The following is a 57,671-nucleotide window of genomic DNA, read 5'->3' as shown; positions in this document are numbered from 1 at the left end:
AGTGGTTTGTTTTGGTTTACGGCAATATTAACCATTTTAGCTATGGTAATGATTCAGTTCATGGTACCAAACTCAGTAAATAAAGCGCCAAAGGGCGATAGTGTCGCTTTACCGGAGCAACTCAGTAAGCTTATTCGTAATCCCGAATTATCGCGTTTAAATTGGGGAGTATTTATTCTTCATATGGCGTTAACGGCTTGTTTTATTACTTTACCTAAACAGTTTGTTGCCAGTGGTTTAGCGCTAGAGCAACATTGGCAATTATATTTACCCGCTTTGTTAGGTTCTTTCTTTTTGATGGTACCTTTTATGATTATTGCGATTAAAAAGCAAAAAGAAAAACAGATGTTTTCAGCGGCTATCTTATTACTGGCAGCCTCGTTATTACTGTTGTGGTATTTACCGCTTGGCTTTTGGACGTTAGTGTTATTGGTGGTGATGTTTTTTACTGCCTTTAATTATCTAGAAGCAACTATGCCATCTATTTTGTCACGCATTGCTCCGGCTGGCGTAAAAGGCAGTGTGATGGGTATTTATTCGAGTAGTCAATTTTTAGGTGCTTTTACCGGTGGTATTATTGGCGGCATTATTGCCAGCCAATTTGGGGAACAAGCGATATTTTTAGTAATGTCATTGATCACTTTATTATGGTTTTTTGGTGCTATAAGCATGAAACCACTGCAAAAATCAAAAAGTTATACTTTCACGACTAGCATTGATTGCCAAGAAAAAGCCAATGAAGTCGCCGAAAAATTAATTGAATTACCTGGGGTTATCGAAGCGATATTGGTGCAAGAAGAATCGGTTGTTTACCTCAAGGTTGATGATAAAGTGGTGAATTTGGCTGATATCAAAGCTGCCTTGAACCCATAGTGATAAACCATCTGCTGAATTTTCTTATCTCCTTATAGGCAAGTTCAGCAGAGACAAAGCTGTTAAATACCACAATTAATAAACGCCACTAACCAGGTAATATTGCTTACTAGTGCCTATTGTTAACGCAACATCATCATCAATATACTTACCTATTAATGCTTTTGCCATCGGTGAGTTTTGTGTAATAACGGTATAGGGCTTTCTATTTAATACGCCTTGAAAGCCTCCTGCGGCCGGCGCAATAAAAAACCATTTATCACCACCTTTTTCTGGTGTTATCTGTACTAAGGCGCCTATTGAAACAGGCATTCTTTCCTCAAAATTGTAAATAATGAACCGTTCAATGGCTTGTTTAGCTTGTTGAATATCATTGACACGTCTAGATTGCCCTTCCGCTAAATAGCTAGCTTCAATAGCAAGCGTATCGTATTGAGTTTCTGCGACCGACTGATCATCAGTGGCGGCTAAGTGAGCATTATTTGCTGCTGTTTTTATCGCAGACAATTCTGCTGATAAATGGGCAAGGATATCGTTAATTATTATCTGTTTTTTCATCATACTCAGCATACTTGCTTGAAATTTTTAGTAAATATATTTTTGATCTGACAGCTGTCAAAATAGTACTTGAATTTATCGTTATAAACGTCTACTTTATAATGATAATAACTGGTTTGACCATAAAAATAATCCCGAAAAAGTGAACTACTATGACAATTAGCACAGCCAATAGCGCCTTTCCTAACTTATTAGCCCCATTAGATTTGGGTTTTACCACCTTAGCAAATCGTACACTCATGGGCTCAATGCACACTGGACTTGAAGAAGAAAAGGGCGGCTTTGATAAATTGGCCGCTTTTTATCAAGCTCGAGCTAAAGGTGGTGTCGGCTTAATTGTTACCGGTGGTATTAGCCCCAACGCACGCGGGCGCCTAACACCTATGGGCTGTGAACTCAGTAAGTTTTGGCACGTCGCTAAACATAAAAAAATTACTGAAGCGGTTCATCAGTATCCAACAAAAATTTGTTTGCAGTTGTTGCACGCCGGTCGTTATTCTTATCATCCATTTAGCTTTGCGCCAAGTAAAGTTAAGTCACCGATAAACCCATTTACACCCGCTGCGATGTCAGTTCGTCAAATTAAAGGCACCATTAAAGACTTTGCCCATTCAGCATTATTAGCACAACGTGCAGGCTACGATGGTGTTGAAATTATGGGTTCTGAAGGTTATTTAATTAACCAGTTCTCATGTGTACGCGTTAATAAACGAACCGATGAATGGGGAGGCTGCGTTGAAAACCGTATGCGCTTAGCCATTGACATCATTAAAGCTGTTAGAGAAAAAGTGGGTGAAAAATTCATCCTTATCTTTAGATTGTCGATGCTAGATCTTGTTGATGGAGGTAATAGCTGGGCCGATGTAGTTACCATGGCAAAGGCGGTTGAAGCGGCTGGGGCGACATTAATCAATACCGGTATTGGCTGGCACGAAGCGCGCATTCCTACCATTTCTACTTCGGTACCACGTGCTGCATTTACTTGGATCACAGAGAAAATGAAGCAAGAAGTTTCTATTCCATTGGTGACAACTAACCGCATAAATACCCCAGAGGTCGCTGAAGAAGTTTTATCATCAGGACAGGCCGATATGGTTTCAATGGCGCGACCCTTTTTAGCTGATGCGGAATTTGTCCAAAAAGCGATGGAAAATAAAAGTGATGAAATCAACACTTGTATTGGTTGTAATCAAGCCTGTTTAGACCATGTTTTTCAGCAAAAACGTGCTTCTTGTTTAGTTAATCCAACGGCATGTTATGAAACAGAACTGACCTTCGCTAAAGCGTCAAAAAATAAACGTATCGCTGTTGTAGGCGCTGGCCCTGCTGGTTTAGCTTTTAGTGTCTATGCGGCACAACGAGGTCATAAAATAGAAATTTTTGACCGTGCTAGTGAAATTGGCGGTCAATTTAACTTTGCTAAGCAAGTACCAGGTAAAGAAGAATTTTATGAAACGATTAGGTATTTTAATAAGCAAATTAACTTACTCGATATTAAGCTACATTTATCCACCGAAGCGACTGCCGAAACGCTAGCAAATGCTGGCTTTGATGAAATAGTGGTTGCAACGGGTATTTTACCTAGAAAACTCGATATAGAAGGTATTGAGCATGAAAAAGTAAAAAATTATTTAGATGTACTACGTGATAAACAACCCATAGGAAAAAATGTTGCCATTATTGGCGCTGGAGGTATTGGGTTTGATGTTGCGGTTTACTTAGCGGAAGAACACGAAAAAAGTCCTCTCGTGAACAACAAAGAAAAATGGTTAAAGAGCTGGGGCGTAGATCAAAGTTATCAGGGTAATGGTGCTTTGTTGGACAAGTCGGCAGTAGAGCCTATTGAAAAAACATCACGTAATATTCACTTATTACAAAGGAAGTCGACTAAGGTCGGTGCAGGGTTAGGGAAAACAACGGGTTGGATCCACAGAGCGACCTTAAAAAATAATGGTGTAAAAATGTTAGCTGGTGTCAGTTACAAAAAAATAGATGATGCAGGTTTAACCATTGAAATTGATGGCATAGAGCAAGTACTAGATGTTGACCATGTTATAATTTGTGCAGGGCAAGAATCACAACGTGGTTTATATAATAAATTAGAAAGCATCAAGGGTGCGGAGCAAGGACTACACTTAATTGGTGGTGCTAAAGTTGCTGCTGAATTAGATGCGAAAAGAGCGATACGCCAAGCTGCAGAGCTTGCCGCTATCATCTAACAGTAAGTGCTCGCCGACTTGTTGAAGATATAAATAATAATTGAAAGAAAGCAACTCTGTTTATGGTCAACTGTTATGTAGTTATATTCGCATAACAGTTAACCCATAAAAATAAGAGTAATTATGTCTGCATTTCTAAAACCTGCAATCTCACTTTCTAATGCTTTACGTTTTAAAGCGAAATTTATTCTTTTAGCGGGTATGTTTTTTCTACCTGTTTTTCTTGGTTCATGGTGGATAGTTCAAGAGCAAAGTGCTTTGATAACACAACATGAAGAGCAATTAATTGGGCTAACACAAATACAGCAAGCAGTAACACTAGAGCAAGCAATAGCCGATAGTCGCTTTCAACAAGTTAAATCGAGTGTAGTTACCAATAAAATTTCACAATTGAACTTACCTAGAGATATTTCAACTTCTGCATTGTTACAGGCTTGGCAAGGTTTACGAGAAAAAGAAACCTCCCTTCAAACTGAGGGTTACCAAGCAATTTACGAGCAAAGCTTATCGATTCGAGAACGCCTTGCCGCCTTAAGTGGCTTATCCAGAGAAAATGACGCGATAGCCTTTTACTTAGCTGAGGCAAGTAGCCAACGAATTCCCGCCTTATTAGAATATTTAAAACGGACTGAATCAATCAGTGCTCAAATTATTACCAATGGCTTCAATGCAGAAAATTACACTCTTGTTATCGCGCTTGATAAACGTCTTGATGAACTACAAGTACAACTTGACAAAACAACCGTACAGCTAGAGCGTGTTGCTAATGATGAACTGTCTTTATACTTGCCTAAACACGCCGACTTTAATCTACAACTTGATGAATACCAGCAAAAATTACATCAACAGATGATCGACCCAGATAGAATATCGTTAACTCAACAGCAAGCTACACAATTAGCCGAAACAGTTTATCAATTGACTGAAAGTTTGTTAAAAACTAGTGACAATTTGTTATTAACAAGAATTGATACCTTAACGCAGAAGAGTGAGCAAACTCTTTGGATTTTAGCGATAGTATTAATAGTTGTTATTGTGGTGATTGGCTACTTACTCATGGGGATTTATTATTCCTTAATTAATAATGTTAATGCCATCAACCAAGCGGCTGAGTATTTAGGTAGCGGTAACTTTTCTCAGGCGTTAAAGGTTAACGCGTCTGATGAACTTGGTGATATTGCTAAAAATTTTAGTCAAATGCAAAGAAAAATACGCCAATTACTGACCATCTTTAGTGATGACATTAGCAAATTACGCGCTTCGGCAAACAACATTCATCAACTCACCGATCATATGAAGCACAGTATTGCCCAGCAACAGCTAAACACACACTCCGTCGTGCGGTCTATCAATGAAGTTAGTGGCTCGGTTCAGGTGATTTGCGACAGTACTGAAGCGACACTGCAATTAACGGAACAAACCAGCGAGCACGTTAATCAAGGTGGTCATATTATTAGTGACACGGCACAAGCCATTAATAATATTTCAGAAGAGGTTAATACGTCTGCAGGCCTTATTGATGAATTGGCAAAATATAGCCATGACATTGGTCAGTTTGTTAACGTCATAAAAGAAATAGCCGATCAAACCAATTTGTTGGCACTTAATGCGGCTATCGAGGCAGCACGTGCTGGAGAGCAGGGACGTGGTTTTGCTGTTGTTGCTGATGAGGTGAGAACGTTAGCTAGTCGAACTCAAGACTCTACAGCCGAAATTCAACGTATAATTGCCTTGTTACAATCAGGCACCAGTCGGTCTGTTGAAGCAATGCACCAAGGTGTTGCAATGGCTAAACAAGGTGTTGATAAAACAACACTCGTCAAAACCACTTTTACAGAAGTTACGCATAATGTTGAAGACATTGTTGGTGCGACCTTACAAATATCAACCGCCGTTAATCAGCAAGGTGTTATGGTAAAAGAAATGGCAGAAAATACCCAAAGTATTGCCCAAGACGCAGACTTAGTTATGCAATCAGCAAAAGATGCAGCCGGCGCAGGGGAAAATTTATTAACACTGGCTGACCACCTTACACAGCAACTGTCGCAATTTAAACTCGATGACTTATCGAAATAAAGTGACTGTTTGAACAAATAAGGTATTATTGCCCGTTAAACCAATGTGTTCATAAATTAAGTGGATTTCCTGAATGAATAAAGTATTAGCGGGTATTCCTCTTTTAGCTGAAAATATTACGGTGCTATCAAGCGCAAAACAATATGCTACCGCCTTAGTTCGATTAATTGAAAGTGCGCAATCACGTATTTATATAACGGCTTTATATTTACAAGATGATGCGGCTGGTCAGCAAGTGTTACATGCCCTATATCAAGCAAAGCAAACTAACCCTCATTTAGATATTAAAGTGTTTGTTGATTTTCATCGCGCGCAAAGGGGTCTAATTGGTGATAAATCAGGGCAAGGTAATCGCGATTTTTATCTTGAAGTAGCCTCACAATACAGTGAAAGTATTGCCGTGTACGGTGTGCCGGTTAAACGTAAAGAATTAATGGGCGTTTGGCACTTTAAAGGCATGATTTTTGATAATACTTTACTTTATACGGGGGCGAGTATTAATGATATCTATTTGCACCAAGCTGAAAAATATCGTTTAGACCGTTATTACCAAATTCAATCACCGGCGTTGTGTGAAAGTTTTTGTCAATTCCTTCAACAAACCTTTGTTAAGAGTGAATTCTCGCCGCAATTAAATGTGGCAACTTTACCTAATAAATTACAAATAAAAAATACAATATCTAAGCTAAAAGCGCTATTAAAAACGGTACGTTTTAACTTCTATGCACAAAAACCTGAATCTTTAGCAGGTGAATTATCTGTTGTGCCGCTGATTGGTTTTGGCCGGAGAAAAAATCAACTTAATCAACAGATCCGCGAAACGATTCGTTTATCAAAGAAAAATTTACTGATTTTTACCCCCTATTTTAATTTACCGAAGCCGGTTATGCGAGATTTACGTTCAGCGCTAAAGCGTGGCGTTGAAGTGACTATTATTATTGGCGATAAAAAAGCCAATGATTTTTTTATTGCGGATGAAGATAAATTTTCAACAATAGGTATTATTCCTTATATTTATGAAACCTTATTAAAGGCATTTTTAAAAAGACAACAAAAATACATTGATAACAAGCTGCTGAAAGTGCGTTTATGGAAGCACGAAAGTAATAGTTTTCATTTAAAAGGCATAGTTGCTGACGAACGCTGGCATATTTTGACTGGTAATAATCTTAATCCACGGGCTTGGGGCTTAGATCTAGAAAATGGTTTATTAATTGACGATGCCAAGCAAAACTTATTACCTACGCTCACTGATGAACTGGCAGTTATTAATCAACATACGACATTAATTAGCAGTTACTTGCAACTCGAGTCACAAGATCAGTACCCAGAAAAACCTAAAAAACTGTTAAAAAAATTAAGAATGGCTCAAATAGACCGATTACTGAAACTATTTTTATAAGCAAATAGATAATAGCCGTTCACTTCAGCATGTCATAGGCATGATGAAGTGAAACGGGTATGTTTTTGCTAAGGTTGTGGGGTGTAAATTTTATCTGCGGGGTTAAATAGCATCCATGACGTTAACACATACTTATCTGATGACACCGGTACATTGCCTCTGTGGGTATGAGTAAAGCCACAAGGAGCAATAACCATAGTGCCAGCTTTTGGCTTAACACTTCTTTCTTGATAGAAAAAATCAGTTTCACCACCTTCTTCGACATCATTTAAATATATAAGAAAAAGCAAATTTCTGTGCAAGGCATTATTATCACCAAGCTGTGGAAATATTTCAGAATGCCAATAATTATAATTGCCTTTACCCTGTAAATATTTTTGGGCATTAATCGGGGCGAGCCTAAATAAATACTGTATTAAATTGACTAAATTAGGTCTACCTACCTCTTCAAAGTTATCAGCGGTTAGTTGTACGGGCTGCTTTGTCACAGGGTGCTGTACGGTTAAAGAAATACTGCTGATCAAGCTAAAGTAGTATTTGCTGACATACTCAGTGATATGAGTAATACAGGCTTGTAAAATGGTTTCCAGTGCCGGCTGAAATTCAGCATGCTGATTTAAATAAATATCCTGGCTAATTTTTTTACTAGTATCTACGCCGCCACCGGTACGTCCTTGGTTTTTATGCGGACTCCTTTCAAAATCATGAATGAATCTTTTACAAAACTCTGGAGAAAGGGCGTTAGGGTATAGTTCTATAAAGTCAGTCATAGTTTGATAAGCTTCAATAAATATTGATAATGAAAATACCATAGCAATAGCTTATATTCTATTAACTTCGCTTGTACACTTCAACACAATGAAAAAGTATGTAAAATAAGCTCACTTAAAATCTGTGGAAAATATTTATGTTCAGTGAAAAATTAATGCCAAGATTTAGCGATACCGATGCGCTAGGCCATATAAATAATACCTTGTTACCTGTGTGGTTTGAAGGAGCGAGAGATCCGGTCTTTCGGTTTTTTATGCCTACATTAGATACAAAAAATTGGCAGTTAATTCTGGCTAAAATTGATGTGGAATTCCATGCTCAACTTTACTATGGTGAAGAAATTGAAATCCGCACCTATATAGGTCGTATAGGTGGGTCATCGTTTACTGTTTACCAAGAAGCGTGGCAAAAAAATAAAAAGTGCGCCTCAGGAACTGCCGTTATGGTTCACTTTTGTTTTGAAAATCAATCGTCTTTAAAAATACCTGAGCAGATAAAAATAGAAATGAAGGCTCACCTTTTTCCAGAAGAATAATGTCGGTTTAAAATAATCAAAAAATAAACTTAAAAATGCACTGAAACTCAAAGAAATTTTTTACTCACAGTGATAGAATAATTGCCACTTTTTAAAATTGCATCGATAAATTATTTTATGTTTGTCGATAACGTAAATCAGTAAATAAAATATTTACGCACAAAGATAGGATTTTTTCATGGCCGGTGTTAATAAAGTAATCATTTTAGGTAATTTAGGTAAAGACCCAGAAGTACGTTTTATGCCTAACGGTGGCGGCGTTGCTAATCTTACTATTGCAACTTCTGAAACCTGGAAAGATAAGCAAACTGGCGAGCAGAAAGAAAAAACAGAATGGCATCGTGTTGTTATGTTTGGAAAATTAGCTGAGATTGCTGGCGAATACCTTAAAAAAGGTTCGAAAGTATATATCGAAGGTTCATTACAAACGCGTAAGTGGGCAAACCAACAAGGCCAAGATCAGTACACCACTGAAATCGTTGTACAAGGCTTTAATGGCTCTATGCAAATGCTCGACTCACGTGGTCAAGGTTCTGGCGGTCAGTCAGCTGGCGGTTTCTCTGGTCAAGCTTCACAGCAGCAAGGTGGCTTTTCTGGGCAATCATCACAGCAGGCTCCGCAACAAGCACCACAGCAACAAGGTGGTTACTCTCAGCAAGCGCCACAACAAAGTCAACAACCTGCTTATGCACCAGCACAGCAACAAGGTGGCTTCAATGCACCACAGCAGCAAGGCGGTTATTCACAACAAGCACCACAGCAGCAAGGTGGTTTTGCAAATCAAGGACAACAAAAGCAATCAGCTCCTAAAGTTAACCCTCAAGAGCCAACGATTGATTTTGATGATGATATCCCGTTCTAGCGAACAATCAGTCTTAAAGTGCCAATTTAGTCACTAGAACTCAATCAAACCCAACGTAACTGTTGGGTTTTTTGTCTTTAGTCTAAAATTTTTATTATTGTTGTAGAAGCTAAATAAAGATCGAAACAAAAATCCCATGCAAGCTACTTATGCCGTTGAGTACAAATGTGCTTTTGTGAATGAAGATAGAAACAAATGTTGCAGTAAGCTTTATCTATTAAAAAAACACTCTAAATAAAGTTGGAACCTGTCTTCAACTGCCATAATTGAACCTTAATAATTATTCGAAAAACATCATGAAATAACTGTGTTAACGTCTCCTGTGTGCGCTAAGCGGAATAAAAATTTTGATATTGAGAGTGTTTGTCGAGGTCAACTAAGCACCCGTTAGTTGACCTAAGCAAGTTCGACAGCTAACTTAATAACCCTCAGCTTAGCGGACGTCCCCCAAATCGACTTTGATGCTAATTTCAGGATAAAAAAAGTAAAAATGATGCTATAGAGCGAGGACAATCTCTATGACTGCTGAAAGCTCAAAGCCGACTGTGGAGTTCAACCTTTAGATGTTAACTATGATACAAAAGTAATTGTTGATCGAATAAGAAATCAAAGTTCGCGTTATCAACATTCGAATTCACTAGCAACGGATAAAACTCTGTTAGTATGCATATATTGAATTCCACCATCTTGTTTTATGCTAATCTCATGAATATAGAAATAGATAAATTACTATAAAATCAATATCTTGATTTTATAGTAAGACCAATGAATGACATGTCAAACCAACTGATTACAAGTCAGTTGCTAGGTGGTAAATATGTGTTGAATATACTGGTATGTAGTGATGTTACGGTGTTGGAATACAACAATTAGCATCACTGAGTTTTAATCAATTACACTACTGAAACACTTGTTTTAAGTGGTTTCAGCATGAATGTTGTAGTGGTTTATATCAGGTTAAAGATGAAATTTAATCATCTAATAATATTTTTATACTAAAACTAGTTTTATTTACAGTTTGTTAATATTGTTCAATCGAAACAACTGGTTGACAAGTTGTTTTTTGTCAGATTATTTTACAGTGTTACTTAATTAAACACTGCATAAATTATCATAATATTGAAATTGTTTGATATTTTAATTTTGGTATGTTTTTTGCATAAAAGCAAGTATATTAATAAATTACTATTTAAACAATTACCTACCAAATCTAATGGAAAGGGATTAAAAAGGAAGCTCAAATGAAGTTTAAATTTTATAAGAATCTAATTATTAGTTTTATGTTGGTCTGTGGAATGCAAGCTAACGCGGGGTTGATAACTGGTGGTAACGAATGGTTAGAATTAGATATAACTAGTGGTAAGTCAAAGTTATATGTAGAAACCAATATCTTAACTCAGAGTCAGTATAAAGATTACGAATACGCGACTGCAACTCAAGTTAATGAGCTTTATTTAAGCATGACCGTCGGAGTATTTAACGCTTTAGACAATCAGGGTGGTTGGATGCAACTGAACGGTCTTACCGCACAGCAGAAGCAAGTTTATGATTGGTTCGCCGGAGGATACTCACAAAATCGGTCATTTGGCTTCACCGGAGTCACAACGTCAAAGTATAACCGTGGGTACATTAACGTGCGCAGCCCAAATACGACTGGCGCGTTTTGGGTCGGGCATATCGACTTAATGTATAATACTGTAAACGGCGTTAATACTGATAGGGGACATAACGATCGTCCAATTGGTGATAATATCAGTTTAGCGAATACCGCGGGGATCACACGAAACACAAAGACTGAGGACCAGGTGTGGATGCAGCACGCATTAGTTAAGAAAACTGATGTGCCGGAGCCAACCACACTCGCTATTTTTGCATTAGGAATGATTGGTTTAGCATCACGTCGATTTAAGAAACAATCCTAATAGAGTTTTTAATATTGATTCTAGAAAACATCAATTGTAATGATTGGTGTTTTTTTGTTTCTGATGATGGTAAATCAGATTGTTTCACCACTAAACCATCACCATAGGATTAAGTATTCTTTGCTAACCCTGATGAATAAAGACTTCAGGGTAACATTGTTAGCACTACTTTAAGCCAATTGGTAGATTTAGCTACAAAATACTCTCCTATCGAATGACCGCAATGGTGGCGGAGTTGCCAGTCATGGAATAAATTATTGGTTAGGGGAATCTATGCCCTCTGAAATGCTCATAGTTGACCTAACCACTTGAAAAGCTTAATGTCTGCTATACAACTATCAGAAATTGAATACTAAAAACGACTAAAGCAAATAACTAACAATATTAAATAAGAATAAAAATATGGATAATCAATTACCAAAACCTTTAATCATCACTATATCCCTCATTCAAGGGATCTTATTAACTCTGTTGTACCAAAGTGTCGAACATAAAATATGGCCTTCTACAGAGCCTATTTGGTTAATATCGTTAGTTACTGTTTCAATTAGCTTCCCTTTACTCACACTATTATCAATTACAAAAACTAATAGCAAAGCGACAGTAAAATATTTATTACCTTTTACTTTATTATTATCTGTTTTAGGTGCTTATGTTGGCTATCAACAAGAACCAATAGAATTTGTTAACAATGGCAGTGTTATCGGTATATTTTGTTTTACTGCTCTTATAGCTGCTTTTAAAGCGTTAATGTATATCCAACAATATCTAAGTCATGAAGAAATTAGTTACAGCTCACTTTTTAAATTATCATGGCGAAATTTTATTATATTCGGTGAATGTTGGTTATTCGTTTTAATTTTTTGGGGAATCTTACATTTAGGGGCTGGATTATTTTCTGTTTTAGAAATTGAGTTCTTTAAAGAGTTATTAAGAAAAGATTGGTTTGTTATACCCGTATTAAATCTTGCTTTCGGTTTTGCCATTATAGTTTTTAGAAATATTATTTTCACGGTTGATAATATTTCTACAATTCTGCAAACATTAATTAAATTTCTTTTACCTGCATTAACCATCGTTTCATTAGGTTTTCTAGCAACATTACCTTTTACTGGTCTAGATACACTCTGGAAGACGGGTACAGGAAGCTTGTTGGTAATGTGGTTACAAGCATTAACATTGTTTTTCGTGAATGCCGTTTATCAAGATGCTTCCCATGAACGTCCATATCATAATATTTTACACAGACTAATTTTTATTGGAGTAGGTGTATTACCCATTTATAGCCTTATTTCATTTTATGGCCTCTGGCTTCGTATTGACCAATATGGATTAACAGTTGATCGTTGTTGGGCTGTTTTAATTTGTGTTTTACTTGCATGTTTTTCTTTCGGTTATTTAATTGGCATTATTAAAAAGCGGGATGCATGGTTAGAAACACTCAGTAAAGTTAATATATCTATGGGAATTGTTGTCCTTGTTTCTATGTTATTGGTTAATTCTCCACTATTAAACTTTCAAAGTATTTCAGCTTCAAGTCAATTATCACGATTGCATGATAGTGAGATAACATATGATGAATTTGATTATCAATATTTTGATAGATCTTTAGGACGACAAGGTTATATAGAGTTGCAAAAACTTAAGACCGAATTAAAAGATTCAGCTCCTGAAAAGATAGCTATTATTGATAGAATGTATGTAAACCATCAGAATATTGCTAAAGATGAATTAAGTCTTGAAGATTTTCTGCAATTTGTTAATTATTGGCCTAGTAAAAATGAGTTTCCAGAAAATTTAATTGAAGCTGTTTATAGCGAAGAAACTAAGAATGAATGGACTACATATCGCGGAAACAATTATTATTTCATTGCTAAAGATTTAAACGAAGATGGTGAGTTAGATTATATAGTTATTGAAGAAAATAATCATTCTACATCCGCTGACCTGTGGTTTTTGAAAGATGAGCAGTGGAAATCTAAATATATGCAAACGAGTAACCCTAATGATAATAGACTTATAAAAGATTATCTTTTAAATAATGAAGTTGAAGCCGTTAAGCCTAAATGGAAAAATTTAAAAGTAGGTGATCTAACGTTTAGAACCTCACTAGATTGAAAATAAATAGCCGTCATATGACGGTTTTCCCTTTATGCTGCATTTAAATTTATACATGTTTTAATGTCTTAAATTCACAAGTATGGAGGTGCATTGCACGGACTAACTTAAATTTCGGCTTAAATACTTCCGTTACTTATGTTTCGAAAGTGGCATTAATTAAAGTTAGTGACTGCTTGCTCTACTTTAGCTTTTGGTACTTTGAAGTCATGACGTGAACGACCGCTGTGGTGGCTCAGGAGTCAGTCATGGTGATGTTCAATCGAGTTGGATGATGCTATGACAGCTATGACTCCTGCAAGCTCATTCCTGCCAATGGTGTTTCATTTCTGGAGTTTAACTATTGCCTGATAGCAGACAATCGCTTTAGTTGATTTTTAGCTTCGTTTTAAGTTCACAAGTGTTAATAAGCGATGTTCAGCGAAAACGCTCAGACACCTTTGTAGTAATATTTCACTACAAAGGTGCTTGGCTTGCTTTAATTTTCGACACTAATTTGGATGACTAGTGTTGCTTTGATAATATTTCTTCATACAATACCTGCATGAGTTTCTGACCGTTTTCGGTGCTCCAGTCTTGAGCAAGTTCGGCAACTAACTGGTTGGTCGTTGTCAATGTTACGCCATTGTTTTCCATGCGTCGTAAAGCGGTATCGTCAGCCGTTTGGGTGGGAGATCCTGAGCCGTCAACAACAACCTGAACATTATAACCTGCTTGCACTGATGTTATAGCTGGGTAAATCACACAAACGTCAGTCGTAATACCCGCAATGATAAGATTTTTTCGTCCAGTATTTTTTACAGCATTGGCAAAGCCCTCATCTTTCATAGAATCAACCATGCCTCCTCGTATAACTCGATTAGCGTAAGCCTCTGGTACCGCCTGTTGTAACTCTTCAAACAAAGGTCCCTGTGCCTGATCTTCCATGCTAGAGGTAAGAATTAACGGCATACCAACAGCATCAGCCGCTCGTGCCAATGCAATGGTATTCATTTTAATTTCTTCCAGGCTCGCAGAGCCGACCCAGCCCATAGTGCCGACTTGATGATCAATAAGTAGCATAGCGGTATTTTCTGGTGTAAATAGTGGTGATTTCATCATAAACCTCGTTGGTTGGTTGAAGGCTAAACCTGAATTGGCTTAGCCTACGTGTAGATTAGTTTCTGTTTTATTGATTAATAAGCGCTTGTGTCAATCGCTTGATATTGCGTGTACCTTCGTTCAAACGGTCAATACTCGAATGTACCGACGGTCCTGAACTGATAATGGTTTGCTGCAATGGTTGCCCTAATGCCACCATAATGGTTGCACCGAATTCGCCGGCCGTTAATTTAATATTTGCATCTGATTTGTTCAACACACCTTGACGCTTCGCTTTTAGTAATGAGCCATTAAGGTCAATTTCACCTGAACGAACATAAACAAAACCTGTAGTTTGACCTTTTTCGACAGCATGCTGCCATTTTCCGTTTGGTTTTATGGTTACTTCCATATAAGTTATGGCGACACTGTGTTTAGCAGGGCTGACAACACCTTCATGTTGGCCGATTAATACCTTGGTTTGACTGTAGGAAGTAACGACTATCGGAGCGTCATTTTTCTGGGCTAATGAGTAGGTCACAGCGCCCATTTCAACATCATCTTCGGGTAAAAGCGTCCAAAGTTGAAAGGCGTCGGTTGTGCCGCGTTCTGGATACACGGTCTCTTTGTGTAAAACACCCGCACCTGATGCCATTAGTTGGACACCTCCGGCTTTAAGTTTGCCTTTATTACCATCAGTATCTTGGTGAACGATGTCGCCGATTGTTGGGTAAGTAATAGTGGCAATTCCGGAATGACCGTGAAATCCAAAGCCCGCCGTACCTTTTAGCCCTTTGGTCTCAAAGTGATCCCACAATACAAATGGGTTCAGTTGCTTAATATTGCTTTGGTTGATAAAACTGGTCACTGGACCATGCTGATGGCCTGTTCTAGTTTCTATAATGGAGCGACTCATGTTTTGCCCTTGTGCAGTTAAACGATGAAATTATATTATTTCATTTTTTACCTCTTGATTAGATGGTATAATTGAGTTTAACTATCCCATTAGTGATAAATGGTTATTAATGATTGATTTAAATGAAATTTATGTGTTTGTGAAAGTGGTAGAGGCAGGCAGTTTTGTTGGCGCAAGTAAGCAATTAGCGATGCCCTCGACCACGGTAAGCCGAAAAATCCAAAAACTTGAAGATACGCTTGGGGTTCGGCTACTGCAAAGATCGACGCGCAAGCTTCATCTTACAGATATTGGGCGACACTATTTTGAAAATTGCCAGCAAAGTTTAGTTGCCATTGAGGAAGCTAACGCCTTAGTCAGCCAATCTAGAGCAATGCCGACGGGCGTGTTGCGTATTACTTCCCCCACAGATTTCGCCATCAATTACTTACAATCTTGGATGAATGACTTTTTGGCGTTATACCCTGATGTGCAAATAGAGCTGGAAGTAACCGATCGCTATGTCGATATTATCGAAGAGCGCATTGATATCGCGTTTCGCTCTGGTGAGTTGAAAGACTCCAGCCTTATTGCACGACGCATTGGTCCAAAACAGAGTGTATTTTGCGCTAGCCCTGATTATATTGCACGGGCGGGCAGACCGAAGACCCCCCCGGACTTGACCCAACACGACTGTATTATCATGGGGACGAGTTTGAAAAATCAGACTTGGCGATTTATTACTGAAAAAGATGAAATATCGGTTCCCGTAACGGGACGATATGCGGTTGATAGTATGCAATTAGTCGTTAAAGCTGCCCACAACGGCATGGGCATTGCCCAAGTCCCTTACCCTTTAGTTATCCAGTCTTTAGAAAAAGGTGAACTCATTCGTTTATTGACCGACTACTCGCCACCGATACAAAGCATATATATCATTTACCCTTCCCATAAGCATCTTGCCCGAAACGTGCGAGTTTTTATTGATCATGTGGTTGCGTTAACTCAGCCACATGCTCCGTGGGATGCTAAACTTTAACTGGAATTTATCGCGTTTTCTATCCATAGTTATCAATGAGGGGGAACTCAAAAAACTGCTACTACACTTAAGTTTTCTCATCTAATACTAAAGAGGAAACAATGGAGTTTGCAGCTCATGGCGATATAAAAATTAAGTGGTTAGGCAATATTTTGGTTGTCAAACCTTCAGGCCCCGTAAATCTTGAAGGGGCTGAGTACTTTGCCCAATGGGTCAATAAACAGATCACAGATAAAAACTTTACTTATTGGGTTCTTATTATTGAATTCAAAGATGTTGACAGTCTGGCCACATCAGATGCCTATCAACATTTACAGTCCCATCTCAAGGAAGATATTGCATTAGGCTGTGTGTTTTTGGGGTTGGTCGGTGGTAATTCGCTTGGGATATTATCTTGCGAACGTGCAGCCAGAGAATCAGGCTTGCCCGTTAAGCAATTCACTGATTTTGCGAGTGCGGTTGATTACATGATAAATAACATCCACGGTATTTATGTTAAGGACTAAGTTTATTTCCGAAACCGACTACCCAGTTAGTCTGGTTTAACAAGCAATAAAGCGAACTTAGTTACCAAGGGGGCTATTATCAACACCGTTGGAAACGCAACAGTAAATGCGAGCGCAAATGCCGACATCCAGCGTATCAAAAAAGTTGCGTCTAAGCCTGAATTCCAAGCAACCAGCACCCCTGACATGATCAGTGCCATAAACGCTGACATGAAAAATGAAATTAAAATCGGTAGATGTGCTTTTTTGAAGATCATTGTATTCATTCCTATTGATATCATCTTAGGTAAAGTTTATCAAAAACGTAAAAAGGCTCCCTCTGCTCAGTGAACTTTTCATCTGAGCTAAGGTTAACTTTTTCTAACTAGGAGCCTTTAAGTTCTGTTAGTGCCTGTTTTAGACTCTTTAGTTGAGGTAATTGATCTCTCAATGCCGGAATATCAGCCTGAAATTCATCATTCTTGAACCAAGTAAACATAGTGGACATCTCTTTGCTCATAGGGGAAAACAACCAACCGGGCATAGTCAGGTAACTTGGTTTTTTACCCATCACTTGCATGTAAATTTCTTTAATTTCTGCAAACGTTTTTTCATCTCCCGCTAATTCTATCGCCTGATCCATGAAGCTGTCCGGTTGAGAGAATACCAAGGCTACATAAGCACCAATATCATCAACGGCAGCAAACTGGATCTTGCGATTCTTTTTCAGCGCCCAAGACAACAAGCTCCAATTAATAAAGGCAAAACTACCTTCTGCGAGAAAATTTTCAACAAAATAGGCTGGCCTGACAAAAGTGTAGGGTAATCCTATTTTAGCAATGTGGCGTTCGATCTCTCCTTTACTGTCGAAGTGCGGAATGCCTGTATGACGTTCTGCACCGCCTACTGAAGAATAAACAAAATGTTCAACCCCCGCAGCTTTCGCGGCATCAGCTAAAAATTTACCTTGGGCTATTTCAACAGCTATGCTGCTAGTCCAATTATTCTGAACAGAATACACCCCGTAGGCTCCTTTAAGTATCGGAGTTAAGGTTTCCGGTTTATCCAGATCACCAAAGACCACCTCCACGCCCATTTCACGTAACTTGTCTGCGCCTTTACCATACAGGTTACGAGACACAGCCTTAATGGTAAAATCTTTACTCAGTAAATGTTTGACGACTGCGCCACCTTGATTTCCGGTGGCACCTGTAACTACTATAATTTTGTTCTCAGCCATTATCTTCTCCAATTTCATGTTTGCTTAGCGACAGGAAAATAGTAGCAAGGAGTTAATTGATTAACTAGATGGTGAAATTGAGCTTTACTATCCCGCTACTGGGATAATTGAATTCTTCAGATAATCGATTACATGCAGTTGTATTTAATTGACGGTCATAAGTTAGGTATTAGTTTTATTATTGCTGGCTTTACTCCACTACACTGATTTGTTGTCACATGCAGATACTTTACAAAGATTAATCGCACTTTATTTAATAACTTCACTGTGGCTGATGTTAACTTCCATATACGAACATCAGTTGCAGCAAAACGCCTCAAAGTGATCAAAAAATTGGAATGGAAAACCGGAAATCGAAGGTCCGCTTTTATCGTAAATACTTATATCGATGCTTATGACTCGAATGACCGCTGTGGTGGCACAGTTGCCAGTCAGTCTTAATAGATTATTGGCAAAAATTTATCATCGAATAACTCGTTTTCATATACGAGGAACGTCCGCTATCAGGAAGCTGTTAACGTAATGTGGTTGTTCAGTCATGTCCGCTCTAGATCAAAATATACAAAAAAATCCAATCTGAATTTTAAAATGCTTATGTCTCGAATGTGGCAATAGCGACGATGATCAAAATTAATTTACTTAGATTTTTTAATCAGTTTTAACTAATGCTAATATTCTTACTTTGTTAAGACATAGCTGATTAGATGGAAAATTTTCATTACTTTGTTAGAAAGTTGCCCAAAACTTTAGCTTATATGTCGCGCTGTTCAATGAGCTATCTAGAAAAACAGAGGGATATGCTCCGTTATCAGTAATGTCTAATGGGCATGTTTATGAGCTAAACGCTTTAAGTTATTGATGGCTTTTGACGATGTTGTGTATGCCAATACAATTTCTCGTGTGAGTTGTAAGCCGACTATTGGCCTAAAGACCACGTCACTGCGTTTAATAATTTCACTGTGTGCGGGTAAGAATGCGCAGCCTAAACCAGCATGTACCAAGCCAAGTGCATAATCTATGGTAGTGATTTTTGCTCGTACGTCGAGACTAATACCGGCGATCGCTAAAGTGTCTTGTAGATGATCCCAAGCACTGCAAGGCATTCGCTGAATAAAAGGTAAGCCATCTAACTGTTGAATTGTGACGGTATCTTCAAGGGCAAATATATGGTCATAAGGAACGGCAAGTAAATAATCTTCATGCCACATGTCTATATACTGCTCATTTTCCTGTAATTCATCTTTTAGAATAATACGTGCATCAACATTTTCAGTATGTGGCACTAAAGTCAGTTCGACAGAAGGGTTTGCTGAGGTGAATTCTTTTAATAATAAGCTCATACGTTCAACACCTAAGCCGCGGGTAACGCCTAAGTTAAAAGGTTGCTTATGGGTTTTTTCTGAAAAAACGTTTTTTATTGCACCTGCTTGCCCTAACAGCTGTTTGGCCAATGGAAATAGTTTTTTACCTTGCTCTGAAGGCGTTACACCACGTGCATGGCGAATAAAAAGTTTTACTTTCAGTTGTTGTTCAAGTTGTGCTATTGCTGCAGATATTGAAGGCTGGGCAATAAAACACGCTTTTGCAGCAGCACTAAAACTTTTTAACTCATAGACTGTAATAAAATAATTGAGTGATTTTAAATCCATAATAAACTTAGTCAACCTAGGTATAGCTTTAAACTATATCAGTTAAAGGAAAATAATGTTTTAACTTTGGCTAGTATTTGCTTATTATTTTTGCACTTAATTATTTCTCAGCTTAACAGGTAATTTCATGTCTCATTCAAGCAGTGCAAACCGTCCCTCATTTAAATGGCAAGATCCACTTTTATTGGAATCTTTATTGTCTGAAGAGGAGCGAATGATCCGTGACAGTGCGCATCAATATTGCCAAGAAAAACTAATGCCAAGAATATTAATGGCTAACCGAAATGAAGTGTTTGATGTTGAAATTATGCGCGAACTAGGTGCACTGGGCTTATTAGGCGCTACATTACCTGAAAAATATGGCTGTGCAGGCGTGAATTATGTTACTTACGGCTTAGTTGCACGAGAAGTTGAGCGTGTAGATAGTGGTTATCGAAGTGCGATGAGCGTGCAATCATCTTTAGTTATGCATCCAATCTATGCTTATGGTAGTGAAGAGCAACGGATGAAATATTTACCTAAACTAGCGTCTGGTGAATACATTGGTTGTTTTGGTTTAACTGAGCCTAATTCAGGCTCAGATCCAGGTAGCTTAACTACACATGCTACTGCGGTTGATGGCGGTTATCGCATTACGGGTAATAAAATGTGGATCACAAACTCTCCCGTGGCAGATATTTTTGTGGTTTGGGCCAAACTTGATGGTGTGATTCGTGGTTTTGTTTTAGAAAAAGGCATGGAAGGTTTAAGTGCACCAAAAATTGAAGGTAAATTTTCATTACGAGCATCCATTACCGGTGAAATCGTTATGGATAACGTTTTTGTACCTAGCGATAATATTTTACCAAATGTTAAAGGTTTATCAGGCCCATTTGGTTGTTTGAACAAAGCACGCTATGGCATTGCTTGGGGCGCTTTAGGCGCTGCAGAATTTTGTTGGCATGGTGCTCGTCAATACACACTAGACCGTGAACAATTTGGTCGTCCTTTGGCGGCAACACAGTTAATTCAGAAAAAATTAGCCGATATGCAAACCGATATCACCACGGGATTATTAGCTTGCTTACAAGTGGGTCGTTTAATGGATTCGGATCAATTAGCACCAGAAGCTATATCGCTGATCAAACGTAATTCATGTGGTAAAGCATTAGAAATTGCTCGCATGGCTCGTGATATGCACGGTGGTAACGGTATTGCTGATGAGTTTCATATTATTCGTCATATGATGAACCTTGAAGCGGTTAATACTTATGAGGGTACACATGATGTGCATGCCCTGATACTAGGTAGAGCACAAACTGGTTTACAAGCATTTTACTAAAACACTGAATAAGGCGTATTTGATACGCCTTTTATTTATGCTTTTTTTGATGCTTTATGTAGCCCTATAGCATTAGTTTTAAACCACAATAATAATAATAATTCCCCGTGGAGATATCATGTCTGATCGTAATCAGCTGGTGAAAGAAAACTTTATTAACTTTGTTCGCGCCCAAACTTTGCCTGAATCAACTTGTGCTTTAACTCCTAGTGATGTTGGATTAAGTTCAGCTGAAGTTATTGATCTATTTGAAACCCAAGTAATGAGTCGCCACCTTGATTTGCAATCACGTGTGATGCAGAAAAAAGGTCAAAGTTTTTATACTATTGGTAGCTCAGGTCATGAGGGTAATGCTGCTTATGCTAAGGCATTTCGTCCGACAGATATGGCATTTTTGCATTATCGCAGCGGTGCGTTTGTTATTCAGCGAAGTAAGCAAGTACCAGGACAAACGATTTTATATGACATGCTATTGTCATTTGCTGCATCAAAAGATGACCCTATCTCTGGCGGTCGTCATAAAGTGCTTGGTAGTAAAGCGCTCTCTATTCCACCACAAACAAGTACCATAGCGTCGCATTTGCCTAAAGCGATGGGCGCTGCATATAGCATTCCGTTAGCAAAACGTTTAGCGCATAAAGGTGAGATCCCAGACGATGGCGTCATTATTTGTAACTTTGGTGATGCTTCATCGAATCACTCCACTACACAAGGGGCAATTAACAGCACAGCTTGGGCAGCTTATCAGTCTATACCTATGCCAATTGTTTTTGTCTGTGAAGATAATGGTATTGGTATTTCAACGGCTACACCGGCAGGCTGGATCGCCGCTAATTATGAAAATAGAGCCGGCTTAACTTACCTCTATTGTGATGGCTTAAATATTTTAGATACCTATAAAACCGCAAAAGAAGCAGAGCGAATTGCTCGAGAATTGCGTAAACCCGTGTTTTTACATATCCGCACTGTGCGTATTTTGGGGCATGCGGGCTCTGATGCTGAGTTTGTTTACCGTGATATGGCTGACATTACGGCAACAGAGTTTCAAGATCCTTTATTACACACCGCGCGCATTATCTTAGAAAACAATATTTTAACGACTGAAGAGCTAATCGATATTTATCAAGACGTTGAAAAGCGCATTGAGGTTATTGCTGAAAATGCCGCTAGCAAGGAAAAACTGACCAGTGCTGATGCCGTAATGGCAAGCATTATACCTAACGTTACTAAAGCACGAAGCTCGGTGTTAGTTAGCGATAAAACTCGCGCAGAAATTTTTAAACATGAGAAACATAACCTACCTAAAAAACAGCATTTAGCAAAATTGATTAACTGGGCATTGATGGACTTGATGGCTGAATATCCTAGTATTGTTATGTGCGGTGAAGATATTGGCAAAAAAGGCGGCGTTTATAACGTTACTGCAAAGTTATGTGAACGTTTTGGCAAAAGCCGGGTGATTAATACCTTGTTAGATGAGCAAACGATTTTAGGTACCGCTATTGGTTTGGCGCACAACGGTTTTTTACCTATCCCTGAAATTCAATTTTTAGCTTATGTGCACAACGCTGAAGATCAAATTCGTGGCGAAGCGGCGACATTACCGTTTTTCTCAAATGGGCAATTTACTAATCCCATGGTGATCCGCATTGCGGGTTTGGCCTACCAAAAAGGTTTTGGTGGTCATTTTCATAATGATAACTCTTTTGCCGTTTTTCGCGATATTCCAGGATTAATCATCGCTTGTCCGTCAAATGGTGCCGATGCAGTTGAAATGATGCGCGCCAGTGTGCGTTTAGCGCAAGAGCAACAACGTATGGTGATATTTTTAGAGCCAATAGCGTTGTACATGGCGAAAGACCTACACCAAGAAGGTGATGGTTTATGGACCTTTGAATATCAGCCTCCTGAATTGGCAGACAGCAGTATCGATTTAGGCGTTAAGGTTGCTGGCTCAGGTAAAAAACTGTGTATTTTAACGTATGGCAATGGCAATTACTTATCGCGCCAAGCACAAGCAAAATTAGCAGCGCAGGGAATTGATGCACGTGTTGTTGATTTACGTTGGTTAGCACCATTAGATGAAAAAGGTATTTTGGCGCAAGTGAATGATTGTGAGCATGTGCTTATTGTTGATGAATGTCGTCAAACGGGCTCAATTAGTGAAGCGCTAGTGACTTTAATTCATGAGAAAACAAGTGAGTGTCCTAAAATAAAACGCGTTACCGCCAGTGATAGCTTTATTCCTCTAGGCGCTGCAGCCTATGAGGTATTACCATCGGTTAATAATATTGTCGATGCTGCGAAGGAGATTTGCCAATGAGTTCGTCAATAAAAAATACCGATAAAGCACTAGTAAAAGCCATGAATAAGAAAAAGCAAAGAGCGGTAGTTATTTGCCCTGGCCGAGGTACCTACAATAAAGAAGAACTAGGATATTTACAGCGTTTGCATAGCGATAAAACCGAAATAGTTTCTCTAATTGATGATTTTCGCGACAGCCAAGGGCAAATGAAAGTTTCTGAACTTGATGGTATGGAAAATTACAGCATGCGTACCCATACAGCCGGTGAAAATGCTTCGGCACTTATTTATGCTTGTGCGTTATCAGATTATCAAGCCATTAATAAAGACGAGTTCGACATTGTCGCGGTTACTGGCAACTCCATGGGTTGGTATATAGCATTAGCGGTTGCTGGCGCATTAAAGCCCAAACAAGCTATTAAGCTAATTAATACCATGGGCTCAATGATGACAAAAGGTGTGATTGGCGGACAAATGATATATCCAATTATTAACGATGAGTGGAATATTGAGCGAGAGCAAGAACACAAGGTTATGCAATGGTTAGCACAAGCAAATCAACAAAGTGAATGTGAAGTTTATGTCTCGATTAATTTAGGTGGTTATATAGTATTTGGTGGTAACAAGGCCGGTTTGAAAGCGTTAGAAGCGTTACTACCGGTGGTACAAGACCGTTATCCAATGAATTTATTTAACCATGCTGCTTTTCATACGCCGCTGCTAAGTGATGTTTCAAAGCGGGCGGTGGAACTATTGCCAGCACAACTGTTTAATGCCCCTGAAATACCGTTAATTGATGGCTTAGGGCAAGTGTGGCAACCTTATAGTTGCGATGTTGAGCAATTACATAACTACACGCTTAATACACAAGTGGTAGAACCTTATAACTTTTCAAAAGCGATAGAGGTAGCCATTAAAGAGTTTGCGCCCGATAAGCTTATTATTCTGGGCCCAGGTGCTACCTTAGGTGGCGCAGTAGCGCAGAGTTTGATCAGCCATCATTGGCTTAATTTACAAAGCAAAGCTAATTTTATAGCGCAGCAAAAGGAAAACCCTTTTATACTCGCCATGGGATTAGCAGAGCAACGTAAAAAGGTCGTATGATAAGTTTAAAATAACAACTAAACATTTTTGTATAAAATCAACTCAAGTTTCGGGATTCAAATACAATAAAACAATGATAATAAGATGATGATTTTAAATAAGTTGATGTCTCAATGTGGTAAATACTTGTTAACTAGACAACGTAAAAAGCCAAAAGAGACATCGAATGAATTCTGCTACAAACATCTTAAACTTATCATCACTAACGGCTGATCTATTTGAACAAGCAAACCTTAAGATTAACAATACTTTCAATTCAAGATGGAAGAGCACTGGCTTTAATATAATGTGACGTCAAGTTAAGTTTTGTTAGCGCTCAGGCAAACCTGCTGGTAACGTTGTTTATCTGTTGATGCTTTGGCTAAAAGTAGATTCTGTTGGTATGTTTTCATTAGATGCTTTATAAAGTTTTCTGCAACAAAAAAGACGCCTTATCAGATCTATTCAAACGCGAACTGTCTGTTTCTTATTATGATTATATTTTAGTATTACAGTCAGGAAAGTCGGCATTGTTGACGTTAACTCCTGTTTATTCTTTAGGGCAACTACTAGCCAAAAGCGGAAGTTAGCTTTTGAGTTACTAACGGCAGAACTGGTCTGAGCTACTACAACAAATTTTATTTATTTGTACTCTAAAATTCACTTAATATTGAACGTACAATTATGTTCCCAATTTCAAAAGCGGACATTAGAATCATCTTGGATGCACCGAAATTAGATTGTTAACTTTAAGGTCATATATCCCCAAAAGTGCTATAGAGTTATAAGAATTTTCACAAAAGTAAAGTCGTATAATATTAATCTTCAGGTATATAACTGCAATCATCTGAATTAAGACCTAACTGATATTCACTTGATTTAGTGTCCAGCCAATTCACTAATTCTTTTGCAGAAGGTGAAAGATTAACTTGTGCCAATCCACCAGTTTTCTCTAGTAGAGTTGGAGTATACATTTGAGTGTTTATATTAAAATAAAAGCTAAAAAAACGTATACTTCCAGAATCATGACAACGTTGCTGCGACTCAGTAAAATTATGAGAAGTCACCCGACTGGCAATACTTTTAATTTCCTTGATAACTTCAATATCTAAAGTTTCAAGTAAAGTCCCAGCGCCCCCCATCACTTTAGTGAGTTCTATTTCTGACTGCTCTGCCACTTCATTTACTGAAAGGTAACCATCATTATCCCCTTTATCATGATAATAATGATAAAAGTTGCCTTCAATATCAACAAAAATCCCTGCATGACTTGCCCCCCATGCATAGTTATCATAGGTCACAGCCAGTAAATATTTTTGTTCAGCTATTGGCTCTGCTTTTTCTTCTGAATCACCCTGACAAGCGTTAATAAAACAGATAATTACAAGTATCAAAAGATTGTTAATTTTCATTTTATATCTCAATTAGTTTAATTTTAAGTCAACCGTTTATTGTACGCTCAGATGATATTGGTAATTATTATACTCTAACAACACCTGAGCTTAATTTATTACAAATCGCCACCACCGCCACCACAACTAGCATTTACTAAAGTTGACGTTGCTGTGCCACAGTCACCCATATGGTTACAGACTCTTGCTTTAAAATATTGCAAACCACTAAAATAAATTTCACTGTGACTTGTTGATTGGCTATAGGGTAATATTTTTGCCCAAACACCGTATTTTCCATTACGGTGTTCAAGCTGATAAAACTCTCCTGAAGCTAAACTGCCATTAACAATTCCCCAAGAAGTATTAATTAATGCCCCACCATTTGAACAAGAGTAACTTTTATTAAGCCAAGTTGTTTTGTTTGGCAGGCTGCTAGCGCAATAAACCGAGCTGTCATTAGGTATACCAACCACACTCCATGCAGCACAAACCGCTTTGTGTTCATTTGAATTATTACCGTGTACTTGTAGGGCAACTCTTGCCGTATGTTCCATCGCATCTATAAAGGTTTCAGCGCTAGTCATGTATTGGGTAAGTGCTTGAAAGAAGATGTTTTCTGCTTTTGTATGGCCAACCCCCGTTTCTACAGGGTGACTGGTTCGTCCTTGTGGATGAAAACCGCCATTGACCAACAAGTAATAAGCAAGGTTGATTATGCCTGAGCTATCATGGACCTCAGTATTAGAAGTGAGGTCTAAATAAAAATCTAATGAATTATTATCTTTAGTAGGGTTATTCATATACCGCATGGCATCACCACTAACGGCTGGTTTCCATACATCTTCAGCAAGGAGCCAAGTATTGCTTGTTTGACCGTTTTTAAAAATATCAACAGCTGTAGCAAAAACATCACTAAGAGCTTCGCTTACTCCTCCTGACTCACCAATAAATTTACCGTTAGCACCCTGTTGATAGATAAATGTCGGGCCTATTTCATTCGATACTCCATGAGTATATTCATGGGCGACAATATCTAAAGAACGTCCTAAAGAAGAAAACAGGCTGTCATCCCCATCACCAAAGAGGAACCTTTTATTGTTTGAATCCCAACGGCCAATATTTTTTTCATCTGGCTGTCCTACATCACTTACTACATAATGAATAGTCGCTTTTAGGCTTGTGCCATTATCATCAAAAGAGTCAATACCCTGTTTATTATTAAAATAATCATACGTTGTTTTTAGATGTTCATAGACATCCATAGCGGTAGTGTCTGAAGATGAGCCTCCCTCAGAGATAAGAGTTGTTGTTCCTAAAGGGATATCTTGATTGCCAGCACTGCGTATTTCTCTATCTAAAGCGTTATGAATTTGAGGTGTTCGCATGATAAATTGAGCATTTGTGGCATCAATATAAATCTTATCAAGGTATTGACTACCATTATTATCCTTATATTCAATTAAAGATAACCATGACAAATGAGCACCCCCTAAAGCATCAACCACATAAATTAACTTGGGCTGATCTAGGATATTTATATTTTTGTTATCACTTAATATATCTAATGATGCATTAAGCGCTTGCTGTTGAGTGATTGAAGCTTGAATGGCCAAATTTTCAGAAGAAATAACATTACCATTGATAGCATAAATATTATTATTGTTGTCGGTATGAATAATGAATTCAGCACCCTCTACTTTTATGTGATTTACATATAAGTCTAGCCGAGTATGATAACCCGTTGATGAGTTATTAACTCTTCTTATTTTAAAAGACTGGTTAGCTTGTAGATGATATATAGCGCCAATATTTTTAATTAACTTATTAATATCTTTATCGTGTGTCGCTGGGTTGTAATAACCTAATTCACCTTCGATATTTGATGGCATGCCATGTGCGTTAAACTTTAATTTACTGAGGTTACCAATTTTTTTGATGGCATTTCTTTGCTCTATACGTGTTCCTTTATCCTTTTTTATTACTTCATTAGCCGACACTATACTAATTGTGAATACAAAGCTAAAAGTGAGTGTCATCACAAGTTTAACTATGTTTAATGTAAACGTTTTTAAACGGATGTAGTTTGTTTTTTTTGTTCTATCAATCATTTAACTTACCTGTTGTTATAATTAAATTATTGGAACAACAAAATGCATTTACTTCTAACTTAAAAGACTAACGACTAATACTCACGAACGTGACTAATTTCACAATTGTTGCTATTCATCCTTAACCCTATGCATGTTTGATATTCCATTTAAAAAGCTACACAATTCCAATGTGTTCTTTTTTTAGTCACAAAAAATATATCACATTGATTATTAATCACAAGGAACAAATTGATTTACAATGAAATTTCAAATGAACACCTGATTTTTAAAACATTAATAAGCAATCTAAATCAGATCAAATCCATATACGCTTAGTGCCCCGAAGCGCCATAGAATTTAATACCTAAAATCATATTAATTTAATGTCCGCTTTGGTATTTTCTAATCAAATTAGAATTTTTGACTTTATAGATTCCTGATGAAATTTAGAACAATTCTATTATCTAACGCAGGGCTGATTTTCATCGGTTCTCTTGTCGCTAGATAAGCCAAGGCTAACGTCCGGTTTCGTATCAAAGAGATCGTTACGAAGGATGATTTTTATTCGTAAATTTAGACCGCTTTGTGGCAGATACTGCGCTTAAACTTAATAATTCCAGTTTCCGATTGTATTTAACGGTTTCCATCTTTATTCCATTTCTACAATTGCCCTCGATCTATGAAGATAATAAATAAGTAAAGAGATGAGTTATAAAATGGTTGGTTTTATTATAAATAGATAAAAATATATGCTCGATTGTTAAAGTAAATCAAAGTTTTATTATGATAATAATTTACACTTTAATGACTTTTAACTATCGGGTTCATGAACACAATGTTTTCTACACTATCATTGGCAGTAAAGATTAATGCTGCATTAGTACTTATCGCAATAGCGTTCTTAAGTACCACAGTCATATTCTTTTATTATGATGAAAAAGAGCTCAGTGAAAATTTTGTTGAACGTAACCTAGAAAGTTTAGCACTTAATTATTTTGACTCTGTAAATACTATGATGTTAACCGGGACAATAGTAAATCGTCAGTTAATACAAAATAAAATACAGAGCCAAGATGAAATTGTTGAGGCACGTATTATTCGAGCGCCTGCTTTAACGGCTATTTTTGGTGACGGTTTTGCTGATCAAAAAGCGGTCGGTAATTTTGAACAACAAGGTATAAACGGCACTAAAGCGTTTGATGTTTTTGAACGTGACGGTAAGCGAATGATGAGTTTTATTTCGCCTATTCGTGCCAGTTCAGATTACCGTGGCACTAACTGTTTAACCTGTCATCAAGTCAAAGAAAATGAAATATTAGGCGCGGTAAAGGTGACCTATGATCTGTCTAAAGTTGACCAGCAAATTATGAGTTCTATAACTCAAGCAGCGATCCTACAGTTAGTTATCACTGTTGTTAGTTTTTGGTTATTAAGTTTAACCATAAAAAAATTGATTTTTAGTCGCCTCAAACGACTTAGAAAAACCATTAACGATGTAGAACATAATTTAGATTTGAACAAAGAAATCAAAGTACATCATGATGATGAATTAGGTGCAGTAAGTGTGGCATTGAATAGCATGATGCAAAAATTTAGAACAAGTTTTTTATCCATCTCATCAACAACAGACAAATTAATTGATTCAGCAAAAAGTGTTGATGAAATATCTAATTTAATGCGTGCGGCTGTGCTTGAACAAAAGAACGGCACCGACTCTGTAGCCGCTGCAATTAATGAACTAGATACATCTGCGAGTGAAGTACATCGTAATACTCAAACCGCCGCTGAGAATTCACTGTCGGTACGAGAAAAAGCAACGCAAGGCTTGGAATTAGTTGAAAATGCTAAAGATGGCATTGGTTTATTGCGTGATAAAGTAATTGATAATACCGCTATGATAGCTGCATTAAGCGATAAAACTCATGAAGTAGGAGGTGTTTTAGAAGTAATAACCAGTATTGCCGAACAAACCAACTTATTGGCATTGAATGCCGCTATTGAAGCAGCAAGAGCCGGAGAGCAAGGGCGAGGCTTTGCAGTGGTTGCCGATGAAGTGCGCTCATTAGCCACGCGTACCAGAGAGTCTATTGACCAAATCCAGTTAACGATTAGGGGATTACAAGTCGATGCCAGTAATGCGGTTAACTCTATGAATGATGTTAGTCAGCAGGCAAATGAAAAGGCAGAAGATGTAACGAATGTAGCCAGTTTATTAGTGGAAATAACGTCGCAAATAACAGAGCTTGATGATTTAAACACACAAATTGCTAGTGCAGCACAGCAACAAAATTTAGCGGCTGACGAAATTAATGTCAATGTTGTCAATATTAGTGACGTTGCAGAAAAATCAAGTAAAGATGCGATACGTGGTAAAGAGATAAGTGAACAGTTACTCGAGTTAGCTTACGAGCTTAATCAGCAATTATCACAATTTAAAATGTAATATTTAGCCGTTATATTTAACAAAAAATGGCGGTGTTTAATTATGATCAACGTGTTGTTTTATTATACGGTTATTGATCATTGAGGAGAGTTCTACGATGTCAGCACATAAAAATAGCGAAAATTGCACAAGCAAAGAAATAACTACAGAGTTAACACAAACTAAAAAAGGTTTTTTACAAAAATTGGCTAAGGTTACTGGCATTATTTGTTTTATGCTTGCCGTGGTTTTTGGCGGAGTTTTAACGTTTTCAGAGAACAATGATGAGGTGTTTGGAGCGACGATAGGGGCAACAACATTCTTCTTTTTTATGGTCTCACTTGTATTATCGACGATTGCAAATACTAACTTACCCAATTTGAAGGTTGGCGGTTAACCTATTGAAATAAAGGTTTATTATCGAATAAAAAGCCTCTTTAAAAAAGAGGCTTTTTATTTTATGTAATGGGTCACCATAGTGATTAATAATAGGCGTCAGTATTATTATGTGCTTGAGGGTCTTCTATGATTTCTTCAAAGTCCACTTCAAAGCTATTGTTTTCTTCTGTATTTGCCATATAAATAGTGCGCGTTGAACCGTCAATCCAGGTGACTGTACCACTACCTTTTTTACTACCGCATTTCATACCAATATGAATATCATGAAATTCCATTGAACCTCCTCGCCTAAATTGCTGTGTTGACATTGATAAATAAACCCTATGTTATTTAGATTTACAATAGATTGTTTAGTTCAATTAATCTGCTAAATGAGCATATTTACTTAAACAGGTAATATTTTATTATAAAGATAAAGTTACTTAGGTCTAGAGTGAATTAGGCAAAAAACTCACAGCCGAGTACTGTTGACTTTCTAGCCCCTGTTACTGCTGGGATATTTCCATAGATTTTTTTGTCATAAGCGAATGCGAGCCAAGCAAATGCCATTGCTTCAAGTGCGTTATTATTCAGCTTTAGTGAATGTACCTTATTAACCTTGAAGTTGTTAAGCTCTTGCTTTATAAGCTTATAACAAAAATTATTATCGATTCCTCCTCCGCATAAATATACATCTGCTGAATTTGATGTTTTTTTAATGTCGGCGGCTATAGAACAAGCAGTTAAGGCGGTGAGGGTTGCTTGTACGTCGACAGCGCTTATTTGTAATGGGGTGAGAAAGGGCGCTAACCATTGCAAGGTAAAATATTCACGGCCTGTACTTTTGGGGGCTGATAACAAAAAGTAGTCATCACTTAGTAACTGTATTAATAGTGCTTGGTTAATCGTTCCAGAGCTTCCCCAGTCGCCGTTATTGTCAAATCTCTTTCCTGAGTGTTCAAAGCACCATGCATCTAAAAGAGCGTTCCCTGGGCCGGTATCAAAGCCTAATACACTTTTAGACGAGTTTTTTTTAGGCAAAAAAGTGATATTAGCTATGCCGCCTATATTCACTAAAAAAGTTTCTTTTTCAGTGGCAGGTAATAAGAATTGGTGAAATGCAGGGACTAAAGGAGCACCTTGTCCACCTAAGGCAATATCTTTTGTTCTAAAGTCACCAATAACTCTAATGCCGGTTAATACCGCTAACGTTTGATTGCAGCCTATTTGTAAAGTAAAAGGCGCTTCAATAGCAGAGCTTTGAGTTGGGCGATGTCGAATGGTTTGACCGTGATTACCAATAGCAATAATATCAGCAGCTACTAAGTTTTCTTTGTCTAATAGTGTACTTATTGCCTCACTAAATTGATGGGCAAGAGTAATATCAAGTGAAAAGGCTCTGTCTATTTCGTTATGATTGGGTAGATAAAGCTCAGTGATTTTTTGTCGAGTGACATTGTCATATGCTTGATAATAACTAGCAACTAGTTCGGCACTTCCACTAGTAAAGTCAACAAGGGCTAAGTCAATGCCATCAGCACTAGTGCCAGACATTAACCCAATATAAAACGTAGCTTTTGTCATTTATACTCGCTAATTATTATTGGGCTAAAGAGGGTTAATGCGTCTGCATCGCCAACAAAGCTTGTCTAGAGCCTGAAAGTTCCATTAAGCGTTGGCTTGATAATACCGAAAACTCAGCAGCATATTTCTTATTAATGGGTTTAGCATCAGGTAACTTTACCGTTCTTGGATTACGGTGTACGCCATTAAGTAAAAATTCATAATGTAAATGTGATGCTTCTGACATGCCAGTTGAGCCGACATAACCAATAACGTCACCTTGCTTTACCCGTTGCCCTTTTTTAACATTTCGTTTTGAAAAGTGTAAATATTTAGTCTCAATGCCATTACCATGCTGAATAAATACGTAATTACCATTATATTTGTTATAGGTTGAATGGGTCACTTTCCCATTACCTGCAGCTACAACAGGTGTACCTTTATTTGCACGGTAATCAGTACCACGATGAGCTTTCCAGCGCTTTTGAATAGGGTGAAAACGCTTTGGTTTGAAATTTGAACTAATATACCTAAAGTTTACCGGCGCACGTAAAAAAGCTTTGCGCATACTTCTGCCATCAGGAGAATAATATTCGCCGTCTGTAAAGCGAATGGCTTGAAAAGGATCATCTTTATTAATAAATTCAGCGGCAAGAATCTTACCTGTACCTATATGATCGCCATCGACATATCGATTTTCAAAAACAACATGAAAACTATCCCCTTCACGAATATCTAAGGCAAAATCGATATCCCAACCAAAAATATTAGCAAGGTTAATTATTTGTGCATCGTTTAAACCTGATTCAATACCAGCATTCCAAAAATTACTTTTTATAACACCGTGGGCAATAGTTTCTCGAATTTCTACCGTTTTGGTTTCTTTACTTGATTGGTAACTGCCATCATCAATTAGTTTTACATATAAGGTTTCTGTTTTTGATAAAGAGTAGGTCAGTACTGCTAGCTCTCCTGCTGCGTTTTGGCCTATATGAAAGACATCACCAACATTAATTTTTTTCAATAATTTACTGTAGTCACCTTTTGCTGAGCTCACGTCGTATGTTGTTCTCGCGCTATAGCCAAGGCGTTTAAATACTTTGGCAAGAGAGTCACCACTGCGTACTTTTGCTTTTTTCCAGGTTAGTGTCTCTTCTTCACTGTTAATAGGTGCCGTTATATTTTCTTTATTTATTGATGATTCGATATTGCTAGCAGGCGTGTCTAAGGAGATATCTTCAACTTCAGGTAAAGCTAATGCGTAACGTTTACCTATTTCTAGTGACGTATCTGTCAATTGACGACTGGCTGTTGCCTTTTCCGAAGGAATAAGGAGTAACAACAACACAATTATGCTGAATGAGCTAATAATTACCCTATGCGGTTTTGGTAACTGTAAATAGAATTTTTTTATGTTTTTCAACAGACTACAACCTAATTTCATGTATCTTAATACGATAGCTATCGTTTACTATATCAAAAAATAGCCTTGAGTAAAATTTAATTACCGTAAAGGTGAGTGATCTCGGGGACTCAGCGGCACTTCTTCCTTGAAAAACAAGCTCCAATAATTAAAAAATAGAACAATTGCCCTAAATATTAACTTAAGGCTTTTCACCCAAGGCATTATTGCAGTAGAATCGAGCAATAAATTATGATTATATTTTTTGGAGCTAAGTCGATGACTGATGTCAGCCAAGCGTTTGCTGAAATTAAGCGTGGTGCAGAAGAAATTTTGCTAGAGAGTGAATTACTAGAAAAATTAAAAACGGGAAAGCCACTAAAAATTAAAGCAGGGTTTGACCCTACAGCACCAGACTTGCATCTAGGTCATACGGTCTTAATTAATAAGTTGCGTCAGTTTCAACAACTTGGCCATGAAGTTATTTTCTTAATTGGCGACTTCACTGGCATGATAGGTGATCCAACCGGTAAAAATGTTACGCGTAAAGCGTTAACAAGAGAAGACGTGCTGGCAAATGCTGAAACTTATAAAGAACAAGTTTTTAAAATTCTAGACCCAGCTAAAACAACGGTTGCTTTTAACTCTACCTGGATGGATAAGTTAGGCGCTGCTGGTATGTTAAAACTGGCATCTCGTCAGACGGTTGCCCGTATGATGGAACGTGATGATTTTAAAAAACGTTACACCAGCGGTCAATCTATTGCCATTCATGAGTTTATGTATCCTCTCGTTCAGGGCTGGGATTCTGTAGCCTTAGAGGCTGATGTTGAGCTAGGTGGCACTGATCAGAAATTTAATTTGTTAATGGGGCGCGAATTACAAAAATCAGAGGGGCAACGACCGCAAACGGTCTTAATGATGCCTCTTTTAGAGGGGTTAGACGGTGTACAGAAAATGTCTAAGTCGCTTAATAACTATATTGGTATAACGGATAGCCCAACAGAAATGTTTGGTAAAATAATGTCTATTTCTGATGTATTGATGTGGCGCTATTATGAACTGTTGAGTTTTAAGCCAATGGAAGAAATTGCTGGCTATAAAACAAAAATTGCTGAAGGAATGAACCCTCGCGATGTAAAAATCGATTTAGCCAAAGAGTTAATTGCTCGTTTTCATGATGATGAATCGGCTGAGGCGGCACATCAAGAATTTATTAATCGTTTTCAAAAAGGCGCAATGCCTGATGAAATTGAGGATAAATTAGTTCAGATAGCCGATGACAGTGGTGACATCGCTATTGCTAACCTACTAAAAGAAGCGGGCTTAGTAGCGAGTACTTCAGATGCCATGCGAATGATTAAGCAAGGGGCGGCTAAAATTGAAGGTGAAAAAATTACCGACAGCAAGTTACGTATTGCTTCGGGGACTACGGCTATTTACCAAGTTGGCAAACGTAAATTTGCTAAAGTAACAGTAAAATAACCTCACATATTTATAACCTATGTATAAGCCAGTATTTATTACTGGCTTTTTTATCAGTGCATTAAAGAGTCAGGTGTTTTACGCTAAAATCATAATGACTTTTATTTATTATCTCAGTAATAAAATCCAGCATGATTGCTTAATAATTATTCGTCAATTTTTTTTACACTAACGCTAAATCTAGTCGTAAGTACAGAATGCTTTATCTCCAGTTCGTTGTTAAATAACAGTATTTTAATCTTGGAATAATTTGTGCTTAATTTAAGTGTCGAGTTAAGGTTGTTAACCGATAAATCCCACTCATTAAAGTTGTCGAGTTGTTATTTTGTTGAACCAAATATTAAATACAGTATTGAGCCGCACTATGGAAAATAAACCCGAGAGAAATAATTTAATCGAACGGCGACAATATTTTGATGACAGTGAGTTTGAATCTGATAATAATTGGAAAAAATTAACGTTAGCTCAACGTTTTGCTGCACTAAGTTTAACTAAATATGGCTATGAACTCCGCTTTACCCGGTTTACATCGAGTGGCAGTACTGCTGTTCTTGTTTTAAAAAATGGTACACCAGCAACTATAAGCGAAGATGGCGACATTAATACTACACCAGATATCAATATACGATAGTGATACTAGTTGTCGACTTTATCTGCTGCCAGTAGAGTTCTGCTTCTAAACTAACTTTTATTCTGCATTGCTAGTATTGCTAGTATTGCTAGTATTGCTAGTAATGACACCATTGCTGCCATAACCACCATTGATACCATAACCATCATCGTCATTATTATCCGCTGCCAGTAGAGTTCTGCCCCTAAACTAACCTCGATTATCGATTACCTAAATTGAAACACCACCGTTATCACTCTACAGCCACTGCAGATATTCTACGACGCTAGTTGTTACCTTTCCTGATACTAATGTTTCTTTAACCCTATATTTTGGAGGGTTATTTTTCTTTTGTTTATTGATCTACATCAGATCACTGTTTAACCGTGAGCGTAATATATGCGACATATTGTCGCAGTAGTACCTTTAGGTTTACTGAATTAAAATTAAATAAAAGAATGTTAAGTCATGGCTAAGAATAGAGTAAAGACATCTAAAATTAACAGTTTGCTATTAATGCTTTCGATATTTTTATCTGTAGTAATGCCTGCACAAGCTTTGTTTGTTAGCCCGCCTAAAGACCCTATTCCACTTATCCATGAAATATTCCCAGAAGCAACATCAATATCAGATAAGCAAGGTGAACCGTTAATTTGGACCATATATAAAGACAAAGACATTATTGGCTATGCTTTTGAAACAAACGACTTAGCTAAAATGCCAGCTTATTCTGGTGAGCCAGTCAATATGTTAGTCGCCATTAGCCCAGCAGGTGTTTATTTGGGAGCTAAAGTTCTAGAGCATCATGAACCTATTATTCTTGCTGGCATCCCTGAAAGTAAACTGTATGAATTTGCTGATCAATATAATGGTTTAAACGTAAGTGACAGATTAAAGGTCGGTGGCAATAACAAGGAAGGCGTTATTCATATCGATGGGCTTTCTGGTGCAACTGTTACTGTCATGGTGATGAATGTAGCAATTACTAAAGCGGCAACAAAAGTCGCTCGTTCTTTAGGTATTATTAAAGCTAGCCAAGACATTATTCAACCTATGTCCAGAATATACCCAGATGTCTATCAAAAGCTTGATTGGCAAGGACTTCTTGGTGACGGCTCCATTCGAAAATTAGCCTTAAATAGAAAAATAGTTGATGAAGCGTTTGCGGGGACTAGAGTTGAGCATGTTGATGAAGCAAGTGCAGAGCAGAAACAACAGCTGTTTGCTGAAATTTACTTTGCTCAGGCTGATATCCCAACGGTGGGTCGTAACTTATTAGGCGATAGTGAATATCAATGGTTAATGGCAAGCCTTAAAGAGGGTGAACATGCCATTATTATGCTGGGAAATGGCTATTCTTATAAAGGGTCGGGTTATGTGCGTGGCGGTATTTTTGATCGTATTCAAATACTACAAAATAACGAAGCCTTTGCCTTTCGTGATTTAGATCATAACCGTGTTACTGATCTTTATATTGCTGGCGCACCTAGATTTAAAGAAATGTCATTATTTATTGTCCGTGCCGAGCACCAGTTTAACCCCGGTGTTGATTGGCAGGTGGAGTTACTTGTTCGCCGCCAATTAGGCGCAGTCGATAGCTTATTTACCTCTTTCAAAGGCGATTATCACACATTAGATAAGTATGTTGACCGTCCAGCTCTTATTTATCCTGAGCCAGAGTTAACCTTGATTCAAGAAGTTTGGCAAGAGAAAGAAGCTGAAGTCATTATCTTGATTATTTTACTTGCTATCGTTGTCATGAGTTTGTTTTTTCAAGATATATTGGTACGCCACCCAACTTTTATGCACAACTTCCGTCATTTGTTTTTGATTATTACTGTCGTCTTTATTGGTTGGTCATGGGGTGGCCAGTTGTCTGTGGTCAATGTATTTACTTTCTTACAAGCCTTAATGTCTGATTTTTCGTGGGATTTATTCTTACTCGACCCGATTATATTTATTTTATGGGGAGCGGCAGCCGTTACCATGATTTTATGGGGCCGGGCGGTTTATTGTGGCTGGTTGTGCCCATTTGGCGCTTTACAAGAGTTGATGAATATCTTTGCTCGCTACATAAAAATACCACAATTTGAATTACCTTGGGCCGTGCATGAAAGATTATGGGCCATTAAATATCTGATTCTATTAGCACTTTTTGGTTTGTCGATGGAATCATTATCACTGGCTGAACATTTCGCTGAAGTTGAACCTTTTAAAACAACGTTCTTATTAAAGTTTGATCGAGAATGGCCATTTGTTTTATATGCATCAGTACTCTTGATTATCAATATCTTTAATCGCAAATTCTTTTGTCGTTATTTGTGCCCATTAGGCGCTGCATTATCAACCAGTAATAGTATTCGTTTATTTAGCTGGTTACGTCGTCGCCCTGAATGTGGTCAGCCTTGTAAAACCTGTGCTAAAGAGTGTGAAATTCAAGCGATAGACCCTAATGGCGTGATCAATATGCGCGAGTGTCACTATTGTCTCGACTGCCAAGTCACTTACTTTAACGATGAGAAATGCCCACCATTGAAAAAATTAGCACGCAAAAAAGCAAAGTATAAAGAAACAGAAATAGAAGCAGTAAATGTCGGTTAGCAAGTAAATAAAAGCATACAAACAAGTGTTGGAATCAATATTAAAAAAATTAACCATAATGGAGAAAAGTAATGAGTAATGACGATAAAAGCTCTAATAACGTAGAGTTAGAGAACGAAGGTAGACGTAAGTTTTTTGGTAAAACAGCGATATTAGGTGCTGGTGTTGTTGCTGCTCCAATGACGGCAGCTATGTTTTCATCAATGGCACAAGCTCGTGCTAAAGATGCCGGCAGTGATCCGTTTGTTCATCCTGGTGATTTAGATGAGTATTATGGTTTTTGGTCAGGTGGTCAATCTGGTGAAGTACGTATTATGGGTATTCCATCAATGCGTGAGTTAATGCGTATTCCTGTCTTTAACATTGATAGTGCGACTGGTTGGGGCTTAACAAACGAGTCTAAACGTATTAAAGGCGATAGTGCCAATATTATGGTTGGCGATACGCATCACCCTCATATGAGTATGACTGACGGTCGTTATAACGGTAAATATGTTTTCATTAACGATAAATCAAATACACGTGTAGCACGCATTCGATGTGATGTGATGAAAACGGATAAAATGCTTACCGTTCCTAATACACAAGCAATTCACGGTTTACGTGTACAAAAAGTACCCTATACAAAATACATCGTATGTAATGGCGAGTTTGAGGTGCCAATTGTCAATGATGGTAAAGCCTCTTTAGAAGATGTAAGTACTTATCGTTCAATATATAACGTGATTGATGCGGAAACGATGGAAATGGCTTTCCAAGTCATCGTTGATGGTAACTTAGATAACACCGACGCTGACTATGATGGAAAATATTTTGCATCTACATGTTACAACTCAGAAATGGGGATGAGCTTGGGTGAAATGATCACATCTGAACGCGATCATGTTGTTGTATTTAGTCTAGCGCGTTGTGAAGCTGCAGTTAAGGCAGGTAAATTCAAAACTTATAATGGCAACAATGTACCTGTTTTAGATGGTCGTAAAGGCTCTCAATTAACGCGTTATATTCCGGTTCCTAAATCACCACATGGTTTGAACACGTCACCTAATGGTGAGTATTTCATCGCTAACGGTAAATTATCACCGACCGTTTCAATCATCTCAATTAAAAAATTAGATGCATTATTCGCTGATGAAATTAAACCACGTGATACGATTATTGCGGAACCAGAATTAGGTTTAGGCCCACTTCATACCGCATTTGATAACAAAGGTAATGCGTACACAACATTATTTCTTGATAGCCAAATTGCTAAGTGGAATGTTCAAGATGCTATTGATGCCCACAATGGTAAGAAAGTGAACTATATTCGTCAAAAACTAGATGTTCATTATCAACCCGGTCACAACCATACAACAATGGGAGAAACACGTGATGCTGATGGTAAATGGTTAGTCTCTTTATGTAAGTTTTCTAAAGACAGATTTTTACCTGTTGGTCCTTTACGTCCAGAAAACGATCAATTAATTGACATTTCAGGTGACGAAATGAAAATTGTTCACGATGGACCTGCATTTGCTGAACCACATGATTGTATGATGGTACACCGCACTAAAATGAAACCATTAAAATTGTGGCCTCGTACGGATCCAATGTTTGCAGAAACAATTGCTATAGCAAAACGTGATGGCGTAGATGTGTACTCTGAAAACAAAATTATTCGTGATGGTAAAAAAGTACGCGTTTACATGACCTCAATCGCGCCAACTTACGGTATGACTGAATTTAAAGTGAAATTAGGTGATGAAGTGACTGTTATCGTCACTAACCTCGACCAAGTAGAAGATGTAACCCACGGTTTTTGTATGACTGATCACGGCGCGCAAATGGAAATTGGTCCACAAGCAACTGCTTCTATTACTTTTATGGCAAATAAACCCGGTGTTTATTGGTATTACTGTAATTGGTTCTGTCATGCATTACACATGGAAATGCGCGGTCGTATGTTGGTTGAAGCTTAGTACTAAGTTAAGTACATTTTAGTTTTAATAGACTTAACGTTTAACGAAGTTAATCCAGATCAAGGGCATATCATTAAAAGGTGATATGCTTTTTTTACTTACAAATATTATTGATTTTTGGTGGTTGTCTCTTGGTAAAATGCAAATCAGTGTTTATATTTATTAGTGTGTTTTGTCTTTTTATTAAGCCGCTTTGCGCTGAAAATATTAAGCTGACGCCACAAGATAATTTACAACAACAGCTTGATAAAGCCGTTGATGGTGATGTTGTTATTCTTACTCCCGGTCGTTATTTAGGCAACTTCATTATTGAACATTCGATTACACTTTCAGCCCAGCGTGATGATTTAGGCAAAGTGATTATTGATGCGCAAGGTGATGGTCATGCTTTGCTACTGAAAAACTCTAACATCACCATAAAAAATCTCACCATAGTTAATTGGGGAAGTAACCTTACTGAGCAACATTCTGCTATTTATTCTGAAAAAAAATCCAGCCATATAGTGATTAAAAACAACAAGCTTAAAGGTGATGGCTTTGGTATTTGGTTACAAAAAAGCGAACATATAAAAGTCCTTAATAATACTGTTGAAGGTAATTTGAGCTTACGCTCAGCCGATAGAGGTAACGGTATTCAGCTTTCTATCGTGAAACATGCTGAAGTCCGAGGAAATGAAATATTTAACACCCGTGATGGGCTTTATATTATTTCTAGTCAAGAGAATATTTTAGAAAATAATACTCTGCACGACTTACGATATGGCATTCATTATATGTATTCATACGACAATTCGGTAATTAATAATTTTGCTTATAACACGCGAGCTGGCTATGCGCTAATGAGCTCTAGGCGATTAATTATCAGCGGGAATACAACGATAGACAGTGAAGATTATGGTTTTTTATTTAATTATATAACACAGTCAACTATCAGCAATAATATTGTTAAACGTGTTTGGACAAAGCCTGAAAATAAAGTATTAGGCCGTGATGGTAAAGGGCTCTTTGTTTATAATTCAGGTTATAACACTTTAAAAAACAATCTTGTCGAAGGCGCTGAAATAGGCATTCATTTAACGGCTGGTTCAGAAAATATTAAAATTTACGGTAACAGTTTTATTAATAACCCGACACAAGTTAAGTACGTTTCCAATAAAAAGCAAGAGTGGAGCTTAGCGGGTAAAGGTAATTACTGGAGTAATTACCTCGGCTGGGATATGAATAACGATAACATTGGCGATGTTATGTTTGAACCAAACGATGGTATCGACAAATTAGTTTGGCAATACCCAGAAATGAAAATGCTAATGGACAGCCCCGCGATTATTATTCTGCGATGGGTGCAACGTCAATTTCCAGTACTAAAACCACCCGGTGTGAAAGACAGTTTTCCGTTGATGTCCTCACCACATCACCGAAATACTGATGAAAATTTCTCAAGGGTACAAAAGATTAATGCCGAGGCACTAAAAACTGACACGGCAGATAATCAATCTGCTGTTGTGCAACGTGCAGAGCATTAAGGATATAAATTGATGAACACTACAGACAAAACACCTCTGGTTAAACTAACTAACGTGGGTAAAAAATATCCCAAATTAACAGCACTAGACTCTGTTGATATGCAACTTTCACAGGGAGAAGTCTTAGGACTTTTTGGTCATAATGGTGCGGGTAAAACCACCATGATGAAGCTTATTCTTGGCGTTATTACGCCAAGTCATGGCAATGTTAAAGTGATGGGGATGGCACCAGATTCTAAAGAAGCTTGGCACATGCGCGCTAAAATTGGTTATTTACCTGAAAATGTTAGTTTTTATGAGCAATTAACCGGTTTAGAAGTGCTTAGTTATTTTGCTAAACTTAAGGGCTTTGACAAAAAACATGCAATGGCTTTACTCGAGCAAGTTGGGGTTGCTCATGCCATGAAGCGGCAAGTTAAAACGTATTCAAAAGGAATGAGGCAACGTTTAGGGTTAGCACAGGCTTTTATCGGTAATCCAGCTCTGTTGTTGCTTGATGAACCCACTGTTGGCTTAGATCCTATGGCAACCGCTGATTTTTATAAAACGGTTGATGATCTAAAAAGCCAAGGAACCAGTGTTATTTTATGTTCACACGTTTTACCCGGTGTTGAACAACATATTGACCGAGCGATGATATTATCTTCCGGCAAAGTGCTTGCTATGGGCTCTTTAGAAGAGTTACGCCAAGCCGCCGCCTTGCCCGTAACCATCAAAGTTGAAGGTTTAAATGGTTCGCTTCAAGGCGATCCTAAATTGGCTAAATTTTTAGTAGATAAAAATCATAGTGATTTACTGACGGTACCTGAGCAAGATAAATTAGCGACCTTGCGTCAGTTACTGAGTTATCAAGCGATTAAAGATGTCAGAGTTGATTCGGCCAATTTAGAGCAAGTTTATCAATTTTATTTATCACGCCATTTAGCTGAACATGTCGATAATAAAAATACCGTTAAGGAGCCCCGCTAATGAAACAAATATTAGCCGTTGCCAACAAAGAATTTCATGATGGTTTACGTAACCGTTGGCTAGTGTCAATTACTGTTATTTTTGCTATTTTGTCTATTGGTTTGACCTATTTTGGTGCTGCAGCGTCAGGGACAGTAGGCGTAACCTCTTTATCAACAACGATAGCGAGTCTGGCCAGTTTAGCGGTATTTCTTATTCCACTCATTGCATTACTGCTCAGTTACGACAGTTTTGTGGGTGAACAAGAAAGCGGCACCTTGTTATTATTGTTGACTTATCCCTTAAGTAAAAGCCAACTGTTATTAGGTAAGTTTTTAGGACAAGGCGGTATTATTGCACTTGCAACCCTTTTGGGCTTTGGCTCGTCGGCGCTAATCTTATATTATCAACTAAACGACAGTGCCGTTTTTAAGGTTTTTGCTACCTTTATTGGGAGTGCTGTTTTATTAGGTTTAAGTTTTACTGCCATCGCTTATTTGATCAGTTTATCGGTAAGTGAAAAATCAAAAGCAGCGGGTTTTGCTTTAATCACTTGGTTTTTCTTTGCGTTAGTTTTTGATTTAGCGTTGCTGGCGTTATTGGTCGGTGTGGAACAAGGTATTAGCCAGCAGGGACTTACCCAATTAATGATGCTAAATCCAGCCGATATATTTAGATTAGTAAATCTTGCCGGCCTTGATAGTGGTGACGTTAATGGCGCTTTAGCGATTGCAATAAAATCGAGTCTGTCACAAGGGCAATTATTTAGCATTTTACTGGCATGGGTCATGGTACCTATCATTATTGCCATTTTTATTTTTAGGAAAAAAACACTCTAATGAATATTTTAAAGCCTAGCTTACCCCTTTTATTGATAACCCTATTGTTGGCAGCACTGCTGTCTGCGTGTTCTAAAAATGACGAGGTCGCCCAATCGTTACATGAAGCCGTGGCGATAGAAACGGCCGATGAATGTCATTTGTGTGGGATGTTAATTTCAAACTTTAGTGGTCCTAAAGGGGAATTATTTAGAAAGGGTCTTACTAAAGCGGAAGGCGATAGTGTGAAAAAGTTTTGCTCGACTCGCGATATGTTTAGCTTTTACTTAGACCCTGAGAATAAGCGAAATGTTACCACCATATTAGTACACGATATGAGTAAATCACCGTGGAAAACACCAAATGACCAATACTTTATTGATGCCCGCAACGCATGGTTTGTTGCTGGCTCAATTAAAACAGGTGCGATGGGTAAAACGCTGGCAAGTTTTAGTAAACAAAAAGATGCGCAAACCTTTGCAGCTGAATTTGGTGGTAAGGTCATTAATTTTACCCAAGTTGATTTATCTGTGTTGATGTAAGCTATTTACACAAAACGCTCTGCTGTTATTTTATTACTTGCGCAAATAGTTGTAATTTTTTTTCAGCAGGGTAGGCTAAAGTTATCCTTTTCATTATCTATGCCTTTTATTCTTGATTAAAAATAGCCAGCCAATATCTTTTCAGCTTATTTTTTTAATAACCTTGCTATGCTTTTCAGCACTAATGCTCTCAGGTTGTACATTATACCAACCGGCCATTTCAAAATATCAAACTAACTTTAATTTTTCAAAGGTAAGCAGCTACGCTTTTTATAAGCGTAACTCTGACTTTGGCCAGTTTCAAAATATTAGTTATACCACGCGTAACAGTATTGAATTAGCCATAGAGCAAGTATTAGATAAGAATGGTTTTATTTATAATACGCTAGATGATGCTGATATTGTGATTACTTATCATCTTGTTAATGAAAACACTAAGGAATTATTAACCTACAATAAAGGGGTGCTTTATTGTTCTCTTTGTTTGCGTGGCGGTGAAGCGCAAGCGGACAAAAAACAGTGGCAAACTAAACCGGGAAGTTTAATTATTGATGTACTTGACCCTGAAAAAAAACGTTCAGTTTGGCGAAGTGTTTACCCTTTGAAAATTAATGCTAAAACCGATAATAGTAGAGAGGCTCAATTGAAAATTTACCGGGCTATTGATGCGATGATAGATAAATATCCTCATTCTCGTGATGCAAGTAAAGCTAACAATGCTTAAATGGTTAACGATAACACTGATAGCCGTAGTGATTTTTATTACTATTTTATTAGGCTTAGGGTATTTATTAAAAGAGCATGAAATAGCAACAACGCACTTAAAACATCAGCTTGATCAGGAAAGGGCTGCTCAAAAAAGCAAAGAAAAAAGAAATAAACACAAGCTTAACACGGTTATTGAAACCTCTCTTGTTAACGTTGCTGCCAAGACGAATACATTAACAAGTAAAACCTTTGTCTCGGTCAAACAAAAAATATTGCTAGAAAATTTAACCTGCTCATCAAAAAAACAATGTGTGTTAGTTAACATTACCTTTGGAGAGTTAACATGTGCCTTTGCTATTAATACCATTGGCGCCTCTTTATTAGCGAAAACAGCAGGTGAGTCGAGTTCAGTGGCAAGGTGTCCTCGCTACCCCGCAAAGAGTCAATTGAGTTGTCAGAATAATTTATGCAGCTACTCAAACATTAATAATTAACTCTCCTGTGGAGTTGAAGAAAATAGCGGTTTATAATGAAGTACTTTTTACCCAGATAATAACTTTTATGACCTTTCCAAATGATGAAACAGGCCAAATTTTGGCTGAAATGCAAGATGCTGGTATTGATTTGTCTATTATTCATCCCGTCGTGTTTTTTCAATTGTTCGAAAAAAAAGAACAAGCCCAAGCAATGGCTGATTATTTAGCAGAACATGCACCTGAAATGGAATTAGTCATTCATCCTGATGAAACACCTAATGTTTGGGATTTAGATTGCACTGTAAAAATGCTACCTTGCTACGATGGGATTGTCGCGCAAGAAGCACAGCTTGAACAACTTGCTGCAAAGTATAATGGCTATAACGATGGCTGGGGAATGGAGGCTTAAACAGAGGAATTCGACGTTTAACTTTCTTTGTCTTCGTCCCAAAAGGCATAATGATTTTTGCCTTTTCGTTTCACCGAGTACATCGCTTTGTCAGCTCTCTCATAGATATTGGCAAAGCTTTCATTATTTTTTTCAAAAACGCATATCCCGATACTTAAATTAATTGATATTTTTATCCCTTCAATTTCAGTGGGTTTAGCTAATATTGTTAAGATCGACTGCGCTAATAATTCAAGGGCTAGTCTATCGGTTGTTTTACAAATAATCGCGAATTCATCACCTCCGAATCGGGCAATTAAGGCGTCTGTTGGTGCTAAGGCATCAAAGTTACTGGTAACATGCAGCAGTAATTTATCGCCCACTTTATGTCCGTAAATATCATTTATTGATTTAAAATCGTCTAAGTCAATAAAAAATAAGGCACCACCACAATATTTACTGGTGTTAGTGTAGACTTCAAAATTATGTTGAAGGGCTTTTCTGTTCAGTAAATTAGTGAGCGGATCTAAATTAGCATATTGAGCTAACTCTAATTCATAAAGTTTTTCTTGGGTAATATCAGTATGTGTTCCTGTCATACGTAAAGGATTATTATCATCATCAAATTCAATAACCCTACCGCGATCAGATACCCATACATCACCTCCGTCCTTGTGCTTCATACGGTAAGTCATATAAAAGTAGGGTGTTATTCCCGCTAAATGCTCTTCAAATGCAGCGATAACTTTTTCTTTATCATCTGGATGTAAGTTGTTTTTCCAAGAGGATACTGTTGATTCAATTTCATTGGTTTCAAAACCGCACATGCTACCAAACGCTTGATCTAATATTTTTAACTGCCCACTAGGTATGTGTTGCTCCCAGATAAATAAACCAGTTCTATCTAGAGCCGCGGATAAGTACTCAGTTAATTTTTTATGTTCATCTTTAATAAGCTCATTTTCTTGAGTTAACATGACTATTTTGTTGGATAGTTTTTCAATGATTTTATCTTTATCAGTCATAAAATAGTTCGATGAGTGTTATTAATGGCTTAGTCGCTTAATGAAATCATAAAGTGATTAAAAATTAGTCTTTAGTATCTCTTAATTATCTAACAGAAACAAACAACTTATCGACATCTGTAAAGCACTGAGCTGGCATTATTTACTTTCTTCTTTTTCAACAATATGAAACGCTGGCAGTGAAACTCGCCAATAAATAGCGGCTAGTCTCAGCGTTAATGCGCCAAGAATTGCAGAAATGATGGCGATATTTTCTGGCCAAGCTAAGTATCGAAATAACGCATACAAAGAGCCGCCTAAGATCGCAGCAGTAGCATAAATTTCTTTTTGTAAGATCATTGGAATAACATTACATATAACATCACGGATCATCCCACCAGCAACACCGGTAATGGTGCCCATTACAACAGCAACAAATACAGGAGCGCCTAAACTTAATGATTTCTCAGTTCCTAAAACAGCAAATAATGCTAAACCAAATGCATCAGCAATCAGTAAAAAGCGCTTTGGAATACGCTTAGGACGGCGAATAATGATAATTGTTAACACTGCAGTTAATAAAATAACATAAAGATAAATGGGATTGGCAACCCAAAATACTGGCGTATCTAAAGTAATATCGCGGATGGTACCGCCGCCAATCGCTGTCACTGCGGCTAATACGACAACACCAAAAGGGTCGAGCTTATACCGCCCCGCCATTAATGCACCCGATAAGGCAAAGACAACAATACCAAATAAATCTAACCAGTAAAGAAGTTCATACATGTTTGTTACCTATTGATATTGAACGAGTAAATAAATAATGTCAGTAGTGTTAAAAATAGAAAACAAAAATAGAACACTTGGCTAATACGTTTGCTGGCATGAATAATATCAGTAGCTTGAGGCTGCCTTCCGTGATCGTTGTAACTTGTTTTACGTAATTTTATATTTTGATACATAGCCACACCACCAAGTTTAACCTCTAATGACAAGGCAAATAAATTGAGCACATAGCTATTATTTAATTGAAAAAAGTAGCGGCGATTTAACCGAAAAAATAAAACGAAATTTTTGCCAATACAACCAAACAGCAGGATTAATGAAAAAATACGGCTAGGTAGCCATTGTATAATGTTGACAATAAAAGCAACACTGTCGCCAAAAGGTTGAAAACTATTTTGTTTGTTATTCCAGCTGTAATGCATCTCAATAAGCAATCGACAAACTAAAGCAGTAAGCGGACCAAAAAGTAAAAATACCAAGCTAATAGTGAATAGATTTTGCACCGCTCGAAGCAATAACATTTCAATACAGCTCTTTGCTAAGCCTAAAGAGGAAAGCTGTTCGGTATTTCGCAACAGCCAGGGGTTTAATAACTGTTTAGCCTCGAAATTTTTGTTGGCGACAATTAACTTGGCAATCTCTTTACTTGTTTTTCCTAGTTGTAAACAGCCTAAGGCAAGATAAAGTAAAAATCCCTGCCAAAGCCAGGTGGCCTCAACAAAAGCTTCAAATAACCAAAGAATAATGACTATAGGCGTAAGGCTAACTACAATAGCAATTAAACCAGAAATAAAACGCTGACGGTCAGTATTCTTACTTTTATTGACTTTTTTGGCGAGCTGATCGCAAAAAATTCGAAAAAACCTTAAGGGTTGATGACTCGCTAAATAGCCAGTAAAAAGCTTAACCAAAATAACACCGTAAAGCATGACAACTGAATAGGCGAAAGGGCTGATATCAATTAAGTTTGTTAGATTATTAGCAGTCATATTTATAGCCATTCCATTAAATTATTGCTCACTTATGCGGGTTAAAATACTCCAAACCTGCGGCGCACTCAACGCCTATAGCCAGTGATTAGAAAATCGTCAGCCTTGCCTTGATATATTCTCCTTGCGCGAACAAGCTCACAAAATTAGTGGAGTTGGTATCGATTAAACTTAGGGCTTAAGTTAACTTTTTACCTTGCAATGCGTCGAGCATATTTTCAACTAACTGAGATGAATTCACCGAAGCTGTTTCTAAATAAGCTTCAAAGGAGGTAGGAGACTCTTTACCTGCTATATCAGACATAGAACGAATAACCACAAAAGGCACCTTAAATTGATGACAGGTATGAGCAATTGCGGCTCCTTCCATTTCAACCGCGGCCATAGTCGGAAAGTTAGCGCGGGCTTTAGCAATATCATCATCAGCAGTCATAAAGGTATCGCCGGTAGTGATTAAACCCAGTAAGGTCTGGATATTTTCTAATTCAGCAACACCTGCCTGTGCGGCTTTAACGAGTGTCGGGTGAGGAATATAGGCAGCTGGATTGCCTGGTAACTGACCAATCTCATAGCCAAAAGCGGTAACATCGACATCGTGATAGCGAACTTCTGAACTAATGACAATATCGCCTACTTTTAGTGATTGTTCAAAACCACCAGCAGAGCCAGTATTAACAATATAGTCAGGCTGGAACTTATCAATTAAAATCGCGGTTGCTAAGGCAGCAGCCACTTTACCAATACCCGATTGTACAATAACGACATCACTGCCGTTGAGTTGCCCTTGATAAAAGGTATAACCTGCATGTTCGGTTGTTACTGCATGAGTTAATTTTGCTTTTAAAATAGCAACTTCTGGCTCCATTGCGCCAATTATTCCTGCTTTCATTTTATTTCCAATTCGTTGATAACATCTAATAAAACAATTATAACGTGAAGATTCCCAGATGTCGTATATTTATGTTCAGGATGAACGGTATAGCGCGGTGCCATGGATGGCAAAGAGCGTATATGTTGAGGATGGCCTTTCTCAGACATCCTGTCTTTCTAGGCATTAGTGCATCCCTGCACGTCAACGGTATAGCGCGGTGCTGTGACTACATGGATGTAGGAAGTAGAGTAACGCAGGAGCGGTTACCGAGATGGCAAAGAGCGTATATGTTCAGGATGACCTTTCTCAGACATCCTGTCTTTCTAGGCATTAGTGCATCCTTGCACGTCAACGGTATAACGCGGTGCTGTGATTACATGGATGTAGGAAGTAGAGTAACGCAGGAGCAGTTACCGAGATGGCAAAGAGCGTATATGTTCAGGATGGCCTTTCTCAGACACCCTGTCTTTCTATGTATGAGTTCAATAGGCACAAGATTATACGTCAACGATATATTACGATCACATTGCCACTCTCAGCCTTTATGGCATTAAAACTGCCAAGCACGTTAATTATATCTAAGGGAAAACAAAAAAGTCAGCGATTTAAATCGCTGACTTTTTATTTTAATAATGAGTTAATTTTATTGTAGAGTTTAATGAGGTAATGCGGCTACTTGCGGTGCAGGGATACGTTGCGACATAGCATTGCCTGTTGATGAGCCTAATTGCGCACGAGCGGCAATAGGAGACAAAGCGCCAACTTCTTCTCTATTTCTATTGGGTCGAGGTTTTAGCATGGGAGCAGGAATAATTTTTCCTTTAATTTTTGGCTCTGGTGGTCTGTTTCCTAAAAGTCGACTGTAAATACAAGCGCGGATCTCGTCAACGGTATAATTAGTTTTCACTTTAATACGAATATGAGGAATTGAAGATGCTTCTAATGCGCCGCTGACAAACCAGTCTTTTTTGATTTTATAGCCTTTACCTTGGGTATCAACTAAATCAATAACGCCACATAGCTTCATACTCTCACGATCACAAATAGCAAAGTCTAAGTATTTACTTTCGGCATTCGCTGATGCTGTTTGGCTTGCTCTGTTCGACACACCATGACGAATAGTGACAATATCAGCAAGTTTTACTCGATTAATAATACGGTATTTACCACCAAGGGCTTGTTCGAGCAAATTCTGAAAATTCTTCTCTGCTGGCGTAAAAAGACTTTGCTTTTTATCAAATGGAAAAGGAAAACTATTGTCGTTTAAGCGGCTAGCTAACAAAGCGACAATAACAATTAGGCTGATCATGGCAAAGAGAATTAATTCCATACACTGCTCCGGCGGTTCAAATTCTTGACGGTCTTCTTAATAACTGTTGAATAAGCAGAATTTGTGCCACAGATCATAATTTTGCTAGATTCTTTTAATAACCGTTAATTAAGCAGCATTTATGCCATAGATCTTAATATAAAAGGGGTGTATTAATGACCGTTCGGAAAGTAGAATTTATTCTGTATATTTTAAGCTAAAAGACTGTTTGAGCATGGGAAAAGGGTGGGGATAAAAGACTCTAGTTATTATTTATCTAGAGTCTTTATTAGGTTTTGAGCGAATAATTATGCTGGGTATTTTGCCTCAAGTGCTGCATAAAGTTGTTGCTGAAAATCACTTGCACTGGCATCTAAGGTATTAACTAAATTAGCTAATACTTCATTGTCTTCTTCGCCATGCCAAACTTTGATATATGTCCCTTCTTTATAACCGTGGTCTTGACGGAAAAAATTCAAGGTGTTTTTGCCAACATATTGACGAAATAATTCATCTAGGTCCATATTCATCAAACGCATACAATCAGCTAAGGCAATCGCATCAAAACTTTTGTTAGTAACGGCGGCTGACGCTAGGTTTTCAAGGGCAATTTTAAAATCTTTTTCGCCTGAGCTTTCAGTGAGTTCTGTTGCTAAGGTGTCAGTAATACTTGTAACGGTTTCGCCTGTCATTAAACGTAAGCTTAATCCAAAATGAAAAATATCAACCAACTCCAGTTGCACTTGCGCAATATCTATTTCTTGATGTTTCCACCATTTCCATCCGTGATGGTCTAACATTTCAGCACACTCAACCCAAATGGCGCGATACCACTCATAACCATTTTCTTGCCAGGTATCACTAACACGAGTATTCATCGCGTCTTGCATGGTTAGCATTTGTTTTATTTGATTTTGTGCTGCTGAATTTACGCTCATTTTTTTCTCTATTATTTGTAAATATCTATGGGGACTATTTTGCCGTAGAGAAAAGAAAGAAACAAGCAAACAAACAAACGATGGTAATTTAATTAAAAAACTACCGCTAACTCAATACCGCTAAAGGCATAGTTTTTTGCTTGCCAGTTATAACCACTTATTTCACGAAAACGAACAAATGCTGTAACTTTTATTTGCTCAATCATCATCGAACTACCAATCCCTATATAGCCATCTGAATCGTTGTCATTGTAATGATGGTCAAAGTTATCATTTTCGAAATCTGTACTATAGCCCTTATTTCTATGTGAATAGTCATCGTCACTTCGATCATTAAAGGCAAGCTCAAGCAGATCAACGCCAAATTCAGCATAAAGACTAAAGTTAGAAAAATAACCTATTTTTATACCGCCTTCCCATGCAATAAAACCATGTTGATAATCAAAGGTATCGGTAACCCTTGCATAGCCTATTGAGCTATTAACCGAGAAACCTAAATAACTATTAAGTTTACGATGAATTACCTCTACGCCAACACTTGAATAATAGTCACTGTCGTTAGTTGCATGCTTAATAGAAATAATATAATCATTAGATTTCATTGCGTAACTGTTCAAAGAAAACAAAATGTTAAAACAGATGACGATAATAATTTTTTTCATAATAAGCTCAACAGAAGATTTACAGCCATTCTCATCTTATTACGGGTAAGTTTCAGTGATCTAATTGTTAGGATATGCTGAAAAACTGTAAGTTATTGTCAGATTAATTCTGTAGACATTGAGCCTTTAGTGCTGGCGTCATTTAAAAGTGGGCTTTTACTCTAAGCCAAGCATTGCTGTTTTGTTGATGTTGACCAAAAAAAGTATACTTTTCTTCACCCCAAAATAAATTCGCCCCAGCCGAGAATAACCACTTATCGCTATAGCGATAAGTTATTGAAGGTTTAAGATAACCATCCTTGTCTGTGGGAGAATAAAAGTTAAAAACGCTATAAATTAATTTTTGCTGCAATGTTCTGTAGGTTAAGCGAAAGGTTAATAATTGACGGTTTTCATCGACTTCTGTTGCTGGCGTAGCAGAATGGCTAATAAATTGCTGATAATGTTTGGTTTGCTCAACATAGAACTGAACGCTAGCGGTCAGGTTTTTAATTACTTCTCTTTCAAACGCCACTAAAAACCTATTTTGACCATTCGCAATAAAAGGGTTAGTGCCGTTATTATCCTCAATACTGTTATAACTTGCATATTCAGCATTAAATAATCCGCCGGCTAATGACAATCGAACACTGGCTCCCCAAGCATTCATTTCTGGAAAATAAGCTTGTGATGGCTGACTGTTATCTTCTGTAATACCTACGGGAGTTGGCCAAAAACCTTTATAACCATACAGGGCATATTCCACGCCATTATTGTTAGTCGCAAGGCGCGCTGAAAATTGTGCTTTATTGGTTTTTTTTACCCTAAAATTATCAGCGGGTGCAACTATGGCATGCCCTTGCGGTGAATAAAAAGAAAAACGTTCGCCAGTGATATAAACATCAGGGGTGAACTCAGGAGTCCAAGTGAGATCAAGTGAATAGTGACCAATATACCAAGTACCTTTCGCACTATCTGAAGGCGCTTTTAGATATTGGTCATCACGTCCTGAGAAGAATGATTGCCAGTTTTTTGCAAACAAGTCGTTAAGGAAAATATAATCACCGGTACCCCATGTCAGAATTTGCCGACCTAACTTAACATCTGTTTTATCAGAGGGGCTAAAACGGATATTTAATTCGCGTGTTTGCAAAAAAGTATCTTTTAATACATCGTCATAAATTAACTCTGCTTTTGAAACCAGCTCAAAAGATTCATGACTGTAATCAAGATTAATGCGTGTGGTGATTTCACTTAATGATGCGTTTGACTCAACAATATTATCCTGTAATAAATAGCCATAACCTGCTTCAACAAAACCTGAAAACTTCCAAGGTGAAACTGCTGCTTCGCTCCACTCATCACCCCAATTATCTGTTTCGTTTGCGAGAACATTAGCGGCAAAACTTGCGCTACCGACACAGAGGCTGGTCACTAGAAAAAAGAAATTTTTTACTGATTTTTGCACAATAATTTTGTCCATTTTTTGTTAAGCGATATAAAGACTCATAATAATCACGATACTGAATTAATTTCAGCAGCTAAAACGGGTCAGGATGAGCTCATACGATCACCCTTAGCTTATTAATCTAACCACTCTTTCGGTGGGTTACGTAAACTGCGCTCAGAAAAAATATCATTGGGTAAGCCAACATTATATTTAACATTTCTAAATTGCATTTCAGTATAGCTACCATCGGAGTGTTGAGTTATTTTTGAATGCATAACCGTGGTAAAACCATCAATAACTTCAGTTTTTAATACTTGCAGAGAACGTGATTTTTTACCTTGGCTGTCATAAAAGTCAACTTGCATCGGTAATAAAGTGTTTTTATCAACACTGACAATATAATGATCAAATTCAACACTGTTTAGATCTTTAGGCTGAGCCTTGATCGTATAAAAGTTGTTATCAGTTTTTAACAGGGTAAAGTTATCTTCTGCGGGGTTTCTGCCTGAAACATCCTCATAAAAAAAATGTGCGCCAACAAAAGAAGTACGCTTATCACCGGCTGAAATACGTTTTACTAAATCTAGTGCTGGCAAGTACAACCAGCGGTCGTCATCGCTTGTGACTTTTTTAACTACACGAAATACCGTACCTTGGACATCGGTGGGGCGAGAGAAGAACACTAAAATGTCTTGGTTACCTAAATCGGTTTGGTCTTTACGCAAGATGGTAAATTGTCGCATCTGCTTATTGCCCTGCGCATCAACAATAATCATACGGGCTTGGGCACTACCATCATCAGCAGAATAATATGAGGCTAAATTTGCCTTAGTAATAATTTTATTAGCATCGGTTAGATCGCCAGCATGGCCAACAAAACTTGAAAGGGAGCAGACCAGTATCAATAGTTTTGATAAATATTTCATCTTTATATCCTATAGTTGTTCAGTTTTTAGGTTTTGCTTACCAGCAAAAAGGGTCATTAATGCCGGCAATAGCACTAAAGTAACTAACGCCGATAGCGCCATAATACTCGCCAGGAAAAAACCAACGGTAATATAAGGCATTAATGGTGAAAGTAATAATGGGGTAAAACCAACCGCAATAACTATTGCATTGCGTGAAATTGCTCGGCTTGGCTCTTGGAACATTGCGGTTAATGCTTGTGTTAAGCTGCCCAGTTCTTTCTCTAATTCTTGTGCACGTTGGAGAAAATGAATGGCAAAATCGATAGATAGTCCTAATGTGAGCGCCGACAACACCGCGATAGGCATATCATAGTCTTTACCTATCCAGCCAATTAATCCATAGATCATCGAAATAGTAAGTGTTAGCGGCAACATGGCTAAAATACCGTACTTGAAAGACCGAAACAGTAAAACCATCATCAAGAAAACGATGACAAATGAAGACAATAGGCTGTCGATCATTCCATTTACCATCGCATCTTGCCAAACAATGTTTAAATAAGATTTACCTGCCCATTGATAACTAATATTTTTTGGCATTGGATTGTTGGTAATGTAAGTTTCTGTCCAGTTAACAACTTTGGTGGTGTGTTGATTATCGCCACTAGTCATTTGCAACCATAAGAGACTTTTTTGGTAATCTTTAGTGACAAAATGCCATAAGTCTTGTGGACGATGTGACGACTGATATTGCAATAATGTTTGCGCCACGCCATTGCTTGTTTCAGGCAAAGTAAAGTCTTTATCTTCACCGGAGAAAAGTTCACGATTGACCGTTTTAACGATATCAGCCAAGCCATTACTTTTACCAACTAAACCTGTAGCTAGTAACGCTTGTTGAAAGTCGCTTTGCCAGTTTAATAACGTGGGGTCTAGAAATACTTTGCTGTCGTTGAAAGCGCTATCAGCAATATTGACTAACTGCTCAATAATAATCTGGTCTTTATCAGGGGCAGAAAACGTTAAGTCATCTAATAAAACCAACAAATGCTGATTGAATAATGACTCTTTTTTAGCCGAGTTAACGTTATTTATAAAGGTATGAATTTTTTTAGCGCTAGCTGAATCAGCGTTAAACGTTGCCAGAACTTCTTTGAATTTTTTTACCTCGCCGTTATTGTCACCCTCGTTATTGTTAAACACTAACCAAGCATCATAAGTACCAGCAAAATGTTCATTAAGCACCTTGTCAGCAATTCTTATTTCGTGATCTGCTTTAAACCAATTAACAGGATTATCATTAATTTCAATACGACTAACGCCTTCAATACTAATTAAAAATAAGGCAACAAAGCCGATAAGAATAAGCTTGGTTTTTTGAGTAGCAAAACTGCCTAACCGTTCTAATACATTGGCTAATCTGCCTTTTTTCTCCATACGCACTATAGCGTCATGCAATTTGGCTAAAGTTTCAGGTTTTAAACGAGAAATATAAGCAGGGACGTAAATAATTGTCAGCGCGAATGCCAATAAAATACCAGTACCAATAAAAGCACCAAAGACTTTTACCGGCGGAATAGGGGTTAGCATTAACGAATAAAAACCGATAGCAGAGGTGATTGATGTATAAAGCATTGGCGTATATAAATGCTTCATGACACCTTTTACAACGTCGCCGGCATCATCACCTGTTTTATATTTTTCAGCAAATTCAGAGAGAATATGAACTGAGTCAACCACTGCTATTGGCATTAAGAATATAGCGATCATTGATGACATAATATGAACAGTAAAGCCCATACCGATGAGTGAGCCCATGACTATAATCACCGTAGCCATCGCGACCACCATAGGTGCAATTATTAACGGAAAATTGCGAAAAAAGTACCAAAGTAAAACAAAAATAGCTAAACCAGCAAGTGGAGCTGCAACACCCATTTGAACAAACATCTCATAGCCAAATTGGTCTTCAGCGACAGGTAAACCTGTGATATGAAAGTCTACATTAGCCACCAACTCTGCGGGAAAATTGCCACTGATAGTACGAATTTTTTCGGCAATATTATAACTCATGTCTTTGGCTTGAATAGGCACGTAAATCGCTATCGCTTTGTTGTCTCCAGAAACTATGGTGTTGTTAAGCATAGGTAAGCGTTTTACGGCTTGTTGAATGGCTAAGCTGCCTTCGAGTGAAGACGGTGCCTGCTTCATTAGATATTCAAAGCGTATGCCGTTATTTTCACCTTGGTTATTTTTTTCTTGGGTAATATTGTCAACAACACTCAAGGATAATAAATCTTGTTGAATAACCCCTTCAATTTGTAATATTTCTGTTGAAAGTTGCTCAACAACCTGTAATGCACTAGGAGTAAAAATACTATTTTTACTAACAATTCCAACGACTATCATATCGCGCATTTGAAAGTCAGCTTTTGTTTGGTTATGAAAAACACGTGCTGGCGCATCACTGCTCAGCATATTTTCAGGGTCGGTATCTATTTTCAGGTTTGGCATCATCGCCAGACTAATTGCCACCATTAATAAGACTAAGGTGTAAACAAGTTTAGGTTTCTCAATAGCGAGTTGCAGCAGTCTGGTGTAATTCAAAAGGGATCCTTAACTGAAAAGTTATTATATTAGATAAATGTAATGTACTTTTATATTAGCACTATCTAATGTAATATCAATTAATATTTACTTTTTGCTGACAATAAAGACCCAAATGATGAATAATGAAACTCAAATAGACATAGCTGAAATGCGTGGTAATGCAACTCAAGCCGCTGAGTTACTGAAGGCGATGAGTAATGAAAATAGATTATTGATACTTTGCTATTTAGGTGAGAAAGAAATGTCGGTATCAGAGCTTAATGGTTTTATTGATTTGAGCCAGTCGAGTTTATCGCAGCATTTAGCTCGATTGAGAAAAGACGGCTTGGTAAAAACTCGCCGAGAATCACAAACGATATACTACACAATTGCTCATCCATCGATAGTAAAGCTAATTACTTTTTTACATAGTGAGTTTTGT

General features: G+C 37.6%; 49 protein-coding genes (1 of these 49 running past the window's edge). 27 read left to right on the top strand and 22 right to left on the bottom strand.

Annotated elements, in window-relative coordinates; translation table 11 throughout:
- Nucleotides 1-873: the 3' portion of an MFS transporter gene (locus H4J69_RS14775; protein WP_182217943.1), read on the top strand. Its footprint begins 492 nt before the window's first position; only the last 873 of its 1,365 coding nucleotides appear in the window; its start codon lies beyond the left edge, outside the window; its stop codon occupies nucleotides 871-873.
- Nucleotides 874-948: 75 nt separating this feature from the next.
- Here H4J69_RS14775 and H4J69_RS14770 read toward each other — a convergent pair whose 3' ends face one another.
- Nucleotides 949-1,434 carry a hypothetical protein gene (locus H4J69_RS14770; RefSeq protein WP_182217944.1) on the bottom strand — a complete coding sequence of 162 codons (486 nt, stop codon included), beginning with the start codon at nucleotides 1,432-1,434 and terminating at the stop codon, nucleotides 949-951.
- 149 nt (nucleotides 1,435-1,583) lie between these two features.
- Here H4J69_RS14770 and H4J69_RS14765 point away from each other — a divergent pair, with 149 nt between their 5' ends.
- The 3 genes from H4J69_RS14765 (at nucleotide 1,584) to pssA (ending at nucleotide 7,128) form a co-directional block, all read left to right on the top strand.
- Nucleotides 1,584-3,650 carry an NADPH-dependent 2,4-dienoyl-CoA reductase gene (locus tag H4J69_RS14765; RefSeq protein WP_182217945.1) on the top strand — a complete coding sequence of 689 codons (2,067 nt, stop codon included), beginning with the start codon at nucleotides 1,584-1,586 and terminating at the stop codon, nucleotides 3,648-3,650.
- Between the two features lie 123 nt (nucleotides 3,651-3,773).
- On the top strand, nucleotides 3,774-5,726 hold the full coding sequence (locus H4J69_RS14760; protein WP_182217947.1) for a methyl-accepting chemotaxis protein: 1,953 nt from the start codon (nucleotides 3,774-3,776) through the stop codon (nucleotides 5,724-5,726).
- A gap of 73 nt (nucleotides 5,727-5,799) precedes the next feature.
- On the top strand, nucleotides 5,800-7,128 hold the full coding sequence (gene pssA / locus H4J69_RS14755) for a CDP-diacylglycerol--serine O-phosphatidyltransferase (protein ID WP_182217949.1): 1,329 nt from the start codon (nucleotides 5,800-5,802) through the stop codon (nucleotides 7,126-7,128).
- A 68-nt stretch (nucleotides 7,129-7,196) separates the two neighbouring features.
- Here the strand turns inward: pssA and H4J69_RS14750 are convergent, their stop codons facing one another.
- Nucleotides 7,197-7,898: a 2OG-Fe(II) oxygenase gene (locus H4J69_RS14750; RefSeq protein WP_182217963.1), complete on the bottom strand. Its 702-nt coding sequence runs from the start codon at nucleotides 7,896-7,898 to the stop codon at nucleotides 7,197-7,199.
- A gap of 137 nt (nucleotides 7,899-8,035) precedes the next feature.
- Here H4J69_RS14750 and H4J69_RS14745 point away from each other — a divergent pair, with 137 nt between their 5' ends.
- The 4 genes from H4J69_RS14745 (at nucleotide 8,036) to H4J69_RS14730 (ending at nucleotide 13,336) form a co-directional block, all read left to right on the top strand.
- Entirely contained in the window at nucleotides 8,036-8,434 is a 399-nt protein-coding gene (locus H4J69_RS14745; protein ID WP_182217951.1) for a thioesterase family protein, read from the top strand.
- 178 nt (nucleotides 8,435-8,612) lie between these two features.
- On the top strand, nucleotides 8,613-9,296 hold the full coding sequence (gene ssb, locus H4J69_RS14740; RefSeq protein WP_070375599.1) for a single-stranded DNA-binding protein: 684 nt from the start codon (nucleotides 8,613-8,615) through the stop codon (nucleotides 9,294-9,296).
- Between the two features lie 1,241 nt (nucleotides 9,297-10,537).
- Entirely contained in the window at nucleotides 10,538-11,218 is a 681-nt protein-coding gene (locus H4J69_RS20210) for a PEP-CTERM sorting domain-containing protein (protein ID WP_259364972.1), read from the top strand.
- Nucleotides 11,219-11,620: 402 nt separating this feature from the next.
- Nucleotides 11,621-13,336 (top strand): DUF4153 domain-containing protein, encoded by a 1,716-nt coding sequence (locus H4J69_RS14730; RefSeq protein WP_182178096.1) that lies wholly within the window; start codon nucleotides 11,621-11,623, stop codon nucleotides 13,334-13,336.
- Between the two features lie 504 nt (nucleotides 13,337-13,840).
- Here the strand turns inward: H4J69_RS14730 and H4J69_RS14725 are convergent.
- Together H4J69_RS14725 and H4J69_RS14720 are read right to left on the bottom strand one after the other, a co-directional pair.
- Entirely contained in the window at nucleotides 13,841-14,434 is a 594-nt protein-coding gene (locus tag H4J69_RS14725) for an isochorismatase family protein (RefSeq protein WP_182217953.1), read from the bottom strand.
- Between the two features lie 70 nt (nucleotides 14,435-14,504).
- Nucleotides 14,505-15,332: a pirin family protein gene (locus H4J69_RS14720; RefSeq protein ID WP_182217955.1), complete on the bottom strand. Its 828-nt coding sequence runs from the start codon at nucleotides 15,330-15,332 to the stop codon at nucleotides 14,505-14,507.
- A 109-nt stretch (nucleotides 15,333-15,441) separates the two neighbouring features.
- Between H4J69_RS14720 and H4J69_RS14715 the strand changes: the two genes are divergently transcribed.
- Together H4J69_RS14715 and H4J69_RS14710 are read left to right on the top strand one after the other, a co-directional pair.
- On the top strand, nucleotides 15,442-16,350 hold the full coding sequence (locus H4J69_RS14715; protein ID WP_182217957.1) for a LysR family transcriptional regulator: 909 nt from the start codon (nucleotides 15,442-15,444) through the stop codon (nucleotides 16,348-16,350).
- A gap of 101 nt (nucleotides 16,351-16,451) precedes the next feature.
- A complete protein-coding gene (locus tag H4J69_RS14710) occupies nucleotides 16,452-16,856 on the top strand; it encodes a hypothetical protein (protein WP_182217959.1) in 405 nt (134 codons plus the stop codon).
- 26 nt (nucleotides 16,857-16,882) lie between these two features.
- On the opposite strand, the gene H4J69_RS14705 is transcribed toward H4J69_RS14710, so the two are convergent.
- The 3 genes from H4J69_RS14705 to H4J69_RS14695 all read right to left on the bottom strand — a co-directional run bounded on the left by H4J69_RS14705 (nucleotide 16,883) and on the right by H4J69_RS14695 (nucleotide 19,724).
- Entirely contained in the window at nucleotides 16,883-17,113 is a 231-nt protein-coding gene (locus H4J69_RS14705; protein ID WP_182218690.1) for a DUF2798 domain-containing protein, read from the bottom strand.
- A gap of 107 nt (nucleotides 17,114-17,220) precedes the next feature.
- Nucleotides 17,221-18,075, bottom strand: a complete 855-nt coding sequence (locus H4J69_RS14700) for an NmrA/HSCARG family protein (RefSeq protein ID WP_182218688.1) — start codon at nucleotides 18,073-18,075, stop codon at nucleotides 17,221-17,223.
- Nucleotides 18,076-18,893: 818 nt separating this feature from the next.
- Nucleotides 18,894-19,724, bottom strand: coding sequence for a LysR family transcriptional regulator (locus tag H4J69_RS14695; protein WP_182218687.1), 831 nt, complete (start codon nucleotides 19,722-19,724; stop codon nucleotides 18,894-18,896).
- Between the two features lie 127 nt (nucleotides 19,725-19,851).
- On the opposite strand from H4J69_RS14695, the gene H4J69_RS14690 reads away from it, so the two are divergent.
- The 3 genes from H4J69_RS14690 to H4J69_RS14680 all read left to right on the top strand — a co-directional run bounded on the left by H4J69_RS14690 (nucleotide 19,852) and on the right by H4J69_RS14680 (nucleotide 24,453).
- Nucleotides 19,852-21,045: an acyl-CoA dehydrogenase gene (locus H4J69_RS14690; RefSeq protein ID WP_182218685.1), complete on the top strand. Its 1,194-nt coding sequence runs from the start codon at nucleotides 19,852-19,854 to the stop codon at nucleotides 21,043-21,045.
- Between the two features lie 118 nt (nucleotides 21,046-21,163).
- Nucleotides 21,164-23,368, top strand: a complete 2,205-nt coding sequence (locus tag H4J69_RS14685) for an alpha-ketoacid dehydrogenase subunit alpha/beta (protein WP_182244768.1) — start codon at nucleotides 21,164-21,166, stop codon at nucleotides 23,366-23,368.
- Nucleotides 23,365-24,453 (top strand): ACP S-malonyltransferase, encoded by a 1,089-nt coding sequence (locus H4J69_RS14680; protein WP_182251978.1) that lies wholly within the window; start codon nucleotides 23,365-23,367, stop codon nucleotides 24,451-24,453. The genes H4J69_RS14685 and H4J69_RS14680 overlap by 4 nt, the downstream gene beginning before the upstream one ends.
- Nucleotides 24,454-25,250: 797 nt before the next feature.
- Here H4J69_RS14680 and H4J69_RS14675 read toward each other — a convergent pair.
- Both H4J69_RS14675 and H4J69_RS14670 read right to left on the bottom strand, forming a co-directional pair.
- Nucleotides 25,251-25,844 carry a hypothetical protein gene (locus tag H4J69_RS14675; protein ID WP_182216747.1) on the bottom strand — a complete coding sequence of 198 codons (594 nt, stop codon included), beginning with the start codon at nucleotides 25,842-25,844 and terminating at the stop codon, nucleotides 25,251-25,253.
- A 98-nt stretch (nucleotides 25,845-25,942) separates the two neighbouring features.
- Complete coding sequence (locus H4J69_RS14670) at nucleotides 25,943-27,934, bottom strand: M4 family metallopeptidase (protein WP_182244771.1); 1,992 nt, start codon at nucleotides 27,932-27,934, stop codon at nucleotides 25,943-25,945.
- Between the two features lie 817 nt (nucleotides 27,935-28,751).
- Between H4J69_RS14670 and H4J69_RS14665 the strand changes: the two genes are divergently transcribed.
- Nucleotides 28,752-30,359 carry a methyl-accepting chemotaxis protein gene (locus H4J69_RS14665; RefSeq protein ID WP_182216751.1) on the top strand — a complete coding sequence of 536 codons (1,608 nt, stop codon included), beginning with the start codon at nucleotides 28,752-28,754 and terminating at the stop codon, nucleotides 30,357-30,359.
- Nucleotides 30,360-30,456: 97 nt separating this feature from the next.
- Nucleotides 30,457-30,735 carry a hypothetical protein gene (locus H4J69_RS14660; protein WP_182244775.1) on the top strand — a complete coding sequence of 93 codons (279 nt, stop codon included), beginning with the start codon at nucleotides 30,457-30,459 and terminating at the stop codon, nucleotides 30,733-30,735.
- Nucleotides 30,736-30,820: 85 nt separating this feature from the next.
- Here the strand turns inward: H4J69_RS14660 and H4J69_RS14655 are convergent, their stop codons facing one another.
- The 3 genes from H4J69_RS14655 to H4J69_RS14645 all read right to left on the bottom strand — a co-directional run bounded on the left by H4J69_RS14655 (nucleotide 30,821) and on the right by H4J69_RS14645 (nucleotide 33,723).
- Nucleotides 30,821-31,012, bottom strand: coding sequence for a hypothetical protein (locus tag H4J69_RS14655; RefSeq protein WP_070375607.1), 192 nt, complete (start codon nucleotides 31,010-31,012; stop codon nucleotides 30,821-30,823).
- A 163-nt stretch (nucleotides 31,013-31,175) separates the two neighbouring features.
- Complete coding sequence (locus tag H4J69_RS14650; protein ID WP_182244777.1) at nucleotides 31,176-32,300, bottom strand: anhydro-N-acetylmuramic acid kinase; 1,125 nt, start codon at nucleotides 32,298-32,300, stop codon at nucleotides 31,176-31,178.
- 34 nt (nucleotides 32,301-32,334) lie between these two features.
- Nucleotides 32,335-33,723: an OapA family protein gene (locus tag H4J69_RS14645; protein WP_182216757.1), complete on the bottom strand. Its 1,389-nt coding sequence runs from the start codon at nucleotides 33,721-33,723 to the stop codon at nucleotides 32,335-32,337.
- Nucleotides 33,724-33,960: 237 nt separating this feature from the next.
- Between H4J69_RS14645 and tyrS the strand changes: the two genes are divergently transcribed.
- From tyrS to H4J69_RS14590, 11 genes are all read left to right on the top strand, one after another.
- A complete protein-coding gene (gene tyrS / locus H4J69_RS14640; protein WP_182244779.1) occupies nucleotides 33,961-35,166 on the top strand; it encodes a tyrosine--tRNA ligase in 1,206 nt (401 codons plus the stop codon).
- Between the two features lie 364 nt (nucleotides 35,167-35,530).
- Nucleotides 35,531-35,797, top strand: a complete 267-nt coding sequence (locus H4J69_RS14635; RefSeq protein WP_070375611.1) for a hypothetical protein — start codon at nucleotides 35,531-35,533, stop codon at nucleotides 35,795-35,797.
- A gap of 447 nt (nucleotides 35,798-36,244) precedes the next feature.
- Complete coding sequence (nosR, locus tag H4J69_RS14630; protein ID WP_182216761.1) at nucleotides 36,245-38,377, top strand: transcriptional regulator NosR; 2,133 nt, start codon at nucleotides 36,245-36,247, stop codon at nucleotides 38,375-38,377.
- Nucleotides 38,378-38,448: 71 nt separating this feature from the next.
- Nucleotides 38,449-40,338 (top strand): TAT-dependent nitrous-oxide reductase, encoded by a 1,890-nt coding sequence (nosZ, locus tag H4J69_RS14625; RefSeq protein ID WP_182216762.1) that lies wholly within the window; start codon nucleotides 38,449-38,451, stop codon nucleotides 40,336-40,338.
- 155 nt (nucleotides 40,339-40,493) lie between these two features.
- Nucleotides 40,494-41,861 carry a nitrous oxide reductase family maturation protein NosD gene (locus H4J69_RS14620; RefSeq protein WP_404842497.1) on the top strand — a complete coding sequence of 456 codons (1,368 nt, stop codon included), beginning with the start codon at nucleotides 40,494-40,496 and terminating at the stop codon, nucleotides 41,859-41,861.
- A 12-nt stretch (nucleotides 41,862-41,873) separates the two neighbouring features.
- Nucleotides 41,874-42,830, top strand: coding sequence for an ABC transporter ATP-binding protein (locus H4J69_RS14615; protein WP_182216766.1), 957 nt, complete (start codon nucleotides 41,874-41,876; stop codon nucleotides 42,828-42,830).
- A complete protein-coding gene (locus H4J69_RS14610; RefSeq protein ID WP_182244795.1) occupies nucleotides 42,830-43,648 on the top strand; it encodes an ABC transporter permease in 819 nt (272 codons plus the stop codon). Before H4J69_RS14615 ends, H4J69_RS14610 begins: the two co-directional genes overlap by 1 nt.
- Nucleotides 43,648-44,169: a nitrous oxide reductase accessory protein NosL gene (locus H4J69_RS14605; protein WP_182216769.1), complete on the top strand. Its 522-nt coding sequence runs from the start codon at nucleotides 43,648-43,650 to the stop codon at nucleotides 44,167-44,169. Before H4J69_RS14610 ends, H4J69_RS14605 begins: the two co-directional genes overlap by 1 nt.
- 184 nt (nucleotides 44,170-44,353) lie before the next feature.
- The gene (locus H4J69_RS14600) at nucleotides 44,354-44,893 is read left to right on the top strand and encodes a DUF4136 domain-containing protein (protein ID WP_182216771.1); all 540 of its coding nucleotides are present in this window, start codon (nucleotides 44,354-44,356) and stop codon (nucleotides 44,891-44,893) included.
- Nucleotides 44,886-45,371: a hypothetical protein gene (locus tag H4J69_RS14595; RefSeq protein WP_182216772.1), complete on the top strand. Its 486-nt coding sequence runs from the start codon at nucleotides 44,886-44,888 to the stop codon at nucleotides 45,369-45,371. The genes H4J69_RS14600 and H4J69_RS14595 overlap by 8 nt, the downstream gene beginning before the upstream one ends.
- Nucleotides 45,372-45,438: 67 nt before the next feature.
- Nucleotides 45,439-45,762 carry a ribonuclease E inhibitor RraB gene (locus H4J69_RS14590; protein WP_182216774.1) on the top strand — a complete coding sequence of 108 codons (324 nt, stop codon included), beginning with the start codon at nucleotides 45,439-45,441 and terminating at the stop codon, nucleotides 45,760-45,762.
- Between the two features lie 17 nt (nucleotides 45,763-45,779).
- Here the strand turns inward: H4J69_RS14590 and H4J69_RS14585 are convergent, their stop codons facing one another.
- From H4J69_RS14585 to H4J69_RS14540, 10 genes are all read right to left on the bottom strand, one after another.
- Nucleotides 45,780-46,766: a sensor domain-containing diguanylate cyclase gene (locus H4J69_RS14585; RefSeq protein ID WP_182216776.1), complete on the bottom strand. Its 987-nt coding sequence runs from the start codon at nucleotides 46,764-46,766 to the stop codon at nucleotides 45,780-45,782.
- Between the two features lie 138 nt (nucleotides 46,767-46,904).
- A complete protein-coding gene (locus H4J69_RS14580) occupies nucleotides 46,905-47,534 on the bottom strand; it encodes a trimeric intracellular cation channel family protein (protein WP_070375615.1) in 630 nt (209 codons plus the stop codon).
- Nucleotides 47,535-47,539: 5 nt separating this feature from the next.
- Nucleotides 47,540-48,523 (bottom strand): cobalamin biosynthesis protein, encoded by a 984-nt coding sequence (locus H4J69_RS14575; protein ID WP_182216777.1) that lies wholly within the window; start codon nucleotides 48,521-48,523, stop codon nucleotides 47,540-47,542.
- 178 nt (nucleotides 48,524-48,701) lie between these two features.
- Nucleotides 48,702-49,412, bottom strand: coding sequence for a 5'-methylthioadenosine/S-adenosylhomocysteine nucleosidase (gene mtnN, locus H4J69_RS14570; RefSeq protein ID WP_182216779.1), 711 nt, complete (start codon nucleotides 49,410-49,412; stop codon nucleotides 48,702-48,704).
- A 637-nt stretch (nucleotides 49,413-50,049) separates the two neighbouring features.
- Nucleotides 50,050-50,724, bottom strand: a complete 675-nt coding sequence (locus H4J69_RS14565) for a DUF2726 domain-containing protein (RefSeq protein ID WP_182216781.1) — start codon at nucleotides 50,722-50,724, stop codon at nucleotides 50,050-50,052.
- 287 nt (nucleotides 50,725-51,011) lie between these two features.
- Nucleotides 51,012-51,641 carry a dUTP diphosphatase gene (locus tag H4J69_RS14560; protein ID WP_182216782.1) on the bottom strand — a complete coding sequence of 210 codons (630 nt, stop codon included), beginning with the start codon at nucleotides 51,639-51,641 and terminating at the stop codon, nucleotides 51,012-51,014.
- A gap of 92 nt (nucleotides 51,642-51,733) precedes the next feature.
- Nucleotides 51,734-52,303 carry a hypothetical protein gene (locus H4J69_RS14555; protein WP_182216784.1) on the bottom strand — a complete coding sequence of 190 codons (570 nt, stop codon included), beginning with the start codon at nucleotides 52,301-52,303 and terminating at the stop codon, nucleotides 51,734-51,736.
- A 142-nt stretch (nucleotides 52,304-52,445) separates the two neighbouring features.
- Nucleotides 52,446-53,750 (bottom strand): hypothetical protein, encoded by a 1,305-nt coding sequence (locus H4J69_RS14550; protein ID WP_182244796.1) that lies wholly within the window; start codon nucleotides 53,748-53,750, stop codon nucleotides 52,446-52,448.
- A gap of 116 nt (nucleotides 53,751-53,866) precedes the next feature.
- A complete protein-coding gene (locus tag H4J69_RS14545) occupies nucleotides 53,867-54,658 on the bottom strand; it encodes an outer membrane lipoprotein-sorting protein (RefSeq protein ID WP_182244797.1) in 792 nt (263 codons plus the stop codon).
- A gap of 9 nt (nucleotides 54,659-54,667) precedes the next feature.
- Nucleotides 54,668-57,247, bottom strand: coding sequence for an RND family transporter (locus H4J69_RS14540; RefSeq protein ID WP_259367761.1), 2,580 nt, complete (start codon nucleotides 57,245-57,247; stop codon nucleotides 54,668-54,670).
- A gap of 118 nt (nucleotides 57,248-57,365) precedes the next feature.
- Here H4J69_RS14540 and H4J69_RS14535 point away from each other — a divergent pair.
- Nucleotides 57,366-57,671 (top strand): metalloregulator ArsR/SmtB family transcription factor (locus tag H4J69_RS14535; protein ID WP_083277999.1); only part of this gene is annotated, 306 nt, incomplete at its 3' end.

Source organism: Colwellia sp. BRX10-9 (assembly GCF_014077405.1).
Classification (GTDB): domain Bacteria; phylum Pseudomonadota; class Gammaproteobacteria; order Enterobacterales; family Alteromonadaceae; genus Colwellia_A.
The sequence above is the reverse complement of the archived record's forward strand: the minus strand, read 5'-3'. Positions and strand labels throughout refer to the sequence as shown.

Excerpts from the sequence above, each read along its gene's own strand:
- H4J69_RS14770 (WP_182217944.1), bottom strand. The coding sequence starts at position 1,434 with ATGATGAAAAAACAGATAATAATTAACGATATCCTTGCCCATTTATCA.
- H4J69_RS14765 (WP_182217945.1), top strand. The coding sequence starts at position 1,584 with ATGACAATTAGCACAGCCAATAGCGCCTTTCCTAACTTATTAGCCCCA.
- H4J69_RS14760 (WP_182217947.1), top strand. The coding sequence starts at position 3,774 with ATGTCTGCATTTCTAAAACCTGCAATCTCACTTTCTAATGCTTTACGT.
- pssA (WP_182217949.1), top strand. The coding sequence starts at position 5,800 with ATGAATAAAGTATTAGCGGGTATTCCTCTTTTAGCTGAAAATATTACG.
- H4J69_RS14750 (WP_182217963.1), bottom strand. The coding sequence starts at position 7,898 with ATGACTGACTTTATAGAACTATACCCTAACGCCCTTTCTCCAGAGTTT.
- H4J69_RS14745 (WP_182217951.1), top strand. The coding sequence starts at position 8,036 with ATGTTCAGTGAAAAATTAATGCCAAGATTTAGCGATACCGATGCGCTA.
- ssb (WP_070375599.1), top strand. The coding sequence starts at position 8,613 with ATGGCCGGTGTTAATAAAGTAATCATTTTAGGTAATTTAGGTAAAGAC.
- H4J69_RS20210 (WP_259364972.1), top strand. The coding sequence starts at position 10,538 with ATGAAGTTTAAATTTTATAAGAATCTAATTATTAGTTTTATGTTGGTC.
- H4J69_RS14730 (WP_182178096.1), top strand. The coding sequence starts at position 11,621 with ATGGATAATCAATTACCAAAACCTTTAATCATCACTATATCCCTCATT.
- H4J69_RS14725 (WP_182217953.1), bottom strand. The coding sequence starts at position 14,434 with ATGAAATCACCACTATTTACACCAGAAAATACCGCTATGCTACTTATT.
- H4J69_RS14720 (WP_182217955.1), bottom strand. The coding sequence starts at position 15,332 with ATGAGTCGCTCCATTATAGAAACTAGAACAGGCCATCAGCATGGTCCA.
- H4J69_RS14715 (WP_182217957.1), top strand. The coding sequence starts at position 15,442 with ATGATTGATTTAAATGAAATTTATGTGTTTGTGAAAGTGGTAGAGGCA.
- H4J69_RS14710 (WP_182217959.1), top strand. The coding sequence starts at position 16,452 with ATGGAGTTTGCAGCTCATGGCGATATAAAAATTAAGTGGTTAGGCAAT.
- H4J69_RS14705 (WP_182218690.1), bottom strand. The coding sequence starts at position 17,113 with ATGATCTTCAAAAAAGCACATCTACCGATTTTAATTTCATTTTTCATG.
- H4J69_RS14700 (WP_182218688.1), bottom strand. The coding sequence starts at position 18,075 with ATGGCTGAGAACAAAATTATAGTAGTTACAGGTGCCACCGGAAATCAA.
- H4J69_RS14695 (WP_182218687.1), bottom strand. The coding sequence starts at position 19,724 with ATGGATTTAAAATCACTCAATTATTTTATTACAGTCTATGAGTTAAAA.
- H4J69_RS14690 (WP_182218685.1), top strand. The coding sequence starts at position 19,852 with ATGTCTCATTCAAGCAGTGCAAACCGTCCCTCATTTAAATGGCAAGAT.
- H4J69_RS14685 (WP_182244768.1), top strand. The coding sequence starts at position 21,164 with ATGTCTGATCGTAATCAGCTGGTGAAAGAAAACTTTATTAACTTTGTT.
- H4J69_RS14680 (WP_182251978.1), top strand. The coding sequence starts at position 23,365 with ATGAGTTCGTCAATAAAAAATACCGATAAAGCACTAGTAAAAGCCATG.
- H4J69_RS14675 (WP_182216747.1), bottom strand. The coding sequence starts at position 25,844 with ATGAAAATTAACAATCTTTTGATACTTGTAATTATCTGTTTTATTAAC.
- H4J69_RS14670 (WP_182244771.1), bottom strand. The coding sequence starts at position 27,934 with ATGATTGATAGAACAAAAAAAACAAACTACATCCGTTTAAAAACGTTT.
- H4J69_RS14665 (WP_182216751.1), top strand. The coding sequence starts at position 28,752 with ATGTTTTCTACACTATCATTGGCAGTAAAGATTAATGCTGCATTAGTA.
- H4J69_RS14660 (WP_182244775.1), top strand. The coding sequence starts at position 30,457 with ATGTCAGCACATAAAAATAGCGAAAATTGCACAAGCAAAGAAATAACT.
- H4J69_RS14655 (WP_070375607.1), bottom strand. The coding sequence starts at position 31,012 with ATGGAATTTCATGATATTCATATTGGTATGAAATGCGGTAGTAAAAAA.
- H4J69_RS14650 (WP_182244777.1), bottom strand. The coding sequence starts at position 32,300 with ATGACAAAAGCTACGTTTTATATTGGGTTAATGTCTGGCACTAGTGCT.
- H4J69_RS14645 (WP_182216757.1), bottom strand. The coding sequence starts at position 33,723 with ATGAAATTAGGTTGTAGTCTGTTGAAAAACATAAAAAAATTCTATTTA.
- tyrS (WP_182244779.1), top strand. The coding sequence starts at position 33,961 with ATGACTGATGTCAGCCAAGCGTTTGCTGAAATTAAGCGTGGTGCAGAA.
- H4J69_RS14635 (WP_070375611.1), top strand. The coding sequence starts at position 35,531 with ATGGAAAATAAACCCGAGAGAAATAATTTAATCGAACGGCGACAATAT.
- nosR (WP_182216761.1), top strand. The coding sequence starts at position 36,245 with ATGGCTAAGAATAGAGTAAAGACATCTAAAATTAACAGTTTGCTATTA.
- nosZ (WP_182216762.1), top strand. The coding sequence starts at position 38,449 with ATGAGTAATGACGATAAAAGCTCTAATAACGTAGAGTTAGAGAACGAA.
- H4J69_RS14615 (WP_182216766.1), top strand. The coding sequence starts at position 41,874 with ATGAACACTACAGACAAAACACCTCTGGTTAAACTAACTAACGTGGGT.
- H4J69_RS14610 (WP_182244795.1), top strand. The coding sequence starts at position 42,830 with ATGAAACAAATATTAGCCGTTGCCAACAAAGAATTTCATGATGGTTTA.
- H4J69_RS14605 (WP_182216769.1), top strand. The coding sequence starts at position 43,648 with ATGAATATTTTAAAGCCTAGCTTACCCCTTTTATTGATAACCCTATTG.
- H4J69_RS14600 (WP_182216771.1), top strand. The coding sequence starts at position 44,354 with ATGCTCTCAGGTTGTACATTATACCAACCGGCCATTTCAAAATATCAA.
- H4J69_RS14595 (WP_182216772.1), top strand. The coding sequence starts at position 44,886 with ATGCTTAAATGGTTAACGATAACACTGATAGCCGTAGTGATTTTTATT.
- H4J69_RS14590 (WP_182216774.1), top strand. The coding sequence starts at position 45,439 with ATGACCTTTCCAAATGATGAAACAGGCCAAATTTTGGCTGAAATGCAA.
- H4J69_RS14585 (WP_182216776.1), bottom strand. The coding sequence starts at position 46,766 with ATGACTGATAAAGATAAAATCATTGAAAAACTATCCAACAAAATAGTC.
- H4J69_RS14580 (WP_070375615.1), bottom strand. The coding sequence starts at position 47,534 with ATGTATGAACTTCTTTACTGGTTAGATTTATTTGGTATTGTTGTCTTT.
- H4J69_RS14575 (WP_182216777.1), bottom strand. The coding sequence starts at position 48,523 with ATGACTGCTAATAATCTAACAAACTTAATTGATATCAGCCCTTTCGCC.
- mtnN (WP_182216779.1), bottom strand. The coding sequence starts at position 49,412 with ATGAAAGCAGGAATAATTGGCGCAATGGAGCCAGAAGTTGCTATTTTA.
- H4J69_RS14565 (WP_182216781.1), bottom strand. The coding sequence starts at position 50,724 with ATGGAATTAATTCTCTTTGCCATGATCAGCCTAATTGTTATTGTCGCT.
- H4J69_RS14560 (WP_182216782.1), bottom strand. The coding sequence starts at position 51,641 with ATGAGCGTAAATTCAGCAGCACAAAATCAAATAAAACAAATGCTAACC.
- H4J69_RS14555 (WP_182216784.1), bottom strand. The coding sequence starts at position 52,303 with ATGAAAAAAATTATTATCGTCATCTGTTTTAACATTTTGTTTTCTTTG.
- H4J69_RS14545 (WP_182244797.1), bottom strand. The coding sequence starts at position 54,658 with ATGAAATATTTATCAAAACTATTGATACTGGTCTGCTCCCTTTCAAGT.